The sequence below is a fragment of the Bradyrhizobium sp. MI1.11 genome (assembly GCF_055811255.1).
This window is the reverse complement of record NZ_JBVVPM010000064.1, coordinates 1-42668: the sequence shown is the minus strand read 5'-3', so window position 1 is coordinate 42668 and position 42668 is coordinate 1. Positions and strand designations below refer to the sequence as shown.

Here is a 42668-nt window from a genome sequence, read left to right as displayed (position 1 = left end):
ATGTTATCCAGGATCTTGGCGTTGTTCGGCTCCTGCTCGAACTTCACCAGCTGATTGTCCACGGTGTCCAGGCTCTCACTGGTTTCCGTCAAAAACTCCCGCAACAGATCATCCATGAAAACAGGCCTTCATACAGGGAGGGCGCGCACACAAGACGTGATGCGCCAATTCGGAATGGGGCCAGCTTCACCGCAAAGCGTTTAATATTGGTTGAGTATGTGGAAAAGAACGGAATCAACAAAGAGATAAGGCGCTCCGGACAAGCCGAAGCGCCTTGTAAAGATTCGATTAACGTTTGAGAGCGGCTTCGTGTCTACGACGCGATGATGGTGATGGCCTCGCCTTCGTGCGCGAGCCTCACGGTCAGCCCGCAAGCCTCTGCCAACAGCCGCGTATAATAAGGCTGGATCGCGTGCGCATCCGCGGCCGGGCCGCGCTCGCCGCTCAGGAGTTCGGAGATGTTCTGCGGCAGGCGCGCATTATGTCCGATCGCGGTGATGCGGAAGCTCATCGTCTCGCCCTCGCCGATCGGATCGATCGTCAGCGTGCCGCCGCGCGGGATCGTGTGCTGCGAAACGACCAGCATGTTGAGCAGCAGCTTGACGCGATTCTTCGGCAGCAAGATCCGCGGCAGATTCCAGGTAATCGAGCACTTGCCGTCCTCGATGTGGCCGCGCGCCATGGTCTGGGCATCGCCGAGATCGATCTGCGCGCCGGACGAGCCGGCCGCACCAAAGGCGAGGCGGCAGAACTGGAGGCGGGCGGAGGCGGTTTTCGCGCTCTTGCGTATCAAGTCGAGTGCGAACTCGCGGTCGTCGGGCTTGGGATCGTCGTCGAGCACTTCGAGCCCATTGACGATGGCGCCGACAGGGCTGATGAGATCGTGGCAGACCCGCGAGCACAGCAGCGCAGCGAGTTCGAGCGCATCTGGAGCGGCGACGGTAGCGGGTGACGAAGCGTCAGACATAAAGGGTTCCTGGAATTGCACGGCGCGGACGCGGCGAATCAAGCATGCTTGACGAATGCCGCAGGTTCTAACATTCGCAACCCCGTGGCAGCTAGCTTGCGATCGGTTCGAAGCGGCCCTAATGCCGCGGCGAATCACTCGCGTAGGGATGGAATTACCGATGAATGAGGCATGCAGGTGAAGCGGATCATTGACGGCGCGGCCGCCTCCCACCTGATGGAGCCGCTCACCGCGCTGGTGGTGAAGGCCGGCGAAGCCATCCTCGCGGTCAACCGCACGGCGATGCGGGTCGACGGCAAGCAGGACGGCTCGCCGGTAACCGAGGCCGACCTTGCCGCCGACCGCATCATCGCGGACGGGCTGGCGCAGCTTGCGGGCGACATCCCGACGCTCTCGGAAGAGCGGACCCAGCTCGCCTCGCCGCCGTTCCGCGACAGCTTCTTCCTGATCGACCCGCTCGACGGCACCAAGGAGTTCGTGGCCGGGCGCGACGAGTTCACCGTCAACCTTGCCCTCGTGACATCGGGCGTGCCGCTGCTGGGCATCGTCAGCGCGCCCGCACTCGGGCTGCTCTGGCGCGGCATCGTCGGCCGCGGCGCCGAGCGGGTCAGGTTTGACGGCGCGACCATCGGCGCTGCCGAGCCGATCCATACCCGCAAGCTGCCGCCCCTGGGCGAGTCCTGGATCGCGGCGGTTAGCCGCTCGCATGGCGATCCCAGAACCGAGGCCTTCATCGATCACCGCCCCAACGTCGTCAGGAAGACGGTCGGCTCGGCCGTGAAATTCGGCCGGATCGCGGAAGGCAGTGCCGACATCTATCCCCGCTTCGGGCCCACTTGCGAATGGGACGTCGGGGCCGGCTACGCGGTCGTGACCGCCGCCGGCGGCAGCGTGACCGACGGCACGGGCGGCGCGCTCCGCTTCGGCGAGCGGCACGATGCCGGCTTCATCATCCCGGAGTTCATCGCCTGGGGTGACCCGCAGGCGGCAAGACTCTGAAATCGTAAAGACGCTACTGGCTGAGCTTGTCCTCGAGGGCCGGCCAGCGCTTGCCCACTTCGTAGAGGAAGCGCTCGGCATTGGCGGCGAAGGCGTCGCGATTGGCTTCCCGGCTGAACAGATAGAGCCGCTGCGCCGCGATCGCGAAGAAACGGGGGTTGCCGGCGATGGTGACGCCGCGGGCGATATCAACCGGATCGTAGCCGCCGAATTGCGGCCCGTAGACTTCGGGATGGGCCAGGAAAGAGGCCCGGTTGCCCTCGTTCCGAAAGCGCCAGACTGCGCCCCACAGGTTCGCCTCGAACTCGGCGGTCCCCTGCACGGCCGCGCCATCGACGAAATAGGCCACGGGGTCGAAGCCCTCGATCGCCACGCCGCTGAAGCGGTTGACGACGATCCGCTCGGTGGTGGCCGCCTGCGCCGGCAACCCCGCGCAGAGGATCCAAATGCCCGACAGCATGCAGACCAGAAGGCCGATCAAGGCAATTCCGGGGCGCAAAGGGCTGGCTTCCTGCCGTTCTGCCGTCATAGTTGCTGCGGATAACATCCGAGTCGAGGGGACATCCGGCGCAACCTAGAGCCGTGCCTGTTGGCGTCAGGTTAAGGAAGCGACCGGATTCGATACCAGGGGTTCTTTTATGACTTTCGCATCACGCCTTGCCGCAGTCGCGCTTGCCGCGATGGTCGGGTGGATCATTCCGGCTTCCGCCCAGCAGCCGCCGCCGCCCGATTTGCCGCCGCCGCAGCGGACCCAGACGCCCAGCACCTATGGGCCGGACGAACTTGTGAACGCCGGCCACCGCTTCTTCGGCAACGTCTCGCGCGGCCTCGCCTCGATCATCGAGAAGGCGGTCAGCCAATGGGGCCTGCCCAACGGCTATATCCTCGGTGAGGAAGGATCCGGCGCTTTCGTCGCCGGCCTGCGCTACGGCGAAGGCACGCTCTACACCAAGAACGCCGGCGACCTCAGGGTCTACTGGCAGGGTCCCTCGCTCGGCTTCGACTGGGGTGGCGACGGCGCGCGCACCATGACGCTGGTCTATAATTTGCCCGCCACCAACGCGATCTACCAGCGCTTCGCCGGCCTCGACGGCTCGGCCTATATCATCGGCGGCTTCGGCATGACGGCGCTCACCGCCAACAACATCGTGCTGGTGCCGATCCGCTCGGGCCTCGGCCTGCGGCTGGGAGCCAATATCGGCTATTTGAAATTCACCCCGCGCGCGACCTGGAACCCGTTCTAACGTTCTGCTTTCCCCTCCGGCGACGGATCAAGGTTAACGACATGTCGGGGCTGGCTTTTTGCCGGCCCCGCATGCAATGTCCTTGGTAAATTTTTCCTTAGCTTTGGGAGTTCTGGCCCATGGTCGAACCGATCATGTACCTGGCGATCGGTTTCCTGCTCTCGATGCTGTGCGGGCTTGCGATCGTGCCGCTGGTGCATAACCGCGCCGTGCGCCTGACCACGCGCCGGCTCGAGGCCGCCACGCCGTTGTCGATGGCCGAGATCCAGGCCGACAAGGACCAGCTCCGCGCCGAATTCGCCATGTCGGCGCGACGGCTGGAGATGAGCGTCGACCAGCTCAAGAACAAGACCACGAGCCAGCTCGCCGAGCTCGGCAAGAAGAGCGACGCCATCAACCGCATGAAGATCGAGCTCGGCGAGAAGAACGCCACGATCTTCGCGCTGGAGGCGCGCGAGAAGGCGGTGAAGGAGCAGCTCCGCGCCACCGAAGAGGAATTCAACACCAAGACCGCAGCCCTGCGTGCCGCCGAGCTCGCGCTGACCGACAAGCAGGGCGAGCTCGCAAAGATCAATTCCGAACTGTCCGACCGCTCGATGATGGCGGAGAGCCGTCAGGTCGAGCTGGTTGTGGTCCGTGCGCAGATCGAGGAGCTGAAGAACCGCGTCGGCGACGCCGAAAAGGAATTTGCCGCGACGCAGGCGCGGCTGGCGCAGGAGCGCACCGAATCCGAGACCGCCTCGCGCGAGCTCGGCGACGCCCGCGGCCGCGTCGAGAATCTGAGCCAGCGCGTCACCGATCTCGATCGTCAGCTCATCGTGCAGGTGAAGGAGGCCGAGATGCTGTCGGGCCGCGTCGGCGACCTCGAAGGCCGCCTTGCCACGCAGGGCAAGCTGCTCGCCGAGCGCGACTATGAGAACAACCAGCTCCGCCAGGCCAACGAGGGCAACGAGCGCACCATCAAGGAGCTGCGCGTCGAGATCGCGGCCTTGAGCGGCGGTAAATCGTCGGCCGCGATGGAATCGATCCGCGCCGAAAAGACCGCGCTGGAGGAGCAGCTCCGCACCGCCCGCGACGAGCGCGCCAAGCTCCAGCGCGACATCAACGCGATCCAGCAACAGGCCGAGAGCTCCTGGGCGACCGAGCGGATGGAGAACGCGCTGCTGCGCGAACGCATCAACGACATCGCCGCCGAGGTGGCCAAGCTCGCGATGCAGCTCGAAGGACCGAACTCGCCGATCGAGGCCCTGCTTGCGGCGGAGGCCGGCCAGCCGCCGAGGCCGGCGCCGCGCCCGGCCAATGACGCCCCGACCAACGGCACGGCCGCCGGCACCCTGCCCGAAGGCGGCGGAACACTGGCCGAACGCATCCGCGCGCTCCAGGCCCACGCCTCCCGCGCCCGCCAGCAGGGCGCGTAAGCCGCCCCAATACAGTCTGACCGCTGAATTGCGGGTCCGGGGAGAAGGTTTTCCGGTCCGGCAGCGCCTCGAAACTTGACACCTTCGGCCCGCACTTCTAAATCGCGGGCTCCAAAGCGTCGGCGGCCGAAACTCGGGTCGCCTGCATGATGGTTTCGGGTGCATAGCTCAGCGGGAGAGCGTTCCCTTCACACGGGAGAGGTCCAAGGTTCGATCCCTTGTGCGCCCACCATTAATCCTTTGTAATCAATGGTTTAACGAATTGATTCCCCGGAGATGTGCCCCAGAAAAGCTGGGGCACAATAGGGGCACAGTCAAGAACCGGAAAGGAGCCGCTGCAGGCGCGCGATTATCCGGCCACCCATCAGCATGCGCTCGCCGTCGATCTGAACTTGCGATCGTTTCGATAGCGTCCATCCGAGGACCGGCGCATGAGCGTAGCGGTCGGCAAGACGGAAGTGACTGAACACTCCGTTGATCGAGGCCACGTAGGTGGACACGAGGCTCGCCGTGAAGGTGCTCTGTGTCGACTGGCCACGCAGGAGCGCGAAAAAGGGCAACCAGATCTGCTTCAGATTGGGCACCTCGCCCGGCGAATCTGCCGAGCCGATCGGTAGTACGGAGATCGAACTGAGACCGTCGCTGAAGAGAAGATTCGATCCGCCATCCAATGTGGGATCGCTGCTGACCTGCACGAAAACGGTGGTCCGAACGAACCGGCGAGTGCCGGGAGGATGGGGTTCACGGTCGTCCTGAATGAGATTGCCGATCTCGCGGAGTACCTCCAGTGCCGAGTTCGATCCGAAGTTCTCGACGTACCCGCCGTCCACTACGGCGTCGTAGAAGCGGCCGGTCCTGTCGTACACGGAGCCCGCCGGCTCGATGAATGGAAAACGCGTGCTGATTCCGATCGCGGCCGACAGAGGCAGCGGTCGGACCTTTGCGACGTTCAGCAGTTGCTCGTTTTCGGTAAGACCGGCGGCCACTATCCGCTGCCCGGTCAACGCGGAGACTCCATTAAGAACGAGTACAGGAAAGCGGGAGTTCGCGTCGATCCGATCGAACCGTCGGGAGAGTCCTTCTCCGGCATCGAGCATCGTGTTCCGCCACGCGGCCTCCCACGCTTCCTCGAGAACGGCCGATCGGTCCGGTACCCAAGGCAGGGGCAGAAGGTCGCGGAAGAGAAGCGCGGCCAGCACCGGACCCGTAAAGTCGTGGTCCAGGATGGCTTGCCCGCAGAGTCGATAGCCTGTGATCGTCTCTCCCGCACGGTTTCGGCACTCGACCGGCTTGCCAAGTCGCGCGTGCTGAAGAAGAGCCCGGTACACGCCTGCTCCGAGAGAGCCGCCGGAGACGCCGCTGATCATGAAAGTGTGCCGGTCAAAGGAAGGAAACCGATCCTGGAGATCGCCCAGAATCGTGGCGGTCCAATACGCTGCTCTCAGACCTGCTGGTCTTCCAATCGCAAGGTGAAATCACACTTCGGTGCGGGGCAAATCGATCAGCTTTCGATCAACTGCGTGAATCAGATACAAAGAGGTCCCCTACCTTCTCGTCGACGGCGATGTCGACCAGCACGGGCCCCTGCGCTGCAAGCGCCTCGCCGAGAGTCCCGTCAAGGTCGGCCACATCCGTGACCCGCTTTCCAGGACAACCAAGTCCTTTTGCAAGAGCCACGAAGTCGAGCCCGGGCAGATCAATCCCCGGCGGGCGATGCGCCTGCATAATCTGGCTGAATGCGCGCATCGCGCCATAGCCCGAATTGTTCATCACTAGGAATGTGATGGGCAGGCCGCGTTGTGCGGCGGTCCAGATCGCCTGAATGCAATACATTGCCGATCCATCACCGATCAGACACACGATGCGGCGTCCCGGCCGCGCCAGGGCGACGCCGACCGAGGCCGGCAGGCTGTAGCCAAGCCCGCCACTCGCCATGGTGTAGAAGCTGTCAGCGCCCCGCATTGGCAGGAATTGCTGGATTGCGGGCCGATGCGAAGGCGCCTCCTCCACCACGATGGCATCTTGCGGCAGCATTGCCGATAGCCGGCTGAGCGCGTAAGCCGGAGGAATTGGACTGGCTGCCACCGGCACAGCGGGCGTGGCGCGTGCGGCAGACAGGTAGGGCCGTGTGGTCTTTGGCAGGGTTGACGCCAGCGCAACGAGCGCTTTGGGAAGCGTTCCAATGATGGTCTCTCCGACGGCTGCGGAAGCGGCCTCGGTCGCATCGTTCGTGATCTGCCAGACGGGTGTGCCATCCTCGAGTACGTCGCATTGCCCCTCGACATGGAAGGTGAAAATCGGCGCCCCGAAGACGATGACAAGGTCCGCACCACGCAATGCGTGCGCGAGCCCGCTAGGTGCTGCCGGAAGGAAGCCTGCGAATTGCGGATGCCGCTCGGGGAAGCTCGACCGGCTAGACATCGGGCTCGCCCAGACAACTGCCCTCGCTTGTTCGGCGACGGAGACCATCTGGTCGACACAGCCGCTGCGATCGATATCTGGGCCTATCACGAAAGCAGGCCTTCTAGCCGTCACGATCGCCGCAGCGAGCCGAACGATTGCGGCCGGATCCGGCGCAAATTCGGTTGCGATCCGGCGGAACGGCGGAAGCGCGGCGGGACGCGCCCAATCGTCCGATGGGACGGACACAAATGCCGGGCCGCGCGGATGTTGCATCGCGGTGAGAAAGGCCTGCGCAATGGCTGCGGGTACATCCTCTGCTCGGGCAGGCTCTGAACTCCACTTCACGTAGGGCTTGGGGAATTGCTCGGCGTCCTCAGCGAAGAGATAGGGTCGCATCCGCAGTAGGCTTCGCGCCTGCTGACCGGCTGTCACCACCATCGGGGTCTTGTTGCGGAAAGCCGTAAACAAGTTACCGAGCGCGTGGCCGAGCCCCGCTGCCGAGTGCAGGTTGACGAAGGAGGGACGCCCAGTGGCTTGAGCATAACCATCCGCCATGCCGACAACACAGGCTTCCTGCAGTCCGAGAACGTAATCGATATCGGCGGGCCAATCGTGTAGAAACGCGAGCTCCGTCGAGCCGGGATTGCCGAAGACGCGGTCTACACCAAACGAGCGAAGCACACCCAGCGTCGCTTCCCTGACCGTTAGGCTTTTTGAAGTCATGTCGTGCTTTCCTGGGCTGGCTTTCCAGTTCGAATCGACGGCCATCAGAAGGGATAGTGCTGAGGCTGCGTCTCGATCGTGATCCAGCGCAGATCGGTGAACTCGGCGATCCCGGCCTGGCCACCGAAGCGCCCGTAGCCAGATCCCTTCATGCCGCCGAACGGCATCTGGGCCTCGTCATGCACCGTCGGTCCATTGACGTGACAGATGCCGCTTTCGATGCGTTGTGCCACCGTGAGCGCGCGCGCGACATCCCGACCGAATACGGCAGCCGAGAGCCCATACTCCGTATCGTTCGCAAGGCGCACCGCCTCATCCACGCTCCGCGCGCGGATGACCGAGACGACGGGACCAAAGCTTTCTTCGGTGTAGATCCGCATGCCGGGCATGACGCGGTCGAGCACCGTTGCCGGGACGATCGTGCCCGCGCGCTCGCCCCCCGAGAGCTTGACGGCCCCCTTTCGGACTGCCTCCTCAATGAGATCGACAACATGCTTGGCCGGTGTCTCGTCAATCATCGAGCCGATGACCACCGGACCGGAACGAGGATCGCCCGCGGGCAGCGAGCTTGACTTCTTGGCAAGCTTCTCAACGAACTGATCGGCCACCGCCTCGTCAACGATCACACGCTCGGTCGACATGCAGACCTGCCCTTGGTTTATGAAGGCGCCAAACGCTACGGCAGCCACTGCGGCATCGAGGTCGGCATCGTCGAGCACGATGAGAGGCGCCTTGCCGCCAAGCTCGAGCAGCACAGGCTTAAGGTGCCGTCCAGCCAGCTCCGCGATCACACGGCCGACCCGGGTCGAGCCGGTGAAGTTGATCCGCCTGACCGCCGGATTGGCGATGAGACGCTCCACGACAACGGGCGCGTCAGCCGGCGCGTTGGTCACGACGTTCACAACGCCGGGCGGGAAACCGGCGTCTCTGAACACCTCGCCGATCAGCCGGTGCGTTCCTGGACAGATTTCGGACGCTTTGAGTACGACCGTATTGCCGCATGCGAGCGGCGCTGCCACCGCGCGCACACCCAGGATGATGGGAGCATTCCACGGCGCAATGCCCAGGCACACGCCAGCCGGCTGACGAACGGCCATGGCAAGGCATCCCGGCTTGTCAGAAGGAATGACTTCGCCGACGATCTGCGTGGTCAGGGAGGCCGCTTCGCGCAGCATGCCGGTTGCGAGCTTCACGTTGAAAGCCGACCAAACCGCGGTCGTACCGATCTCAGCCATCATGATCGCGATGAAGGCGTCGCGCTTGGCCTCGATCACTTCGGCGGCTTTCAGCAACAGGTCCCGCCGCGCGTTGGGGCCGCGCGCCGACCAGTCCGGCAGTGCGGCCGAAGCCGCCGCCACCGCGGCATCGGCATCCGAAACCGTCCCGGCTGCCGCCCTGCTGGCAATCTCCCGCGACAGCGGATTGCGCCGCTCAAAGACTTTGCCGTTGGCTGCGGCCTGATCGTGTCCGTTGATGAGAAGACTGACGTCCATGATGAATCTCCCTTGGTATTGCGAATTGACTTAGCTGAGCAATTGCGATTTGCCGGTTTCCCGCGCGAAGCTCAGCGCGATCACGGCGGCAACCGCGAGCACGAAGTAGTACCCGGCAATCGCATATGTCGTGCCCGTCTGGGCAAACAGGCTCGTGGCGACGAGCGGCGCAATCCCGCCACCAAGCACGGTTCCGAACTGCTTTCCGATCGAGACACCGCTAAAGCGGACCCGTGTCGGAAACAGCTCCGGGAAGTAACTCCCTTCAGTGCTGAACATGAGCGGATGAATTACGCCTGCGGCAAGCACCACCGCAGCCGTCAGCAGTAACGGGTCGCGGCTGGCGATTGCGTTGTAGAACGCAAACATCGAGATGCTCGCGAGCACGACACCAGCCAGGAAGAGGCGTTTCCGCCCGATCCGGTCGGACCAGGCGCCGAACAGGGGCATTGCAATCAGGCCGACGAGATTCGCTAAGAGGACGGCCTGGGTAACGACATCCTTCGGCACACCGAGCTGGCGCGTCGCGAATGAGATGGTGAAAATTGCTGTCAGATAGAAATACGATGTCTGCGCCATCTCCGCGAAGAAAACGATGATGATAGAGCGCCAGTGCGTCCTGAGTGCCTCGACGGCCGGTGCTGCTGTAACTTCCGGCGCTTCACGGAACGTCGTGCTCTCTTCGATGCGCAGCCGCATGTAAAGGCCAAGCGCGACGAGGACGGCACTGACCAGGAACGGGACACGCCATCCCCAGGACAGCAGGTCCGCTTCCGGCAGGCGCGAAATTGCCAGCGCTGCAAACGAAGCGAGGACAACGCCAACCGGGCCCGCAGCCTGGATGACGGCAGCCGAGAAACCGCGCTGGCCCTGAGGAGACGTTTCAAGCGCCATCAGGCTCGCCGCAGTCGACTCGCCACCGAGCGCAAAACCTTGAATGAAGCGCAGCACGACAAGCGCAACGGTAGCGATTGCTCCCACACTGCCGTAGGTCGGCAATAGTCCGATCGCCATTGTCGCCAGACCCATGATCAGCAGCGTGCACAACAACACGGACTTGCGACCCAGGCGGTCGCCGAAATGACCAAACACAAGGCCCCCAAGCGGGCGTGCCAGGAATCCAACCGCAAAGGTCGCAAAGACGGCAATCGTGGCGGCGAGTTGATCGAATTTCGGGAAGAAGAGCTGATCGAAGACCAGCGGCGCAATCAGGCCGTAGATGAAGAAATCGTACCATTCGATCGCGGTTCCGATGGCACCGGCGATCAGAATGCGGCGGCGCGCACTCGGCGTCTGATGAGATTGGATGACGGCGGCTGTACGGTCTTCGTAATTCTCTAGTGCCCTGGTGGTCACGTTATCCTCCTCATGTTGCGATTATCGTTTCTTGTTATTTGCGACCGCACCTTGGGTGCGTCGAATTCAGACGTCGATCAGCTCGCCAGACGTGCCTGATCGCTCTCCGTGTGCCCAAGCGCGCGGGCAAGCACGCGCCCGAGCAGCCCCGCCTGTGACGCGCTACCGCGCCAAGCCACTATCTGATCGGGACGAATAAGGGCGAGATCCGCCTCGTAGAGATCGCGAAGTCGTCTGGGCAGGGTAACGAGCTTCAGTTCGGCCCCCAGCCTTTGCGCCACTTCGATCAACTGATCGCTGGCGGATGCGACGTCGTCGAACTGGAGCAGCGTCCATTCAAAGCCGAACAGATCGTAGAGAGATACGCCGTCCTCCAGCCAGGCATGCGGTGCACGGCCTCCGGGACAGGCGCTCGGCACGTAGATATTTGCAGCATCCGGCGGCGGCAGGCTGCCATCGGACACGATGATCGGCGACCCGTCGTAACGTCCGCCGAAAGTTACGCCAGGAATGTTGAATTCGGCCCGGGCGTGCTGCTCGAGATAGGCGCCTGCCGCACGTCTTGCTTCGCCGCCCGCTTCCGTAGCGTCCTCGATCTCCGGCGCGGGAGCAAAGAGACCAAGCGAATCGGCGAATCGGCGCGCGTAATCCGTGTTACGGAGCGCCACCGGACGACGTTCGATCGCGTAGCTGTCGAGGAGCGACGCAGGGCTCACGCCCTTGACGACGCTAGCCAGCTTCCAGCCAAGATTGACGGCATCTTCGATGGCGGTGTTGTAGCCGAGCCCACCGGTTGGCGTGAACAGATGCGCCGCATCTCCGCCGAGAAAGACCCTGCCCCGCTGCATGCCATCGGCGACCAGTGCATGACCCGCCGTCCAGGTGAGAAAGGAGAGCACTTCGCATTCGAGCGGCGCACCGCATGCCCGCTGGAAGGCAGCTTTCGCCGCGTTGACGGTGATCGCGCTCTCATCCTCGCCAGCTCGAAGCTGGGTGTGGAAGGCAAATTCGTCGCGCCCGTTCACGGACGCCATGAAGGCCCGGCGGTCGCCGTTGAAGCAGTTGTACATCCACGCCTTGGCGTGCGGGACGCTCGTGTAAAAGTCCGCCGAGCGGAGATAGACGGCTAGCATCCGGCCGCCCATGAAATCACGTTGCGTGCCGGTCGAGCCGCCGTATGAAATGCCGAGCGACTGCCGGACTGTCGAGCGCGGGCCGTCAGCGCCCACGAGAAAGTCGGCGTGAATCTGAAAGCGGCGACCATCGTCGAGGCATTCAATTTCTGCAACGACGCCGTTATCGCGCTCAGAATAGTTGATGAGACGGTGGCCGTAGTGAAGCCGAATCCCGGGCAGCTGCTCTGCGTGCCGGCGTAGCACCGCTTCGACGTATTTCTGCGACACGCGATGGGGCAGTTCGGCAGCGCTCCAGGAGCCGGACATTCCCTTGATCAGCTCGGTTGCACGCGCCGAAGACGGCAATTGAAACCGCGCCAACTCGTAGCCGGTGTATCGGGTGAAGTAAGCGACGTCGGTTGGATAGTCGGTGGGCAACCCCACCTGCCTGATTTCGTCGGCAAATCCAAGCCGGCGATAGTGTTCCATCGAGCGGGCTTGGGTCGCATTGGCCTGGGGATTGAATGCCGTGCCAGGTTTCTCATCGACCAGAACGGCGGATATGCCCCGCCGGCCAAGCTCATTGGCCAGCATGAGCCCGCAGGGCCCACCGCCCGCGATGAGCACAGAGGCCGTCAGACGTGTTTCCAAAGCCGCCACTCCCTACCAAGCACTATTCTGCATGGTAAGGACGCCTGATCATTTCGTCAAGCTGCCTGACTATTTCTAATCCGCGAGGGTGTCGAACTTCGCGCCATACACCGCAAGCCCTTTGACGATTGCGTCCATGTTCGATTTACCCAGCTCAGCACGCATTTCGCGCTCCGCGACGTCGACGGCATCCCGGAAGGAGTCCAGCCAAACCAGACCGGCGGACGTGAACCTCACGATCCGTGCGCGCCGGTCGCTCGGATCTGCAGTACGTTCAACCAGTCCTAGCTCGGCACACTGGTCGACCAACTCGCCCATGGCCTGCTTGCTCATCGAGGCCCGCCGGGCGAGTTCGGTCAGGCGGGTTCCTTCCACATCGAGATTTCGGGTCAAGCCGACATGTGCAATGCGGGTCTCGGCATGGCCGCTTGCACTCATGAGTTCAAGGACGCGCTCCTCGAAGCGACGTACCGCGTTGTTGAGCAGACGACCGACATTGGCATGCCGCCATGCTGTCCCGGATTTCCTGGGTCCCAAAGGGGGTGACTTTCGAATCGTTCAAGGCGCTTGATGATCAAAGCTTGTCGTGGCCGCAACGGCCTTCAGTTTGGCCGAAAGTGCCCTCCTATTATTGAGCTTGCAAGAACGAATGTTCGAAATCAAGGACAGCCGTCGCACCACGATCATATGGCGGCACGAGTATTACACCATGCTCCACTCGAAATCGCGGCAGGCAGCTCAGCCAGCTGATAGGCAAAAGCGGCGAACGAGGCCTAGACGACTGTCCCCTCGCCAGGGACGCATTGTTGCAAGGTAACGCAGGAGTAACATTCATGACGACCGCACTCATTACCGGCGCTTCCAGTGGCATCGGTGCAGTCTATGCGCGCCGCATGGCCGCACGTGGATATGGTCTGGTCCTCGTCGCTCGGGCAGCCGACCGGCTGAAGGCGCTTGCGGAAGAACTGCGTGACGCACACGGCGTTACGATCGAAGTCATTGCAGCGGATCTCGTCGACGACCTCCAGTGAACCGGTCCTGCAGCGTCTCCGCTCTACTCCTCAGATCGACATCCTCGTCAACAACGCCGGCACAGGACTAATCGGCGACTTCGCCGCTGCTGACCCTGCCAAGATGGCCCACTTGCTGCGACTTAACGTTGTCGCAACCACGATGCTGGCGTCCGCAGCCATCGTCGGTATGGTCGAGCGCGGCAACGGGGCAATCATCAACATCGCTTCCGTGCTGGCACTTCAGCCTGAGTACATTCGCGGTATCTACGCAGCCACAAAGTCCTATGTGATGACGCTGTCACAGAGCCTTGCTGCCGAAGTCACGTCAAAGGGCGTCTATGTCCAAGCCGTACTCCCTGGCGCCACGCGCACGGAAATCTTTGAACGATCCGGTGGCGACATCAGCAAGGTGGCCAACCTTATGGAGGTCGAGGATCTCGTCGATGCTGCCCTGGTCGGTTTCGATCGAAAGGAGCTGATTACAATCCCGCCCATCCCAGATCCAGCGACATGGGAGGCGTTTGAACAGGCACGTGGCGTTTTGGCGTCGGGCTTCAGCAACTCCCGGCCGGCTGCGCGCTATCGAATCTGACAGCGTGACTTGCGTCGCGATAGTTGATGGCTGCGACCAGCGATGACCACCTTCGTGACGCTTCGGCGCATCTAGACATAACAAACACAAACGGGGAGGATTTGCGATGAGTGATGGAAAGACCGGGCTGCAACTGCGCTCGCTGCTCAAGAAGGGTGGCGAGCTCGAATTGTCGCTGGTGAGTATCCCGACGCCCGAACCTGCAGAAGATGAGGTCCTGGTGCGCGTAGAAGCTACGCCGATCAACCCGTCCGATCTTGGACTCCTGATCGGCCCAGGCGACATGTCGACCGCCAAGGTCTCGGGCTCAAAGGACTCGCCTGTGGTCACGGCGAAAATGCCGGAAGCCGTCATGCGGATGATGGCGGCGCGGCTTGATCAGTCGCTGCCTGTCGGCAACGAGGGCGCCGGCACCGTGATCCGGACCGGATCGTCGGATGCCGCCAATGGGTTGACGGGCAAGAGGGTCTCGATGATCGGTGGCGCGATGTACAGTCAGTACCGCACCATGAATGTGAAGGACGTGATGGAGCTGCCGGCCGGCACCACTGCTGCCGATGGCGCGTCCTGGTTCGTCAATCCCCTGACCGCGCTCAGCATGATCGAGACCATGCGGAGCGAAAATCACAAGGCGCTGGTGCATACCGCAGCCGCGTCGAACCTCGGCCAGATGCTCAACAAGGTCTGCATCAAGGACGGCATAGACCTCGTCAACATCGTGCGCAGCAAGGAGCAGGCCGACATCTTGCACAAGATCGGTGCCAAGTATGTCGTGGATTCCACGGTCGCCGGCTTCATGGATGATCTCACCAACGCGCTGGTGGAAACCGGCGCCACGATCGCGTTCGACGCCATTGGCGGCGGCAAGCTCGCCGGCCAGATCCTGACCTGCATGGAGGCCGCGGCCAACAGGGCCGCCAAGGAATACAGTCGATACGGCTCCAATGTTTACAAGCAGGTCTATATCTATGGCAGCCTCGATCATCGTCCGACCGAATTGAGCCGGGCGTTCGGGCTGGCCTACAGCGTAGGCGGCTGGCTGCTGACGCAGTTCCTGCAAGAGATCGGCCCGACCGATATCGGTAAATTGCGCCAACGTGTCGCCTCCGAGCTCAAGACCACCTTCGCCAGCCACTACACGAAGGAGGTGTCGCTGCAGGAGACGCTCGAACTCGCCAACATCGCCATTTACAACAAGCGTTCCACCGGCGAGAAGTTTCTCATCAACCCGAGCAAAGCCTGACGACAACGACGGGCGACTCTCTCTCTCCGGTACAATCTCGATTTGCGGTCCACCGGTGTTGACCCCAAAGCATCGACGTCGTGCTGTGTCGCATCTGCATCCCGACCACATCAACGGCATTCGCGCCCTCGGTGGCTCCATGAGGTTTGCGAACGCCAAGATCATGGTGCCGGCAAAGGAGGAGTTTCTGTCGGTCGACATTGTTACGGCTGGGTGACCGATGCCACGAGTTTCAAAGTGCGTTCTGAGCACGGGATCAAAGGCAATGCGCTCAATGACCGTAGCTTGTCCTGGCCGCAACGGCCTTCAGTTTGGCCGAAAGTGCCCCCCCATTATCGAGCAGCTTGCACGAACGAATGTACGAAACTGAGACGGTCGCCGCGCCACGATTATTGGTTCGAGTTCGTCAAAGGCGAATGCCACGCCGAACTATAAAAAAAGCGGGAAACCCAAGGAGCTAGAATGACTGAGCGGCGCTGGTTAGGCAAATATCCAGATGGCCTCAAGGCCGACATCGACCTAACAGCAGAATCGGGATCGCTGGTCGACTTGCTCCGCGCCAGTGTTTCGAAGTTCGGCGGTCGCGTCGCCTACGACTTTTTCGGGATCGACATAACATATCGGACCGTGGATCTGGTTAGTTCGCACCTTGCTTCGTATCTCCAAAGCATTGGCTTGCAGAAAGGCGATCGGGTGGCGGTGATGCTGCCTAACGTCCCGCAGTATCCGATCGCCGTTGCAGCGATCCTCAAGGCTGGAATGATCGTCGTGAACGTCAATCCCCTATACACACCGCGAGAGCTCGAACATCAGCTCAAAGATTGCGGTGCTAAGGCAATTGTGATCCTGGATGAATTTGCAACAACGCTGGATCAGTGCGTCGCAAGAACGACAATAGATCGTGTCGTGCTCTGCTCGATCGGCGACATGCTGCCGGTTTCCAAGTTGGCCGCTACCAGTTTCGTCGCGACAAAAACAATGAAAATGGTTCCGGCTTTTGAGTTGTCGGGTGTAACATTCTCGCAGGCCGTGCGACGTGGAAGTCGTGGGGTTCCAAAAAATCCCGAGATCAAGCCTGACGATGTGGCGGTTCTGCAATACACTGGTGGCACCACCGGCATATCGAAGGGGGCAATTCTTTCGCACCGAAATCTGGTCGCCAATGTTTTGCAAAACGAGGCATGGTTTGGACCAGCACTCGACACGATTCCCGCAGGCGAGCAGCCAGTAACGGCATGTCCCTTACCGCTGTATCATATCCTCGCGTTTATTACGAGCATGGTTATGTTGAGGGTCGGCGGCAAGAATGTCCTGGTACTCAATCCGCGTGATACAAGCGCCACCCTGAAAACACTAGGCGCTCATAAGATCCATATGTTTCCGGGCCTCAATACGCTCTTTAACGCATTAATGGCTCATCCGGATTTCGACCAGGTCGATTGGAGCCATCTCAAGGTGACAACGGCCGGCGGGATGCCGACCAATCCGGTGACAGCTCGACGCTGGAAACTGCGCACCGGCAGCACGATTTGCGAAGGATACGGTCTGTCGGAGGCCTCTGGGACCGTAACCTGCAATCCCCCGACCGGAGACATCAGAGCTCCTGGCGTCGGCCTGCCCGTTCCCTCGACGTTCGTATCTCTGCTGGATCCCGCAGGAAAGGAAGTCGGTCCGGGCATGGTTGGCGAAGTCGCCATCAAAGGGCCGCAGGTCATGCGCGGTTACTGGAACCGCGAGGAAGAGACGTCTCAAGTGTTCGACGCCCGGGGCTTCTATCTCACGGGGGATCTGGGATCCATGGACGAAGATGGCTATCTCAAGATCGTCGACCGCCTGAAGGACATGATCCTGGTGAGTGGTTTCAATGTTTACCCTACCGAAATCGAACGCGTGGTTGCGGAACTGGAGGGCGTCCTCGAATGCGCCGCGGTCGGCACCCCAGATACCGATACGGGGGAGGCCGTCCGGCTGGTTGTCGTGCGAAGAGACAGCGCGTTGAACGAAGCTGATGTGAAGGAGCATTGTCGCCGTCATTTGACGGGATACAAGCAGCCTAAGATCATCGAATTCGTCGAGTCCCTTCCGAAGTCACCCGTCGGCAAAGTACTCAAGAAGGACATGCGGGCCTACGCTCCGATCAAAAACTGAACACGAACTTGCATCCAGGCCACCTGGCAAGGGTGAAGTAAGTTCGCGCCACCCTCTAGTGTCACGCGAATTGCAGTCGCGCACGGGTCGGCTTCCGCGCGTCGTGTTGGCCAGAACCGCTAGCCGCCGAAGTTAGCCAGAACACGAGGAAGCTATATGTCCACACACGTAATGAAGCTTCTCAATTTGAGCGGCAAGACGGCTCTGATAACTGGCGGTTCGCGGGGGCTTGGACTGCAGCTCGCTGAAAGCCTCGGAGAAGCCGGCGCACGCATTGTAATCACGTCTCGAAAGGCGCCCGACCTCGAAGCCGCCGCAGCGGCCCTGACCTCGCGCGGCATCGACGCGCAATGGATAGCCGGAGACGCGGCACGGCCGGATCAGGTGGAATACGTTTGCACCGAAGCACTGAACCGGTTGAAGCAGATCGACATCCTGGTCAACAATGCCGGCGCCTCTTGGGCGGCCCCGGCTGAGAGTCACCCTATCGAGGCATGGGACAAGGTGATGAACCTCAACATCCGAAGCGCCTTCTTGTTCAGCCAGGCGATCGGGCGGGCCAGCATGATCCCCAACAAGCATGGTCGGATCATCAACGTCGCCTCAATCGCTGGGTTGGGCGGAAATCGGGCGGGAATCGAGACCGTCGCCTACAACACGAGCAAGGGTGCACTGGTGAACTTCACTCGGGCGCTTGCGGCTGAATGGGGCGAGCATGGCATCACGGTAAACGCGATCGCACCCGGATTTTTTCCGAGCAAAATGGCCGATGGCCTTTTGCAGCAACTCGGCATCGATAACCTTGCTGCACAAACACCCCTAAGGCGCATAGGCGACGAAGACGATCTCAAGGGCATTGCACTTTTGCTGGCATCGTCTGCCGGCAAACACATCACGGGTCAGATAATTCCGGTGGACGGCGGGATGAGTTGCGCGATGGGATGAACGTGACTTCCATACGAACGACTGTCACTGGTCATGCCCAGTTGATCGACAAAGCGAGAACCGAGATCCCATCAGCGTTTCCGCGAAACCGCCAGGTCCGGACCAGCCTGGGCCGCGATGTCGGCGAGAACGACTCCCGTTCCTGCCGCACGGTTCCGATACTTCGCAAGCCAAAAAAAGCCAGGGCTACAAATGCAGTCCTGGCAGTCTGGGAGGAAGCGGCACGCGATGCGTGTGTCCTGCAAGCAAATTGACGAGCTTTCGCTTCGCCGCAAGCGCAATCCACGATGCTGACCGTATCTGCCTCCATAGTTGGCCGAAAATACCTCGCGCGGCGTCTCATCATCGCAGATCTCTCGATCCGTCACTCTCGTCCCGGCCCTAGGTTGCCGACGCAAATGCAATATTCACCAGAAGCGGACATAGCTGGGACGACTCGGTCGCATTGTCGATCATCCTGAACCTCTAGCCGGTTCAGAAAGTGAATTCCAAACTGGCGTGCGCTACCAATTCGCCGGTAGCCGAAAAGGATACGCGAGTTTCCGTAAAGGCGGACGCTTTGCCAAAGCGCAGAACTTCCGATTTTACATGAAAATCGTCGTTGACGGCGGGACGCAAGAAGTGCGTGTGTTGATAGACGGTGCCCTTAGATGCGCGCTCAGTCGTATGCATTGCCAGCGATGCGACCGTATCAATAGCAGCCATAATGGCCTGACCACACACGGCACCGGTGGAAAACTTGAGCGCATCATTTTGGGGAAGCAGGGCGGACACCGCCCCCGGGCTAACCTTGAAATCACGAATCCCCAGCAACTTCACCCAAGGGGCGAAAAGAAAATCGTAAAATTCGTCAACCGTAGCGTCCGTTAACGGAAGGAAGTGAAGCGGAGTGGGTTTTGCAATGTGGATCATTTGTAGGGCCTGATGCTCGGAGTACGATACGGTAGTGCAACTCTCTAAGCTCGAGAGTTGGAGGGAGCCTGAAGCTCTCGGGCAAAAATACCCTCGTGATGGTCGATGACCGCTGAGGGTCGTCGACGGAGCTGAAGGTTCTGAAGTCCGCTAGCAAATCCGGAAGTCATTCTGACAGAAATGTTAGCCGCCAACCTCGCCGTCGAGAATGTCTCCGAACATTTCCCAATGATCGCCGGTCAGGCGCTCCATTTGCATCTGCTCGATCGGAAAGAAATCCGTGGGGCTCGTGTTGATCTTAATCCCCGGCAAAAAGATATCGTTCTCCATATCCTTCAGATTAGCTGCCTGGCGCATTAAATTTTCTCGCGTCAAGTCGTCGCCGCACCGTCTGATCGTATGCACGAGTGTCTGCGCCACGCCGTAAGCGTACAGGGTCGAGCCATCCGTCTTATCGGCGTCGGGCAAATACTTGTCCATGAACTCCGTGAACTTCTTGATACCCGGGTCATCCTTCCATCGGCTATCCGCGGCGTCCTTCGCATAATTCGACGATAGAATCCCTTGGGCATTGTCGAAGCCGGCCGGTTTGATGGAGCTGATCGAGGAACTGATGTAGCTGATAATGTGAATGGGTTTCCAGCCAAGCTCGGCCACCTTCTTGATGCTCTGCGCGCCAAATTTCGGCGTCGTCATGCTCATAAGCACGTCCACATTGGCGGCTTTCAGTTTGACGATGTGGGTATCAATAGTCGGTTCAGTGATTTCGTAACTGTCCTCTGCGACGATCAGCGAGGCATGGCTTCCGAGCCCGTCCTTCAACCCTTTAAGAAGATCCTTTCCAAAATCATCGTTCTGATACAGAACGCCGATTTTGGCACCGGGATGTTCTTTCAAGAGATACTTGGCATACACCCTACCCTCGCTTTGGTAGTTAGGTTGCCATCCGATCGTCCAAGGAAAATGCTTCGGATCGCCCCACTTCGTCGCGCCTGTAGCGATGAAGATCTGCGGTACCTTTTTGCTATTCATATATTTTTGGATAGCTGAATTGGACGGCGTTCCGATCGAATTGAAGATCGCAAAAACCTCGTCGCTTTCCACCAGCTTGCGCGCCTGCTCCACGGCCTTGGGAGGACTGAAGCCGTCATCGTACGAAATGAAATTGATCCTGCGCCCGTTGATGCCACCCTGCTCGTTGATCATCTTGAAAAAAGCGGCGTGCATCCGTCCGATGATTCCGTAGGCCGATGCCGGTCCGCTATAAGGAGAAATATTGCCTATCTTGATTTCGGTGTCGTTCGCGCCGGTATCGTATTTGCTCTGCGCAAGGACCGTCTGCGATGTGCATAGAAGAGCCGCGGCAGCAATCAATTTGAAGGTATGGAAGGATTTCATTGCGTGTTCTCCGCAGGCTTAGGAATGGGCAGCAATCTGGTGTTCCGGCGGGCCGAAATTCTTGACGTCCTGTTGCAGGATGCGCCTTGACCAGCCGTTCAGGGCCAGCACGAACCGATTCGTCTCCGGGAGGAACGGAAATAGGGGATAGATGTGAACGGAATCGTCGACCAGTTCGACGGTGACATCGACATTCTGCGCCTGCGCACGCTGAAGTATCCTGCTGGTGTCATCGAAAAGTGCCTCGTTCATGGCTGCGGTCAGAAACAACGGCGGCAACGAACTGAAATCCCCGAACAGCGGCGAGACGAGAGGATCACGAGGCTCGTGACCCTGGAAATAAGATGCCGCAAGGAATGTCAGGCTGTCTCGGTTTGCGGCCGGGTCCTTGCCCTCAGCGAGCCTGAGGCTTTCACCACTTAACGTCATGTCGGCGAAAGGACAAACCGCCAGAATGCCTGCGGGGAGCGAATCGCCGGCCGATCGAAGCGCCATTGCAAGGGCGATTGCGAGGCCGCCCCCCGACGATTCGCCGCTCAGAATGATGCGTTCCGGCGTGATGCCTTCGCGGAGCAGACCTCGATACGCATCGACCGCGTCGTCGAGAGCGGCCGGATAGGGATTCTCGGGAGCGAGCCGATAATCAACCGTAAAACACTCGCCTTCGACAGCCTGCGCAAGGCGTGCGGCATAGTTCTGCGAACTATCGGCTGACCCGACGACATAACCTCCTCCATGGAAATGAAGGACAACGGGTCCGGACTTCGAACGCGATGAATTGATGCGGATCGTCCGCACGCCGTTAAGTTCCCTCTCGGCACTTTGAATGTCACTGTTCGGTGGAAAGTTCGTTAGTAGGAACCGCTCGTAAGCCCTCCTCAAGCCGTCGTAGCCTTGAGCGGCATCTTCCGGCGTTAGCGCATTTTTCCACAGATCGTAGGCCTGACAGCTCTCCGGACGTGAGAGGCGGAAACCCTCCTGAACCGCCGACAGGCCGAAGACCTCGCCTACTGGCTGATCGACGGCCTTCAGGACGTCGTATTTCCAGCCAAGTCCCCAGCTTGTCTCCGCCAGCGGATCGATGCGCGACATACCCTTCCAACGGCCGTTTCGCATGCGGATTCGCTCGTGATCGGACTCGTGCACAAGCTTGACCATCGCGCGCGCGCCGGATTGAACGCGCGTAGTGCGTGGCCGGCGGCGGGTCTCGTACTCCCGCAAGGCTTCTGGAACGTCGTTCGATCTAGAAAGTACGGTGGCGATCGTCCAAGCGTCTTCCATTCCCTGGCATGCGCCCTGCGCCAGGAAAGGCACCATCGGATGCGCCGCGTCCCCGAGCAGGGTGATACGTCCGCTTGTCCACTTTTCAATCGGATCGCGATAGTACATCCCTGTAATAAAGGCGGTATCGATCTGATCCAGCAACTGCTTTAGCCGTGGCTCAGCAGCGGAGAACGATCGCCTAAACTCCTCGATGTTACCGCCCTCTTCCCACGATTCGCGCTGCACTTCCGTGTCCGGAACGGACGCAAGGACGCTGTACAGTTTCTGCGGCCGTACCCAGTACGATACGATCGTGCGGCCCGGTCCGGTCCAATTATGTCCGCGCTCCGGCAGATCGACGAACGAAAGGCGGTCGCCCGGAATGAGGGCGCGCCACATGAGAATATTGGCGGCTTGGGCCGGCTTATGTCCCCACAGTCTTTCGCGGACCATCGAATGAATGCCATCCGCGCCAACAACGGCATCGGCTTCTAGAACCTCGCCGGTAACAAGTTTGACCCATGCCAAATCCGCGGTCTGCCCGAGCTCCTCACAACGAGCTCCGAAACGCAGCACCCCCTCGGGAAGCCCCTTGGCGAGCAGGTCAATCAAGTCCGCGCGGTGCAGATTGTATAGCGGCGCACCATAACGCAGCGCAGCCTCTTCACCGAGCGGTGTTGCAAACAGCATTCGGCCAGTTTCGAAGTCGTTGGTATCCCAGGCTTGGGGAATGACTCCGACGGCCAGCAGCTTGTCCTCAAGTCCCAACTCGCGCATTACCAGCGTGCCGTTTGCTCCGATCTGAATCCCCGCCCCGATTTCGCGGAACTGCTGGGCTTGTTCGACGACGGTGACATCGATGCCCTTTCTCACAAGAGCTAGAGCTGCGGTTAAGCCTGCGATTCCGGCGCCAATAACGATGACTTTCATTCGCTCCCCGCCGGTGTTGAATCCGCCCGCGCTGTCATTCGCGGTCTAAGCTCGGGGTGCAACGATGCTACTTGAAGCGCCGGTAATGAGTGCGGACGTCATGAATGTACTCCCACGTTACCTTGCAACAGTTCGTTGGCCTTCGGGATAAGTACTTAACCAGCGATGTTCGGTGATTCAGACGCACTGAGATCTTTCAGCGTGGCGTTCACCTTTGACGAAATCGAACCGCATAATCGTGGTGCGACGACCGTCGCTTGAGTTCGTACATTCGTTCTTGCAAGCCCGATAATAGGAGGGCAGTTTCGGCCAAACTGAAGGCCGTTGCGGCCAGGACCACCTTGATCATTAAGCGCCTTGCCGTTGAGTCCCGCTCAAAACTCAGCTTGAAACTCTCGGCACACTCGGCCGCAACGATGTCTCCCGATTTCAAGACTTTGAGCAGCGGCAAAGACTGTATCGGCTCGCTTCGTATGACTGGAGATGCGCTGCCGGGTCTCAAGACTGGACAAGCTCGCATCAATGCGTTTGGCGCCCTTGCGCATGCAGTTCTGATCGATCGCGCCCTTTCTTCAGCAGTGCGCTCAATGATCATAGCTTCTCGTGGCCGCAACAGCCTTCAGTTTGGCCGAAGCGGCCCTCCTATTATCGGGCTCGCAAGAACGAAGGTACGAAACCAGGGACGGTCGCCGCGCCACGATTGTGATGTTTCAAGTTCGGCAGAAGCGAATGCCACATTGAACGGCGCGGCTTCCACGCGTCATGTTGGCCAGAACCGCTAGCCGCCGAAGTTAGCAAGAACACGAGGAAGCTCTATGTCCACACACGTAATGACGCTTCTCAATTTGAGCGGCAAGACGGCTCTGATAACTGGCGGTTCGCGGGGGCTTGGACTGCAGCTCGCGGAAAGCCTCGGAGAAGCCGGCGCACGCATTGTAATCACGTCTCGAAAGGCGCCCGACCTCGAAGCCGCCGCAGCGGCCCTGACCTCGCGCGGCATCGACGCGCAATGGATAGCCGGAGACGCGGCACGGCCGGATCAGGTGGAATACGTTTGCACCGAAGCACTGAACCGGTTGAAGCAGATCGACATCCTGGTCAACAATGCCGGCGCCTCTTGGGCGGCCCCGGCTGAGAGTCACCCTATCGAGGCATGGGACAAGGTGATGAACCTCAACATCCGAAGCGCCTTCTTGTTCAGCCAGGCGATCGGGCGGGCCAGCATGATCCCCAACAAGCATGGTCGGATCATCAACGTCGCCTCAATCGCTGGGTTGGGCGGAAATCGGGCGGGAATCGAGACCGTCGCCTACAACACGAGCAAGGGTGCACTGGTGAACTTCACTCGGGCGCTTGCGGCTGAATGGGGCGAGCATGGCATCACGGTAAACGCGATCGCACCCGGATTTTTTCCGAGCAAAATGGCCGATGGCCTTTTGCAGCAACTCGGCATCGATAACCTTGCTGCACAAACACCCCTAAGGCGCATAGGCGACGAAGACGATCTCAAGGGCATTGCACTTTTGCTGGCATCGTCTGCCGGCAAACACATCACGGGTCAGATAATTCCGGTGGACGGCGGGATGAGTTGCGCGATGGGATGAACGTGACTTCCATACGAACGACTGTCACTGGTCATGTCCAGTTGATCGACACAGCGAGAACCGAGATCCCCCTCGCGGCTACATTATCCGCCAAAGGACTAGTGAGTGCGAACAACTGCGTTCGTCGCGAGCCAATAAACATCCGGCCGATTGCCTCGTGCCAATTGCCGACGATCACCGAAACGGTGACGTTCTTCGCCTTTCTGGCGATCAGGCAGCGTGCAGGACCATACCGTCCACGCAATTCGCGGAAGCCCGATGGAGCCGAAGTCGGGCTTCATGTGCATGCCCGCTTGTGGCTGCGTACTCGGCAGCAAACGCGATGATATCTTGTCCAAGGCCTAAAGCTGTCGACGGGGCCAAGGCGGAAGTCCTCGAACAACAGCCGGCACGTCCGTCAACTTCGGAGGCACAATCGTTGGCGTTGCGCCGCCGGGTAGTCGCTCAGGCGGCTTTGGGGCGGTTCGTGCAGTCCAGAGTAAAATAGCGGCCGTGCGCGTATAGCAGCGCCGACCCCTCTGGCTGCACGCGAGTGGCCTTGACGACGCCTGCAAATATGGAGTGCGATGGAAACTCGTGTCTGCTTTCCAGAGCGCAATCGAAGCTTGCTAGAGCTCCGTCGAGTATCGGCGCCCCCGTGAACAGATTATTCCAAATCCCCTCACCGAAGCGTGCTTCTCCGGTCAATCCAGTTCGGCCTGAAAACGTGTCCGCCAATCGAATCTGTTCGGCGGAAAGAAAGTTGAGGCTGAAGCAGCCAACATCCAGGATGGCCTGATGGGCACTCGCACTTCGATTTATGCAGATCGACACCATTGCTGGCTTGTCAGAAAGCGCACATGCGGCCGTGGCCGTAAGCCCTGTGCGCGAGCCAACGTCACCACAAGCCACAATCGAGACAGTGGAGACCTGGTTGCGCATAGCGTTTCGGAAATCCTCCGGCGAGATAGCGCGATCGAGACTGGTTGGGTATAACATTCGCTCCTCCAGAAAGAACCGAATACATATTGCTCAAACGAGATCGGAGAGCATGTCTTTCTCGAAAGACTTCAATTTGCCTGACGTTCCGTTGCGAAGTTGCGCGGGCCAGTCTGGGTTGGCGACGAGTGCGCGCCCGATTGCGACCAGGTCAAATTCATCCTGCGAAAGCCGGTCGAGGAGGTCGTCGATATTCGCCACGTCGGCAACGCGACCGCCCAATGATGCAATGAAGTCGCTGCCGCTGCTTAGGCCAACGCCTCCAACTGTAATCGTGGGTTTACCCGTCAGGCGCCTGGTCCAGCCGGCTAGATTGAGGTTGGATCCTTCGAACTCCGGCTCATGATAGCGCCGGGTGGAGCAGTGGAAGATGTCAACCCCAGCTTCCACGAGCGGCGAGAGAAACTGTTCCCATTCTTGCGGAGAATGCGCCAAACGCTGAGTGAAATCCTGCTGCTTCCATTGCGAGACGCGCAGAAATCAAGGGGAAACGCGGTCCGACAGCGGCTCGAGCTGCTTTGATAATTTCAGCTGCGAAGTTCGCTCTTCTGCGTAAATCTCCTCCCCAAGTATCCTCGCGAGTGTTTGTGCCTGCCCAGAAGAATTGGTCAATCAGATAACCGTGCGCTCCATGAAATTCTACCGCGTCGAAGCCGATCTGTTGGGCTGCACGAGCTCCCTTGGCGAAGGCGTCGATTACGTCCGCAATTTCGCTTTCCGCCATGGGCGAACCAACGACCCTTCCAGGTACATAGATTCCTGACGGTCCGACCGCCGGCAGGAGGTCGGTTTTTGGCCGTCCTTGATTGCGCATCATGCCGACGTGCCAAAGCTGCGGAGCGATCTTACCTCCGGCCGCATGGACCGCTTTCACGACATCCGACCAGCCGGCAAGCGACGCCTCGCCATGAAACGCCGGATGGTCAGTTGATTGAGAGGATGCATGGTGGTCGATAGTGGTTCCCTCGGTGACGATCAACCCGACCCCACCTTCGGCTCTTCGGCGGTAGTACGCCACAACGTTCTCTCCTGGAATCCCATTTGGAGAAAAGGAGCGCGTCATCGGTGCCATGACGATTCTGTTTGGTATGCTGAGCTTCTCTGATGCGAATGGTCGAAACAACGTCTCAATTGAGCGTGTCATTTGTGTAATCTCCTTTGAAGAGGTCTGTCAGCTCTTCTTCGTGTCAGCAGTAATTGCGCGGAAGGTCGCATGCTTGCAGATATTCCCGTCTCAGACGGGCGACCAACTCGGCGACGGTGTCCACGCGACGCACACATCCGACCCCATGGCCGGCCGACCAGACCATTGTCCAGCGAACGCGCTGCTTCTCGATCAGCGAACTGTCGCTGAAATCCACTTTCGGATTCACGAGAAAATCGGTTGGATCAATGCCGGCCCTAACCAAGGTTGGCCGGAGCCAGTTCGCCAAGACGTTCGTAACCGTGTTCGTGAGAACCAGATCATCAATGGTCGAATCGATCAGCATGCTCTTGTACTCCGGGACGGCGAGACTCTCCTCGGTAGCGATGAACGCCGTCCCCATCACTGCCAGGTTGGCACCCGCCGTCTCGACGGCTCTGATCTCGGCGCCATTTGAGAGCCCTCCGCCGAGAGCGATGGGACCATCGAAGAATTCCCTGACGGCCGACAGCAGCGAAAAGCCATTCATCCGCCCTGTATGTCCACCGGCACCTGCTGACACCAGGATCAAACCATCCACCCCAGCGTCGACCGCCTTTTTGGCAAAGGCGACCGAGTTGACGTCGGCGAATACCTTTCCACCCCAAGCGTGAACCCGGTCGACGATCGGCTTCGGCCCGCCCAATGCCGTGATGACGACGGGTACGCGGGCTTTCTCCAAAACGCTCAACTCATCAGTGAGGCGTGGGTTGGTCGGGTGCACGACGAGATTTGCCGCCCAAGGTACACACGACGGACCGCTTAATCGCTGCGTTATCTCGACAATCCACTCACTGAGCACTTCGATGGTCCTAGCATTCGCGCATGGGAAACTGCCGAGAACGCCATTCGCACAGGCCGCGATCACGAGATCAGGCCCCGACACCAAGAACATCGGTGCCGCGATAAGCGGTAGCCTGAGTGCGCCTTTATATTCGTCCAAAAATGCCAAGATGATGGCCCCCCTCGGGATTATAGCTGCTCAATATCGGTCGGAAGATCGAGCAAAAGTCGACCCACAAGTTCGTAGGTCCCCGGTCCGACCATCATGTGCTGACCAGCGACCTGGACATCGCGAAGTCGTCGCTGAATGTCGGAGGTGCGATACACAGCCGTCCCGCCTGCGAGTTCGTAGATGATGTTCACGCATAGTTTGGCGGCTTGAACGGCCTGCGAGGTCGCCAGCCGCAGGTCACGACGATCTTCGGTCGACACCTCGCCACGAAGCGCGCCTGACCAAGCGGCATCGATTGCTTCGTAGAAGAACGCCCGACCCGCGCGCAAAGCAGCTTCAGCTTTTGCGATGCCAGATTGGGTGGACTGTTTCTCGGCCAGGACGCGCGTGTTTCCTTGCGGGACCTTCTTGCCCGCGAACTCCAAGAAGTCGTCGATTGTCGCCCTAGCGACGCCTAACGTGACCGAAGCAATGCCGATGGCCAAAATTCCGAAGTTCGGAAACAGGAAGATGGGGTGGCTGCTGCGGCGCTTGCCGAACCGCTTTATCGTCCGGACTGCCGGCACGAAAACGTCGTTCACGGCGTAGTCGGTCGAACCCGTGCCCTGCAATCCCATTACGTTCCAGGTATCAATAAATTCGACGTCGGCCGCGTCGAAAACTATCGTAAGGTGTTCCGGCTTGGCTCTCTCGTCCAATTGTATCGCACCGGCCTGATCCACGACGAACGCACCGCCAACTATCCAATGGGCATTGCGAGTGCCTGACCCCCATTGCCAACGGCCCTTGACCAGATAGCCATCACGACCATCGCGGGTCACCGGCCTGGCGCGACCGTTGGGAGCAAATGCGCCGGCGGCGATCACCCCTGGCTTGCGCAGAATTTGCTTGAATTCCTCAGTCTGCGCGCTCGCCAGCCCGAATGACGAGGTGATGCCGATGAAAACACACCAAGCTGCGGACGCGTCTGCTTTCGCTAATTGTTCGACGATCTCGGCGTAGACCCGTGGCGAAAGCTCCTCACCTCCATACTCGGCCGGCGTACATACCTGATACAGGCCGTCACGAGCCATGCGGTCCGCGAGGTCTTGGGGCAAATGCCGCAGTTGCTCGAATTCGAGATGTCGCTTGCGAATTTCGTCAGCATAGCGGGAGGCAATCATCTTGAGATCGTCCACTTTCCCGATCGATGTCTGCACCGCAATATCCTCCGAATCGTATATTCATTGGCGACCCAGCATGCGCCGCCTCGATATAATGCACGCTGCCGGGAGGCCGTTTCGGCCAAGAAGGAAGGCCGTTTCGGCAAGCAGCGGCGAGCCTTGTGAACCGAAGTTGCGACGTAAGGAGTCGCAGTCGGCCACAACCATGTCGGGCTGGTTGGAAACTAACGTTGGCACGCAATAGACCAGTTGCGCAGAACGGGTGATTAACGGCCCCAATCCGCCAACGTCACGCCGGATACGCCGCGTGAGAATGATCAGTGCGAAGCATTGCGCGGCCGGCGCAGCAAACCCTATGCCAATAATGCCAAGGCCCGCAAAGCCCCGACGCCGAAAGTGAGCAGGTAGCCGAGGGGCATCTGCATCAGGGATGACATAAGTATCCATCATCCAGGAAACGCTGCGTCGCGGAGGCCGCGGAAGGTCGAAGCCAATGCTTGAAGGATCCATGTGACCATCGCGCCGGCAAAGAAACCTGTCGCGTAGGTGGTAGCAGCGTCGGTTGCGGCGGCGTCACCGGCGCCTCGCGCGTTTGCGAACACTCGGAAGATGGGCCGCCCAAAGCCGATCATGACGACCATGAAAGCCAAGCCGGAAACCATGGCAATGATTAAGCCATTGACCGCTAGATCGTGCGCATCGGTGCGTGACTTGCGTCCGGTCGCACGCGCGACGGCGGCTGCTATACCGCCGCCTATACCGCCGCCTATGCCGCCCGCAGCAAGCGTCTGCATCAAGATCACGAACGGGAAAAACGAAAGCGAAGCCTCCGAGCGCTCCCGTCCCAATCTTGCCTGCCATAAAGGCATCGAATGTATTCGCGGCGATTTGCGAACACAGGACCAATGTTGTTGGCCAGGCAAGCCGCGCGATAGGCCCTATCGCGGCAATTCGAGAAGCAGCCAGGATCATTGCTCAGTCGTTTCGGCCTTAGGCCTCGCGGGGTTCTCATAGATCAATAGCGTGGACGTCGCAGACGCGCAAAGTCGTCCCTCTCCGTCAGTGAGAGTGGCCTCCGCAAAAGCAGCCCTGCCACCCGCCGAGATCACACGGCCCTCCGCGCGCACTGGCCCGCTCTTCTGAGTGAGGGCGCGCTGAAAGGAAACTTTCAACTCGAGGGTCGTATAGGTCTGACCGATTCGCAGCTTCGAATGCACGGCAATGCCGCAAGCGCTATCGAGCAACGTCGCGGCATAGCCGCCGTGCACAGTGCCAATCGGGTTGTATACTGAACGATCTGGCGAGCCCTCGAATACGACTTGGCCCCGGTCGGGCGTTGTCAGCTCTAATTTCAAGGTTTGCAGCATGGGCGCGCTGATACCATGGGCGCGCATCGCCAAAAGCTGATCATATCCGTCGAGTTCTGACAGGGTCGCCAACAGGTCAGAACTGGCGCCGCCGATCTCCCGAGTACGACTATCGCTCACGTCAGCCTCCGTCTGTGTACCTGGATGCTTAGATAGTGAGCCATAGCGGCTCGAGCCTGCTGGAAAATGCTCCAGCGCGTCTCATCGCGCACCAGTAGCGCCCCAAGACGCGCCGCACGCGCGACATAATGCAACGCTGTTAAGGGCCATTCCGGCCAAGGAGGAAGGCCGTTTCGGCAACCGACGGCGGCGAGACTTGTGAGCCGGATGGAAGCGTTGCGATGTCGTCGTCACATTCGTTTCTGAAGGGCGTGCTCCGGCGGAGCGCTTCAAATTGCACGTTGGCGCCGGCGCGAATTGTCCGGGAGAGCTTCCCTCAAATAACTATCTGGCGTTATGCCCGTCCAGCGTCGAAAGGCACGCCTAAAAGTGGAGGCATCGCAATACCCGAGCAGTTCGGCGACATCGCGAACCGGCATTTCCAGCAGGTAAGCACGGGAAAGTTCGGTGCGCAGCTCTGCCAACAGTGCGGTAAAGCTCCAACCCATCCTCGAGAGCCTCCTCCGAAGAGAACGTTCCGATACGTTAAGGGCCGCTGCGACTTCTGAAGCGCGCAAGGATTGGTCGCGCGCAAGCGATAGAATTTCGGCCACACGATCAGGCAATCCCTCTTCCGACGCAATACTCGCAAGTACATTCTCGGCCAAGCGGCCATGCGCCCGGGAATACGTTGAAAAGGTACCAGAGAGGGGCGCATCGATCGCCGCCTGCGGCATGATCAGTCTGTTCCGACTGGCCTTGAACGTCACGGTAATTCCGATTTCCGCACGATACGCGGCAATGTCCGGTGGAGCATAGTCAAGTTCAAGTCGCACCCCCGCAAGATCTGCGCCCAGCTGTGAAAGAGTCTGCAGATTGCTGGCGAAGAAGAGGTCCGGGACGAAGTTCGTAAAGCCTTTCAAACGGATCGGATGCTTGTACTCGAAAACGACGTTTGACTGTCCAGTGCTCAGGGTCGCCGCATTTGGCGGATGAGACTGAAATATCCGCATATACTTGATACTCGTCTGCAGCACATGGCGTGGGGTTGGCGCGCTCATGACCGCGTAGCTCAATGGACCGAACGCATTTATCGGGACCTTCTTGCCAATTCGCAGCCCTAACAAATCATCACCTGTCGCACCTTTGGCGAACAGGGCAAGCCGGTAGAGACGTCCTTGGCGATCAAGTTTCTTAAAGCCAAGATCACTCGTCACCGACCGATGATCGATGCCGAGGGTTTCAAGGTGCTTGACGAGCACCGGTTCGAAGGCAAGCCGTTTGATAGTCAACTTGACGACCGATCGCTTGGAAAGCTGGGAATCTCGCTGCCGTCTGCCTCTCGTCGCGAGGCATCGCGCGGAGACCAGCGAGGGCCTTGCGTTGTTCCATTAGCTGACGTGCTGCTAGAGTCACCGGCCATGGAGGCTTTCTTCCTTAGCTTCGACTATCCGACGACTAACGGGGCAGTTTCGGCCAGATAGGGGGGCAGTTTCGGCCAACCGACGTTGCGGCCATTCCACGCCGGCTCGCCCAATGCGCCGCGATGGGGTCGTAGGAGTACATGCGCCCTTGCTTTGTAAGCGAGACGCTAGGCGCTCTTTTCCAGCGACCCGACGCTGTCGTCGACGTTGACTGCCTGATCCCGCAAAGATCGTTTGAGCACCTTACCGAGAGAATTCCGCGGTAACGCGTCGACTATGAATACGTACTTGGGCTTCTTATATCCAGCGACCAGATTGCGCACGTGTTCGACAACTGAGGACGGCGTCGGACTTGTGCCTGGACATCGCTCGATGAAGGCCGCAACCGCCTCTCCGAAGACGGCATCGGGCACTCCGATAACAGCGGCGTCGGCGACCTCGGGATTCTGCAGCAGGGCCTGCTCGACTTCCTTGGTGTAGATATTGAAGCCGCCGCTCAGGACCATATCCTTCTTGCGATCGACGATATAGAGGTAGCCGTCGTCGTCCGCCTTGGCGACGTCGCCCGTATGTATCCACCCGTCCTTGATGGTGTTCGCTGTTTCGTCGGGCCGATTGTAGTAGCCCCGCATCACGGAATATCGGCCTGGCTGCCCTACGCGTACGAGTAGTTCACCCGGCTCACCGGTCTTCACCTCAACACCTGCATCATCGACGATCTGAACCTCGACGCCGGGCGTCGGACGGCCGATCGAGGAGGCGTGATCGAACTGCTCCTCATGCGACAGCGAGGTCACGCCTCCCACCTCAGTCATCGCAAAAAACGACACCAGCCGCACGTCCGGCAGCAGCGCTAGAAATTGATTCTTTAATTCAACCGGGAACGCTTCGCCCGTCACGACGATGCGCCTCAGCGATGCGCAGCGCGAAGGATCGTCTTTGATCTCGGGGAGCAGCATCCGGCATACCGTCGGGACCATACCGACGACGGTGATCCGTTCTTTCGCGATCGTGTCGACCGTTTCACGCGGATCGAACTTCTTCATGACGACGAGCGTGCCGCCGAGCGTCAGCGAATTGGCGAGCCGGGCAAAGCCGGTCCGATGGGCGAGCGGCGTCGTCACAAGATAGCGGTCTTCGCTCGAAATTCCCCATTCGACGGCGTTTATGAAACAATGCTGAACAACAACATTCGAGTGCGTTATGATCGCTCCCTTCGGCTTTCCGGTCGTCCCCGAAGTGTACATTATGATTGCGTCGTCCGATTCGATCGACAGCCGCCGCAACCGACCGGGCTCCGCATTTCTAAGCTCCGCATATTCGACCGCGCCCTCCACGCCCCTTCCCGTGGTGATCCAGACCGCATCCGGATGTGCCTGCAGAACTTCGGAGATGGACGCGCCCCCCCCATCGAAAACAATCGCCAGGGGCTGACTGTCGGAACAGATGTGCTGCAATTCGTGCGGCGTCAGCCGCGTCGTGACCGGGATCACGATCGCGCCTACCGAGAATGCCGCATAGAATAGTTCGACGATCTCGATGCAGTTGGGAAGAAACACGACGATTCGATCGCCCGGACCGACGCCTTGCGACCGAAGACCGCTCGCGACGCTCCGGATTCTACGGTCGAGATCCTTGTAGGTAATCCGATCGTCACCGCAGATCAGAGCAATCCGGTCAGGATGGCGCACCGCTTGCGCGCTAAGTATGGTTTCCAGGCGCATGTCGGATGCCTCAGACCACGTTAAATGCTGGATATTGCACTTCCTCAGAAAGACGATCCCACGCCACTTCCACGCGCTGGCCGATTTTGACCGTGTCCACGTCCTTGTTCAGGATGTTGCCAAGGATGCGCACGCCTTCGTCGAGCTGGATGGTTGCAACGGAAAGGGGAAGCCGTCCCTCGAGACCGGGGCCGGGAACGCGGATCACGGTGCAGGCATAGATCGTGCCCTTACCGGCCACCTCGCGCCATTCCAAATTCCGGCTGCCAGTGAAGATGCTCACCGGGCGCGGATAGTGCTGAAACTGGCCGGTATCCTTGCAGTACTGCAGCACCAGTTTGCCTGCCTTGGCTCCATCCCAGAACGGCTTGGTGTCAACGTAAACTGAAGGCTTCGGGACGGGACGTCCCGTCTTTTCATCAGCCATTTTATGCCTCCAAAATCATAGCGGCGCTGGTACCCCAGTTCCGCGCATAGGGAATCACGCCAATGCCGGTCACCAGCGCGTTCTTCGGATTTGCCACCTGGCGTCCACCACCTTCGCCAAACAATTGTCGAACTGCCTCGGCTAGATTGAGCCCCCCGCTGGCAAGTCCGGGCTGACCGGCCGAGATCTGGCCTCCTCCGGTGTTGAGTGGCAGCGTTCCCTTGTGGGAGAGATCAGTATCGAGGGTAAAGTCGCTGCCCTGCCCACGCTTGCAGAAGCCGAAATCCTCGAACTTCATCATGACGGCAATGGTGAAGTCGTCATAAGGCTGGAACATGCGAATGTCCTTCGCTGTCAGGCCTGATTGCTTAAAGATCTTCGGCGCTATCGCCGAGAATCCGGTCTCGGTGATCTCCGAAAGCGGCTTACTTCCATTGAAATTCGTCACCTCGGCATAGGCCGTTGGAAATGCCATTTTGGTGATCCCGAGGCTGCGAGCCTTTTCTTCTGTCGTTACGAGAAACGCGTTCGCGCCGTCGCAAAACATGACGCAGTCGAGGAGACGCAGCGGGTCGGCAATGACGCGCGATTTTTCATAGTCTGCCATCGTAATCGGCGTCTTGAACTTTGCGTAGGCGTTCTCGTTGTGGAGAGCATGTTCTCGCTGCGTAATCGCGATCTTTCCCAGCGCTTCCGCCTTGATTCCGAACTGATGGTCATACCTGCTCATCAGAAGCCCGAAGGTCGCCGGCGGGCCTTGGACGCCGGGCGGATCCTGGAATTCGGAACGGTAGGCTCCGTAGTTTGCACGCCACGCCGTGCTTGGAGCGTCGGCGGACAGAACGACGACGACCTCGCAATGTCCGTCGCGAATGGCAGATGCCGCGCGGGCAACACCCCCGGTCGCCGAGCATCCGCCAGTCCCGCCGTAGTTGAGCCAGGTCGGCGTAAGGCCCAATGCCTCCGTCATGTAGACTGCAAAGAACGGATTGGGACACTCGCTCAGCGGAGTGGTCACGGAGAGGCCGTCGATGACATCCTTTGAAATGCCGGTTGCGGCCAGAAGCTTGGCCAAGGCTTCACCTCCAAGGTCAAACGCGCTGCGTCCGGTCTTGAAGTCAATCGCCGTCTCCGAATACCCGGCGATTACGATGTCGCGTTTCTTCGCAGTCATTGTCACTCTCCGCGGAATGCAGGTGACCGCTTCTCACGAAAAGCTGCCAGCCCTTCGTCGCGATCCTTGGTGAAGTAAAGCAGGAAGGAAGCGTCACCCTCGGCGTCAAAGCCGTCCGCAAGCGACATGTCGATGCCGCGATCGATCACGGACTTCGTCATCATCACCGGGATCGGCGCGTTGTCGCTGATGCTTTTGGCGATTTCGCGAGCCTTTTCTAGCGCTTTCCCCTGCTCCGTGACGTGATTGAGGATACGGTAGCGCTCGGCCTCCGCGGCGGTGATCCGCCTGCCGGTCCACATCAATTCCTTTGCGAGCGGCTTCCCTATTAACCGTGGGAGCGTCTGGGTGCCGCCACCGCCGGGCATCATTCCGAGCTTGATCTCGGGCAGCCCGAATTTTGCGTTGGCGCCGGCGACTATGATGTCTCCGACTAGTGCGAGCTCCAGGCCGCCGCCCAACGCAAACCCCTCGATGGCGGCTATCAGCGGCTTGGTGAAACCACCGATGTCCTTGAAGAGCCGATTCACCTTCCGGGTCCTCTTCCGGTATCGGTAGAAGTCAAAATAGCCGTTTTCCTCAATCTGGAACTCGCTGGTATCGATCCCCGTGCAAAATGCCTTGTCGCTGCCAAGCAAAATGACCGCCCGTACGCTCCTGTCGTGCTCGACTTCATTCAGTATCGCGAGGATCTCGTCGGCCGTCTGTTCTCGAAGCGAATTGAGCTTGTCGGGTCGGTTGATCGTGATTTCGACCCAGCCGTTTTCGCGGTTGAGGATGACATCCTGGTAGCTCATATCTCTTCGTCTCCGATGATTTCAATGTTCGGTCTGTGATTCGCCGCCCATGGCAGATGCGATCTGAGCGTGGAGTTCGGCGATCTTGTGCGGGTCGGACCTCGCTTCGTCGCTGATCTGCACCTCGAGCGCGACCCTGGCTGGAGGGCTCAACACTAGCGCGCGGTCGGCCATTTCGAGTGCGTCGTCAATCCGGTGGGTAATCAGCAAGCAGGTCTTTCGAAATTCGCGCGCTATCTGAAGAAAATCGCGACGCAACGTTTTCGACGTCACATGGTCGAGCTGACTGAACGACTCGTCGAGAAACACGATTTCGGGGTCGATGGCGAGCGCGCGCGCAAGTGATACGCGCTGGCGCATGCCTCCTGAAAGTTCGTGGACATATTTATCGTCGGCGCCGTCGAGACGGACCCGCGCAAGCCACTCTCTGGCGCTCGCGCGTGCCCGTGACTTGGAGTTTCCCAGAATAAGAAGTCCCAATTCAACGTTCTCGACTGCCGTCCGCCACGGCAAGAGCCTGTCGGTCTGGAAGCTGACCGAAAGCCGTCCCTTGAGCGCTTTGAAGGACGCATAGGGATCGAAGCCGGCCACCCGGATCTGACCGGAGTTGGGGCACGTCGTACCCATGATCAAATTCAGGACTGTGCTTTTTCCGGCACCGGTCTGTCCGAGAAGAACGACGATTTCACCGCGGCGGACACTCATCGAAAGGTTATCGACCGCCAGATAGTTCCCGAACGTCTTGGTAACGTCGTGAACCTCAATGAGAGCTTCTTCGCTCATCTTACCGTCGCCTCCGCACGCCATTTCAGAGAGATCTTTTCCAGTCCGTTCACGATTGCCTGCAACAGCAGGTTTAGGATCACGAGGAAGAAGGTCCATGCCAGCACCTGATCGATCCGAAATGTCGACTGGGCGAGGTTCATTCGCGCGCCGATACCGACTGCGGATGCGACGAGTTCGGCGAAGATCACCATGCGGATCGCGTAGCCGATCACCGATTTCGTGGTAAGGAAAATGTAGGCCACGATGTGCGGGAGAATGAGATAGCGAAGCACCTGCCAACGCGACGGACGGAAGCTCTCGATCATGTCGACGAGCTCTTTCGGTAAAGCGCGTACGCCTTCGTAGACGTTGAGGGCGTAGAACGGCAGCAGGATGACGAGCAGAATGAAGAAAATTCTCGATTCCGGATTTTTGAACCAGAACACCGCAATCAGCATCCACGACAGCGCGGGAATACCAGTATCGATAACGACGATGGCCTTCAGATATGGGCGAACGGAAGGAAACATTCCCATCGCGAGTCCGATCAATACCCCCGCAACCATCGCAATCACGACGGAAATGGCGAGACGGACGAGCGTAACGGCAACGTGGTAGGGATCCGAGAAGAACAGCTCCCGTGCCGCATTCCAGACGGTCACGGGCGACGGCATGATGTAGTCCGGCACGAAGCGGCTGGTGATTTCCATTGCAACAAGAAGGACAATGACAACAACGCACGTCGCGAAGATATCGCGTCTTCCCTCGGGATTCTTCCGCGCTGCGGCCACTCCGGCCAGCGGCTTAACGAGTTCCGCAGCGACTGAGCGCTCCGGACGCGAGGTTCGATCTACCGCAATAGACATCGGTCTTTCCGTCATGATGGGTCAGGCGGCAAAGAAGTTCTGATCGACCGGCCTGGTCAGCAGGCCGTTGCGCGCTAAAAACTCGCTTGCAAGAAGTATCGACGATCTCGAAAGGTCATCGCTCATAGGCCGGTAGTTGAAAGCGAGGCGCTTCGAACTCATGGCCTCCTTAAGCGTATCCGGCGCAATGCCAGTCTTGCTGCCGAACAGATCGACAGCCTTCGTCGTGTTCGCGTTGATGCCGCTGAGGCAATCTTCGAAGACCTTGCTGACCTTCGCCGCGATGCCAGGATTGGCATCGGCCAATTCCTTGCGGATCGCCACCCCAAAATACGGTAGCTCCAGCCCGCCAGAGAGCCGTTTATAGACGTCGCCTGCCTTCAAGATCACACGTAAGTCAGGCTTCTTCATCAGCCCGGTCGTTATGTTAGGCTCCCACGACAAGGCCGCGTCGGCTCGATCGGCCATCAGCAGCGTCACCGACGCGGCAGGATTGTCGACGTTCTGGATCGTTGCCTCTTTTTCGATGTCGAATGCGAACGCCTCGTTGATGAGGGCTTTGACCATGCGATACGTACCGGTCGACTGCAGGGCCGCGATCGTCTTGCCTTTGAGCTGAGACACGTTGTCGACGCCGCCCTTGGGTGCCAACAGGGCGATCATGTTGGCGTCGGTGATCGTACAGCGGCGAGCAAGTGTCGCCTGGAAATGTGCGCCATTGTCTTCTCCCGGATCGGTGCGTGGACCGCGTCTTTTTTGCTTTTTGGCTTCGCTGCGCCCTGGTCCGGAAAGACCAAATCCGATCTCGGTCCGAACCTTGAATTGACCCTATGCTTGCCAAAGTCGGGACGATAGCGCATTTTCGACGCTACGCCGTTCCAAATATGGGACGAACTGATGGGTCCCGGGTGGAAGGGATGCAGGCTATGACCAGAAAATTGGACCTGAACGCGCTCCTGCTGTTTTTCGAGGTCGTCAATGCCCGCAGCATTAGCAGCGCGTCGAGAAAGCTCGATATTCCAAAATCCACAGTCAGCCGTAAGCTGATGTTTCTGGAAGATCAGCTCGGAGCCGTCCTCTTCAAAAAGGGAGGCCGCACGCTTGCCGTGACCGACATCGGCCAAGCTCTCTACGAGCACTGCGAACGCATCGCCGCCGAGATTGAGGAAGCGGGTCTTGGAACAACGCGAATGCAAACCGAGCTGCGGGGAATGCTCCGGGTCAGCATGCCCGTGGATTTCGGCACCGGCTGGCTAAGCAGCGCAATCGCCGCATTCGCCGTCAGTTTTCCAGATATCCATCTTGTGATCGACGCCAACAGCCGGTGGATCGACGTGTCGGTCGAGCCCTACGATGTTGCGGTGCAACTTGGCACTCTCCCCGAGACACACGGCGGCATCCGCCACCTGGCAAGCATTACGCGCGGCGTCTACGCGAGCCCCTCGTTCCTGGAAAGAAGAGGCGTTCCCCTCAGCGTCGACGATTTTGAACGCTTCGATTGCATCGTGACCGAACATCAGCGCGCCGAAGGCGTCTGGAATTTCCGCAGTGGGCTTGGTGTCAAGGTCATCGACGTTGTCGGACGGATCTCCGTGAATCACATCGGCGTGGCACGCGAACTCGTAATCGGTGGAGTCGGACTTGGCATTCTTCCTAACATCATGTGTCTGAACGATGTGAGAGCCAAACGACTGGTTCGCGTGCTCACTGACTGGGAAAGTCCGTCACTGCAGGTCAGTGCGACATTCCTCGGCAAGCGCAAGGAGTCGCGACGCCTGCGCGCGTTTCTCGATTTTATGGAGGCCAAGCTGAAGATCGAAGGAAGCGCCGGCCAACCGTTGTCGACCATGCAACGGCGGCTGAGCTGACACGACTTGACGGTAACGTTATCGAAGGAGATCGCCCGCCTCTACACCACACCGCAATTTTGATAGACATGCTTGATCTCGACAAAGTCGTTCAGCGCCTCATAACCATGGAGGCGGCCAAGTCCGCTGCGGCGGTAGCCACCCGTCTCAGCTTCGGCAAACAGCTTGTTGTGGTCGTTTATCCAGACGGTGCCATTCCGCAACGCGCGTGCCACCCGCATCGCGCGTGCGCCGTCGTTGGTCCATACACTGGCTGAGAGGCCATATTCACTGTGATTAGCCCGAACGACAGCCTCCTTTTCGTCTTCGAACTTCTCAATCACCACCAACGGGCCGAAGATTTCCTCTTGGACGAAGAATGCAGCGGTGTCGCTGTGCGCGACAAGGGTCGGCGTCAGAAAGAACCCTCGAGAACAATCACCGTCCGGCCGTCCCCCGCGAAGAACGACTTCGTCGGCGAGCTCGACGGCTTCCGCAATCCGTTTGGTGACGCTCTCAAGAGAGGTCGCATCGATTAGAGGTCCCATCTCGACCGTTGGTTCTATTCCGGTCCCGACTTTGACACGTGCAAGCGCGGAGCAGAGTGTTGCCTTCATATCGTCGTAACGCGAAGCATGAACCAGCACACGCCGGGCCGCGGTGCACTGTTGCCCGGCGATGATCGTAGCTGCCGCAGCGAGCTTCGGGGCGACGTCCGCCACGTCCGCATCTTCAAATACTAGGCAGGCGGACTTCCCGCCCAGCTCAAGCGACAACTTCTTCATGGACGGGGCCGCCGCAACCATAATGCGCTGGCCCGTCGCGTTTGAACCGGTGAAGCTAATGACATCCACTTCGGGTGAGGTGACGAGATATTGCGCAACCTCATGCCGTTCTTCTGAGAGAAGATTGACAACTCCGTTGGGCAAGCCGCCGATTTCGTGGAGGCATTTTACAAGCTCCGCAGTAATCAATGCGGTTTGTGGCGCTGGCTTTATAACGACGGTACAGCCCGCGCAAAGGGCAGGCGTAAGTGCGCGAATCAAAAGCACGGCAGGCGCATTCCACGGGATGATGAGCCCGGCGACGCCGGCCGGTTCCTTAAACAGGGTCGAATATGCTCCTGGCTCGACTTCGAACACGTGGCCGGGAATGTAGCGCGTCAAGCCGGCATAGTAGCGTATCTCAGATACACTAGCGGCGATCTCGCCCCGCGAGTGCGCGAGCGGCTTTCCATTCTCCAATGTGAGGAGATGCGCCAATTGCTCGCCGCGGTTCTCCATCAGATCGGCCCATCGCAGCATCACAAGTTGCCGGAGCCGCGCATTCTGTGCCCAGCCCGGACGATCAAAGGCGCGGCGCGCCGCGGCAACTGCCGCTTCCGCGTCCGCCCGTCCGCTTGCTGGATAGCATCCCAATATTTGCTGGGTCGACGGGTCAATGCTCGGGACCGTTCGGCCGGATTGAGCAGGTTGCCAATGACCGTCGATGAGATTTCGAGCCTGCATTGATATCATGAATTGCTGATCCTGGATGTTATCTGCAAGGCGCGCAGCACGACGTAACCCGGCGAGCGGCAGTCTTCCGCCGGGTCACGTCCGTTCCTGGACTATAGCCCCGTAAATTTCGGAGCACGTTTGGTGTTGAAGGCCTCGACACCTTCCTTGAAATCCGCCGATTGGCGCAGACGGCTATAGCAATGGCCCTCGAGTTCGATCGCGATGGCCAGCGTCGAATCCTCGGTGTCGTTCAGGAGCTTCTTGGCTGTGCGCTGCGCCAGTGGCGAGAAGGTGCGGAGCTCGTCGACCAGCTTGTCGGTCGCCTTCTCCAGCTCGGCATCCGGCACGCATTCGGTCGCGATGCCCCAGTCCAGCGCCTGCTTCGCCGAGATGCGCTTAGAGCGCATCACGATGTCCTTGGTGCGGGTGATGCCGACCATTTTCTGAAGGCGCGCCGAGCCGCCCGAACCCGGGATCTGGCCGAGCTTCTGCTCCGGCAGCGCGTATTGCGCGGTCTCCGACGCGATGCGGAAATCGCACGCGAGCGAGAGCTCGAAGCCGACGCCGAAGCAATAGCCGCGGTTGGCGACGATGACAGGCTTGGCGCAACGCGCGGGCGCCGCGATGTTCCAGGCGAGCTTGGAGACGTGCTCGGGGCTAGCTTCCATGAAGCCGCCGATATTGCCGCCGCTGGAGAAGTGCTCGCCCTCGCCGCGCAGCACGATGATGCGGACGCGCGGATCCTCGTCGAGCGTCTCGAAGGTCAGCCGGAGCTGGTCACGCTGCGGCATCGCCACGACGTTATAGGGCGGACGTCCGAGAATGATGTCAGCGCGCTCATGCGCCTCGTCGATCTCGACCTTGAACCCGTCGAGCTTGGAGAGCCGGGGATCAGCAAATATATAGGGTGACGGCATCTATGCTTCCTTCTGTTGATGATTGATGATCAGGCAGCGTCCGATGGCGGCAGGCGCTCGGCCTCGTATTCTCCGGCGACCAGCAGTCGCCGTAGCAGCTTGCCGACCGGCGATTTGGGAATGGCGTCGACGAAGACGTAGCGGCGGGGGCGCTTGAAATTGGCGAGCCCGGAGGTGCGGCAGAACTGCTCCAGCTCGACCTCGGACACGGAGCGGTTGCGCTTGACGAAGGCGGCGACGACCTTGCCCCATTTCTCATCGGCGACGCCGACCACAGCGACCTCGTCGACCGCCGGATGCAGCGACAGGCAGCTCTCGATCTCGACCGGCGAGACGTTCTCGCCGCCGGTGATGATCATGTCGTCGACGCGTCCGGTGACGAACAGATCACCGTCGGGATCGACGAAGCCGGTATCGCCGGTAAAATACCAGCCCTCGCGCAGCGATTTCGCATCCGCTTCCGGACGGCGCCAGTAGCCTTCGAACGCCTCGTCGCCGGCAAGCGTTGCGATGATCTCGCCCTCCTCGCCGACCGCGGCGAGGTCGGTGACTGAACGCGCGCCGATGCGCACGACCTTGACGTGCTGATTGAGCCCCGCCTTGCCGGCCGAGCCCGGTTTTGCCGGAGCGTTCTGGTCAATCGTAAAGGTGTAGATCTCTGAGCTGCCGTAGTGATTGACGAACAGCTCCGGCTTGAATGCGGCGTTCAGCTTTTTCAGGAGACCGTCGGTCATCGACGCGCCGGCAAAGCCGAGCTTGCGCACGCTCGACACATCGGTCGCGGCAAAGGCCTCGTGATGGACGAGGTCGTGGTAAAGCGTCGGCACCAGATACAGATTGGTGATCTCTTCCTTCTCGATCAGCGCCAGCGCCTGGCGGCTGTCGTAGCGCGGCAGACAGATGAAGGTGCCGCCGATCAGCGACATCGCCAGCAGCGAGCGGACGCCCATGGTGTGGTAGAGCGGCATCACGCCGAGGGTGCGCTCGCTGCGGCCGTAGAGATTTTGCGCGACATGGGCGATCGCAGCGGCCCGCTCGGCGCGATGCCGCCGCGGGACGCCTTTCG

At 59.9% G+C, this 42668-nt stretch carries 39 protein-coding genes, 1 tRNA gene and 1 pseudogene; 13 read left to right on the top strand and 28 right to left on the bottom strand.

Annotation, left to right across the window (positions count from 1 at the left end):
- Positions 1–313: 313 nt before the first annotated feature.
- Positions 314–967, bottom strand: a complete 654-nt coding sequence (gene chpT, locus AC0L30_RS36695) for a histidine phosphotransferase ChpT (protein ID WP_473367984.1) — start codon at positions 965–967, stop codon at positions 314–316.
- A gap of 171 nt (positions 968–1138) precedes the next feature.
- Here chpT and AC0L30_RS36690 point away from each other — a divergent pair, with 171 nt between their 5' ends.
- Positions 1139–1966 (top strand): 3'(2'),5'-bisphosphate nucleotidase CysQ family protein, encoded by an 828-nt coding sequence (locus tag AC0L30_RS36690; protein WP_473406347.1) that lies wholly within the window; start codon positions 1139–1141, stop codon positions 1964–1966.
- 13 nt (positions 1967–1979) lie between these two features.
- Here the strand turns inward: AC0L30_RS36690 and AC0L30_RS36685 are convergent, their stop codons facing one another.
- Positions 1980–2465, bottom strand: coding sequence for a YHS domain-containing (seleno)protein (locus AC0L30_RS36685; protein WP_473406345.1), 486 nt, complete (start codon positions 2463–2465; stop codon positions 1980–1982).
- Positions 2466–2604: 139 nt separating this feature from the next.
- Between AC0L30_RS36685 and AC0L30_RS36680 the strand changes: the two genes are divergently transcribed.
- The 3 genes from AC0L30_RS36680 to AC0L30_RS36670 all read left to right on the top strand — a co-directional run bounded on the left by AC0L30_RS36680 (position 2605) and on the right by AC0L30_RS36670 (position 4860).
- Positions 2605–3210 carry a DUF1134 domain-containing protein gene (locus AC0L30_RS36680; protein ID WP_027565201.1) on the top strand — a complete coding sequence of 202 codons (606 nt, stop codon included), beginning with the start codon at positions 2605–2607 and terminating at the stop codon, positions 3208–3210.
- A 119-nt stretch (positions 3211–3329) separates the two neighbouring features.
- Positions 3330–4628: a coiled-coil domain-containing protein gene (locus tag AC0L30_RS36675; RefSeq protein WP_007600524.1), complete on the top strand. Its 1299-nt coding sequence runs from the start codon at positions 3330–3332 to the stop codon at positions 4626–4628.
- Positions 4629–4785: 157 nt separating this feature from the next.
- Positions 4786–4860, top strand: a tRNA-Val gene (locus AC0L30_RS36670).
- An 82-nt stretch (positions 4861–4942) separates the two neighbouring features.
- Here AC0L30_RS36670 and AC0L30_RS36665 read toward each other — a convergent pair.
- The 4 genes from AC0L30_RS36665 to AC0L30_RS36650 form a co-directional block, all read right to left on the bottom strand.
- Complete coding sequence (locus tag AC0L30_RS36665; RefSeq protein ID WP_473406344.1) at positions 4943–5995, bottom strand: hypothetical protein; 1053 nt, start codon at positions 5993–5995, stop codon at positions 4943–4945.
- Positions 5996–6140: 145 nt separating this feature from the next.
- Positions 6141–7754 (bottom strand): benzoylformate decarboxylase, encoded by a 1614-nt coding sequence (gene mdlC / locus AC0L30_RS36660; protein ID WP_473406349.1) that lies wholly within the window; start codon positions 7752–7754, stop codon positions 6141–6143.
- Positions 7755–7798: 44 nt separating this feature from the next.
- Positions 7799–9247: an aldehyde dehydrogenase gene (locus AC0L30_RS36655; protein WP_473406343.1), complete on the bottom strand. Its 1449-nt coding sequence runs from the start codon at positions 9245–9247 to the stop codon at positions 7799–7801.
- 30 nt (positions 9248–9277) lie between these two features.
- On the bottom strand, positions 9278–10447 hold the full coding sequence (locus AC0L30_RS36650) for an MFS transporter (protein ID WP_473406348.1): 1170 nt from the start codon (positions 10445–10447) through the stop codon (positions 9278–9280).
- Here AC0L30_RS36650 and AC0L30_RS36645 point away from each other — a divergent pair.
- Positions 10328–10588, top strand: a complete 261-nt coding sequence (locus tag AC0L30_RS36645) for a hypothetical protein (protein WP_473406350.1) — start codon at positions 10328–10330, stop codon at positions 10586–10588. The two genes, AC0L30_RS36650 and AC0L30_RS36645, sit on opposite strands and share 120 nt — an antisense overlap.
- Before the next feature lie 92 nt (positions 10589–10680).
- Here the strand turns inward: AC0L30_RS36645 and AC0L30_RS36640 are convergent, their stop codons facing one another.
- Together AC0L30_RS36640 and AC0L30_RS36635 are read right to left on the bottom strand one after the other, a co-directional pair.
- Entirely contained in the window at positions 10681–12369 is a 1689-nt protein-coding gene (locus tag AC0L30_RS36640) for an FAD-dependent oxidoreductase (RefSeq protein WP_473406342.1), read from the bottom strand.
- Between the two features lie 75 nt (positions 12370–12444).
- Entirely contained in the window at positions 12445–12906 is a 462-nt protein-coding gene (locus AC0L30_RS36635; protein ID WP_473406341.1) for a MarR family winged helix-turn-helix transcriptional regulator, read from the bottom strand.
- Positions 12907–13202: 296 nt separating this feature from the next.
- On the opposite strand from AC0L30_RS36635, the gene AC0L30_RS36630 reads away from it, so the two are divergent.
- From AC0L30_RS36630 to AC0L30_RS36610, 5 genes are all read left to right on the top strand, one after another.
- Complete coding sequence (locus AC0L30_RS36630; protein ID WP_473406340.1) at positions 13203–13400, top strand: SDR family NAD(P)-dependent oxidoreductase; 198 nt, start codon at positions 13203–13205, stop codon at positions 13398–13400.
- Positions 13369–13974 carry an SDR family NAD(P)-dependent oxidoreductase gene (locus AC0L30_RS36625; protein ID WP_473406339.1) on the top strand — a complete coding sequence of 202 codons (606 nt, stop codon included), beginning with the start codon at positions 13369–13371 and terminating at the stop codon, positions 13972–13974. The genes AC0L30_RS36630 and AC0L30_RS36625 overlap by 32 nt, the downstream gene beginning before the upstream one ends.
- Positions 13975–14080: 106 nt before the next feature.
- Entirely contained in the window at positions 14081–15217 is a 1137-nt protein-coding gene (locus tag AC0L30_RS36620) for a zinc-binding dehydrogenase (RefSeq protein ID WP_473406338.1), read from the top strand.
- Between the two features lie 462 nt (positions 15218–15679).
- Positions 15680–17365 carry an AMP-binding protein gene (locus AC0L30_RS36615; RefSeq protein ID WP_473406337.1) on the top strand — a complete coding sequence of 562 codons (1686 nt, stop codon included), beginning with the start codon at positions 15680–15682 and terminating at the stop codon, positions 17363–17365.
- Positions 17366–17521: 156 nt separating this feature from the next.
- Positions 17522–18310, top strand: coding sequence for an SDR family oxidoreductase (locus AC0L30_RS36610; RefSeq protein ID WP_473406336.1), 789 nt, complete (start codon positions 17522–17524; stop codon positions 18308–18310).
- Positions 18311–18784: 474 nt separating this feature from the next.
- On the opposite strand, the gene AC0L30_RS36605 is transcribed toward AC0L30_RS36610, so the two are convergent.
- The 3 genes from AC0L30_RS36605 to AC0L30_RS36595 form a co-directional block, all read right to left on the bottom strand.
- Positions 18785–19222 (bottom strand): PaaI family thioesterase, encoded by a 438-nt coding sequence (locus AC0L30_RS36605; protein WP_473406335.1) that lies wholly within the window; start codon positions 19220–19222, stop codon positions 18785–18787.
- Positions 19223–19405: 183 nt separating this feature from the next.
- The gene (locus tag AC0L30_RS36600; RefSeq protein WP_473406334.1) at positions 19406–20620 is read right to left on the bottom strand and encodes an ABC transporter substrate-binding protein; all 1215 of its coding nucleotides are present in this window, start codon (positions 20618–20620) and stop codon (positions 19406–19408) included.
- An 18-nt stretch (positions 20621–20638) separates the two neighbouring features.
- On the bottom strand, positions 20639–22813 hold the full coding sequence (locus AC0L30_RS36595) for an FAD-dependent oxidoreductase (RefSeq protein WP_473406333.1): 2175 nt from the start codon (positions 22811–22813) through the stop codon (positions 20639–20641).
- Between the two features lie 341 nt (positions 22814–23154).
- On the opposite strand from AC0L30_RS36595, the gene AC0L30_RS36590 reads away from it, so the two are divergent.
- Both AC0L30_RS36590 and AC0L30_RS36585 read left to right on the top strand, forming a co-directional pair.
- Positions 23155–23595 (top strand): hypothetical protein, encoded by a 441-nt coding sequence (locus AC0L30_RS36590; RefSeq protein WP_473406332.1) that lies wholly within the window; start codon positions 23155–23157, stop codon positions 23593–23595.
- A gap of 48 nt (positions 23596–23643) precedes the next feature.
- Positions 23644–24417, top strand: coding sequence for an SDR family oxidoreductase (locus tag AC0L30_RS36585; RefSeq protein WP_473406331.1), 774 nt, complete (start codon positions 23644–23646; stop codon positions 24415–24417).
- 444 nt (positions 24418–24861) lie between these two features.
- Here AC0L30_RS36585 and AC0L30_RS36580 read toward each other — a convergent pair whose 3' ends face one another.
- The 14 genes and pseudogenes from AC0L30_RS36580 to AC0L30_RS36515 all read right to left on the bottom strand — a co-directional run bounded on the left by AC0L30_RS36580 (position 24862) and on the right by AC0L30_RS36515 (position 38002).
- Positions 24862–25395, bottom strand: a complete 534-nt coding sequence (locus tag AC0L30_RS36580) for a flavin reductase family protein (protein WP_473406330.1) — start codon at positions 25393–25395, stop codon at positions 24862–24864.
- A 33-nt stretch (positions 25396–25428) separates the two neighbouring features.
- A pseudogene (locus AC0L30_RS36575) lies at positions 25429–26539 on the bottom strand (NADH:flavin oxidoreductase).
- A gap of 43 nt (positions 26540–26582) precedes the next feature.
- Positions 26583–27530, bottom strand: a complete 948-nt coding sequence (locus tag AC0L30_RS36570; RefSeq protein ID WP_473406329.1) for an NAD(P)H-dependent flavin oxidoreductase — start codon at positions 27528–27530, stop codon at positions 26583–26585.
- Positions 27531–27550: 20 nt separating this feature from the next.
- Positions 27551–28732, bottom strand: coding sequence for an acyl-CoA dehydrogenase family protein (locus tag AC0L30_RS36565; RefSeq protein ID WP_007594229.1), 1182 nt, complete (start codon positions 28730–28732; stop codon positions 27551–27553).
- A gap of 410 nt (positions 28733–29142) precedes the next feature.
- A complete protein-coding gene (locus AC0L30_RS36560; RefSeq protein WP_007594231.1) occupies positions 29143–29565 on the bottom strand; it encodes an MATE family efflux transporter in 423 nt (140 codons plus the stop codon).
- 99 nt (positions 29566–29664) lie between these two features.
- Positions 29665–30183, bottom strand: a complete 519-nt coding sequence (locus AC0L30_RS36555) for a PaaI family thioesterase (protein ID WP_007594233.1) — start codon at positions 30181–30183, stop codon at positions 29665–29667.
- Positions 30184–30452: 269 nt separating this feature from the next.
- Positions 30453–31454 (bottom strand): AraC family transcriptional regulator, encoded by a 1002-nt coding sequence (locus tag AC0L30_RS36550; RefSeq protein WP_473406328.1) that lies wholly within the window; start codon positions 31452–31454, stop codon positions 30453–30455.
- A 299-nt stretch (positions 31455–31753) separates the two neighbouring features.
- Positions 31754–33310 (bottom strand): class I adenylate-forming enzyme family protein, encoded by a 1557-nt coding sequence (locus AC0L30_RS36545; protein WP_473406327.1) that lies wholly within the window; start codon positions 33308–33310, stop codon positions 31754–31756.
- 10 nt (positions 33311–33320) lie between these two features.
- The gene (locus AC0L30_RS36540) at positions 33321–33737 is read right to left on the bottom strand and encodes a Zn-ribbon domain-containing OB-fold protein (protein ID WP_438745888.1); all 417 of its coding nucleotides are present in this window, start codon (positions 33735–33737) and stop codon (positions 33321–33323) included.
- Position 33738: 1 nt separating this feature from the next.
- Entirely contained in the window at positions 33739–34911 is a 1173-nt protein-coding gene (locus tag AC0L30_RS36535) for a thiolase family protein (RefSeq protein WP_473406326.1), read from the bottom strand.
- 2 nt (positions 34912–34913) lie between these two features.
- The gene (locus AC0L30_RS36530; RefSeq protein ID WP_007594243.1) at positions 34914–35708 is read right to left on the bottom strand and encodes an enoyl-CoA hydratase/isomerase family protein; all 795 of its coding nucleotides are present in this window, start codon (positions 35706–35708) and stop codon (positions 34914–34916) included.
- A gap of 21 nt (positions 35709–35729) precedes the next feature.
- A complete protein-coding gene (locus AC0L30_RS36525) occupies positions 35730–36491 on the bottom strand; it encodes an ABC transporter ATP-binding protein (protein ID WP_473406325.1) in 762 nt (253 codons plus the stop codon).
- Complete coding sequence (locus AC0L30_RS36520) at positions 36488–37354, bottom strand: ABC transporter permease (protein ID WP_245285895.1); 867 nt, start codon at positions 37352–37354, stop codon at positions 36488–36490. Before AC0L30_RS36520 ends, AC0L30_RS36525 begins: the two co-directional genes overlap by 4 nt.
- A gap of 6 nt (positions 37355–37360) precedes the next feature.
- Positions 37361–38002 (bottom strand): ABC transporter substrate-binding protein, encoded by a 642-nt coding sequence (locus tag AC0L30_RS36515; protein WP_473406324.1) that lies wholly within the window; start codon positions 38000–38002, stop codon positions 37361–37363.
- A 263-nt stretch (positions 38003–38265) separates the two neighbouring features.
- Here AC0L30_RS36515 and AC0L30_RS36510 point away from each other — a divergent pair, with 263 nt between their 5' ends.
- Positions 38266–39207: a LysR family transcriptional regulator gene (locus tag AC0L30_RS36510; RefSeq protein ID WP_473406323.1), complete on the top strand. Its 942-nt coding sequence runs from the start codon at positions 38266–38268 to the stop codon at positions 39205–39207.
- Between the two features lie 41 nt (positions 39208–39248).
- On the opposite strand, the gene AC0L30_RS36505 is transcribed toward AC0L30_RS36510, so the two are convergent.
- From AC0L30_RS36505 to AC0L30_RS36495, 3 genes are all read right to left on the bottom strand, one after another.
- Positions 39249–40703, bottom strand: coding sequence for an aldehyde dehydrogenase family protein (locus AC0L30_RS36505; protein WP_007594250.1), 1455 nt, complete (start codon positions 40701–40703; stop codon positions 39249–39251).
- Positions 40704–40795: 92 nt separating this feature from the next.
- Positions 40796–41602, bottom strand: a complete 807-nt coding sequence (locus tag AC0L30_RS36500) for an enoyl-CoA hydratase/isomerase family protein (protein ID WP_007594252.1) — start codon at positions 41600–41602, stop codon at positions 40796–40798.
- 29 nt (positions 41603–41631) lie between these two features.
- Positions 41632–42668 (bottom strand): AMP-binding protein (locus AC0L30_RS36495; RefSeq protein WP_473406322.1); only part of this gene is annotated, 1037 nt, incomplete at its 5' end.

What these genes read in the sequence shown, in the direction of transcription:
- AC0L30_RS36630 (WP_473406340.1), top strand. Translation starts at nt 13,203, where the DNA reads ATGACGACCGCACTCATTACCGGCGCTTCCAGTGGCATCGGTGCAGTC.
- AC0L30_RS36655 (WP_473406343.1), bottom strand. Translation starts at nt 9,247, where the DNA reads ATGGACGTCAGTCTTCTCATCAACGGACACGATCAGGCCGCAGCCAAC.
- AC0L30_RS36645 (WP_473406350.1), top strand. Translation starts at nt 10,328, where the DNA reads ATGACCAAACACAAGGCCCCCAAGCGGGCGTGCCAGGAATCCAACCGC.
- AC0L30_RS36500 (WP_007594252.1), bottom strand. Translation starts at nt 41,602, where the DNA reads ATGCCGTCACCCTATATATTTGCTGATCCCCGGCTCTCCAAGCTCGAC.
- AC0L30_RS36515 (WP_473406324.1), bottom strand. Translation starts at nt 38,002, where the DNA reads ATGATCGCCCTGTTGGCACCCAAGGGCGGCGTCGACAACGTGTCTCAG.
- mdlC (WP_473406349.1), bottom strand. Translation starts at nt 7,754, where the DNA reads ATGACTTCAAAAAGCCTAACGGTCAGGGAAGCGACGCTGGGTGTGCTT.
- AC0L30_RS36605 (WP_473406335.1), bottom strand. Translation starts at nt 19,222, where the DNA reads ATGATCCACATTGCAAAACCCACTCCGCTTCACTTCCTTCCGTTAACG.
- AC0L30_RS36610 (WP_473406336.1), top strand. Translation starts at nt 17,522, where the DNA reads ATGTCCACACACGTAATGAAGCTTCTCAATTTGAGCGGCAAGACGGCT.
- AC0L30_RS36690 (WP_473406347.1), top strand. Translation starts at nt 1,139, where the DNA reads ATGCAGGTGAAGCGGATCATTGACGGCGCGGCCGCCTCCCACCTGATG.
- AC0L30_RS36535 (WP_473406326.1), bottom strand. Translation starts at nt 34,911, where the DNA reads ATGACTGCGAAGAAACGCGACATCGTAATCGCCGGGTATTCGGAGACG.
- AC0L30_RS36680 (WP_027565201.1), top strand. Translation starts at nt 2,605, where the DNA reads ATGACTTTCGCATCACGCCTTGCCGCAGTCGCGCTTGCCGCGATGGTC.
- AC0L30_RS36540 (WP_438745888.1), bottom strand. Translation starts at nt 33,737, where the DNA reads ATGGCTGATGAAAAGACGGGACGTCCCGTCCCGAAGCCTTCAGTTTAC.
- AC0L30_RS36595 (WP_473406333.1), bottom strand. Translation starts at nt 22,813, where the DNA reads ATGAAAGTCATCGTTATTGGCGCCGGAATCGCAGGCTTAACCGCAGCT.
- AC0L30_RS36580 (WP_473406330.1), bottom strand. Translation starts at nt 25,395, where the DNA reads ATGTTATACCCAACCAGTCTCGATCGCGCTATCTCGCCGGAGGATTTC.
- AC0L30_RS36620 (WP_473406338.1), top strand. Translation starts at nt 14,081, where the DNA reads ATGAGTGATGGAAAGACCGGGCTGCAACTGCGCTCGCTGCTCAAGAAG.
- AC0L30_RS36505 (WP_007594250.1), bottom strand. Translation starts at nt 40,703, where the DNA reads ATGATATCAATGCAGGCTCGAAATCTCATCGACGGTCATTGGCAACCT.
- AC0L30_RS36520 (WP_245285895.1), bottom strand. Translation starts at nt 37,354, where the DNA reads ATGACGGAAAGACCGATGTCTATTGCGGTAGATCGAACCTCGCGTCCG.
- AC0L30_RS36525 (WP_473406325.1), bottom strand. Translation starts at nt 36,491, where the DNA reads ATGAGCGAAGAAGCTCTCATTGAGGTTCACGACGTTACCAAGACGTTC.
- AC0L30_RS36585 (WP_473406331.1), top strand. Translation starts at nt 23,644, where the DNA reads ATGACGCTTCTCAATTTGAGCGGCAAGACGGCTCTGATAACTGGCGGT.
- AC0L30_RS36665 (WP_473406344.1), bottom strand. Translation starts at nt 5,995, where the DNA reads ATGATCAGCGGCGTCTCCGGCGGCTCTCTCGGAGCAGGCGTGTACCGG.
- AC0L30_RS36560 (WP_007594231.1), bottom strand. Translation starts at nt 29,565, where the DNA reads ATGCCTTTATGGCAGGCAAGATTGGGACGGGAGCGCTCGGAGGCTTCG.
- AC0L30_RS36545 (WP_473406327.1), bottom strand. Translation starts at nt 33,310, where the DNA reads ATGCGCCTGGAAACCATACTTAGCGCGCAAGCGGTGCGCCATCCTGAC.
- AC0L30_RS36615 (WP_473406337.1), top strand. Translation starts at nt 15,680, where the DNA reads ATGACTGAGCGGCGCTGGTTAGGCAAATATCCAGATGGCCTCAAGGCC.
- AC0L30_RS36600 (WP_473406334.1), bottom strand. Translation starts at nt 20,620, where the DNA reads ATGAAATCCTTCCATACCTTCAAATTGATTGCTGCCGCGGCTCTTCTA.
- AC0L30_RS36530 (WP_007594243.1), bottom strand. Translation starts at nt 35,708, where the DNA reads ATGAGCTACCAGGATGTCATCCTCAACCGCGAAAACGGCTGGGTCGAA.
- chpT (WP_473367984.1), bottom strand. Translation starts at nt 967, where the DNA reads ATGTCTGACGCTTCGTCACCCGCTACCGTCGCCGCTCCAGATGCGCTC.
- AC0L30_RS36510 (WP_473406323.1), top strand. Translation starts at nt 38,266, where the DNA reads ATGACCAGAAAATTGGACCTGAACGCGCTCCTGCTGTTTTTCGAGGTC.
- AC0L30_RS36675 (WP_007600524.1), top strand. Translation starts at nt 3,330, where the DNA reads ATGGTCGAACCGATCATGTACCTGGCGATCGGTTTCCTGCTCTCGATG.